The 57,671-nt window shown below is 34.8% G+C and carries 51 protein-coding genes and 2 pseudogenes (2 of these 53 cut by a window edge); 33 read left to right on the top strand and 20 right to left on the bottom strand.

What is annotated here, in order from left to right; translation table 11 throughout:
• The 7 genes in view from ASM33_RS05280 to ASM33_RS05250 are tightly spaced (at most 33 nt apart) and all read right to left on the bottom strand, a layout consistent with a single transcriptional unit that may run on beyond the window.
• A protein-coding gene (locus ASM33_RS05280; protein WP_110410070.1) for a hypothetical protein crosses the window boundary here: on the bottom strand, positions 1-385 show its 5' portion. 182 nt of this gene lie to the left of the window's left edge; only the first 385 of its 567 coding nucleotides appear in the window; its start codon is at positions 383-385; its stop codon lies off the left edge, out of view.
• Positions 386-400: 15 nt separating this feature from the next.
• The gene (locus tag ASM33_RS05275; RefSeq protein WP_110410071.1) at positions 401-1,567 is read right to left on the bottom strand and encodes a hypothetical protein; all 1,167 of its coding nucleotides are present in this window, start codon (positions 1,565-1,567) and stop codon (positions 401-403) included.
• Positions 1,564-1,767 (bottom strand): hypothetical protein, encoded by a 204-nt coding sequence (locus ASM33_RS05270; RefSeq protein ID WP_110410072.1) that lies wholly within the window; start codon positions 1,765-1,767, stop codon positions 1,564-1,566. The genes ASM33_RS05275 and ASM33_RS05270 overlap by 4 nt, the downstream gene beginning before the upstream one ends.
• 1 nt (position 1,768) lies before the next feature.
• Positions 1,769-2,971, bottom strand: a complete 1,203-nt coding sequence (locus tag ASM33_RS05265; RefSeq protein WP_110410073.1) for a hypothetical protein — start codon at positions 2,969-2,971, stop codon at positions 1,769-1,771.
• A 20-nt stretch (positions 2,972-2,991) separates the two neighbouring features.
• On the bottom strand, positions 2,992-4,923 hold the full coding sequence (locus ASM33_RS05260; protein ID WP_110410074.1) for a DUF4815 domain-containing protein: 1,932 nt from the start codon (positions 4,921-4,923) through the stop codon (positions 2,992-2,994).
• A 33-nt stretch (positions 4,924-4,956) separates the two neighbouring features.
• Positions 4,957-5,640: a hypothetical protein gene (locus ASM33_RS05255; RefSeq protein WP_110410075.1), complete on the bottom strand. Its 684-nt coding sequence runs from the start codon at positions 5,638-5,640 to the stop codon at positions 4,957-4,959.
• Positions 5,641-5,660: 20 nt separating this feature from the next.
• Entirely contained in the window at positions 5,661-5,891 is a 231-nt protein-coding gene (locus ASM33_RS05250; protein ID WP_110410076.1) for a hypothetical protein, read from the bottom strand.
• A gap of 141 nt (positions 5,892-6,032) precedes the next feature.
• Between ASM33_RS05250 and ASM33_RS05245 the strand changes: the two genes are divergently transcribed.
• Both ASM33_RS05245 and ASM33_RS05240 read left to right on the top strand, forming a co-directional pair.
• Entirely contained in the window at positions 6,033-7,262 is a 1,230-nt protein-coding gene (locus ASM33_RS05245; protein WP_110410077.1) for a hypothetical protein, read from the top strand.
• Complete coding sequence (locus ASM33_RS05240; RefSeq protein ID WP_110410078.1) at positions 7,210-8,328, top strand: hypothetical protein; 1,119 nt, start codon at positions 7,210-7,212, stop codon at positions 8,326-8,328. Before ASM33_RS05245 ends, ASM33_RS05240 begins: the two co-directional genes overlap by 53 nt.
• Here ASM33_RS05240 and ASM33_RS05235 read toward each other — a convergent pair.
• Positions 8,317-8,883, bottom strand: coding sequence for an IS110 family transposase (locus ASM33_RS05235; RefSeq protein ID WP_157956384.1), 567 nt, complete (start codon positions 8,881-8,883; stop codon positions 8,317-8,319). The genes ASM33_RS05240 and ASM33_RS05235 overlap by 12 nt on opposite strands.
• A 1-nt stretch (position 8,884) precedes the next feature.
• Positions 8,885-10,459 carry an AAA family ATPase gene (locus ASM33_RS08720; RefSeq protein ID WP_110410080.1) on the bottom strand — a complete coding sequence of 525 codons (1,575 nt, stop codon included), beginning with the start codon at positions 10,457-10,459 and terminating at the stop codon, positions 8,885-8,887.
• A 134-nt stretch (positions 10,460-10,593) separates the two neighbouring features.
• Between ASM33_RS08720 and ASM33_RS05225 the strand changes: the two genes are divergently transcribed.
• Entirely contained in the window at positions 10,594-11,343 is a 750-nt protein-coding gene (locus tag ASM33_RS05225) for an IS5 family transposase (protein ID WP_110409356.1), read from the top strand.
• A gap of 53 nt (positions 11,344-11,396) precedes the next feature.
• On the opposite strand, the gene ASM33_RS05220 is transcribed toward ASM33_RS05225, so the two are convergent.
• The 5 genes from ASM33_RS05220 to ASM33_RS05200 are packed head-to-tail and all read right to left on the bottom strand — an operon-like array spanning position 11,397 to position 14,725.
• Positions 11,397-11,921, bottom strand: a complete 525-nt coding sequence (locus ASM33_RS05220) for a hypothetical protein (protein ID WP_110410081.1) — start codon at positions 11,919-11,921, stop codon at positions 11,397-11,399.
• 33 nt (positions 11,922-11,954) lie between these two features.
• On the bottom strand, positions 11,955-12,452 hold the full coding sequence (locus ASM33_RS05215) for a hypothetical protein (RefSeq protein ID WP_110410082.1): 498 nt from the start codon (positions 12,450-12,452) through the stop codon (positions 11,955-11,957).
• Between the two features lie 48 nt (positions 12,453-12,500).
• The gene (locus ASM33_RS05210; RefSeq protein ID WP_110410083.1) at positions 12,501-13,307 is read right to left on the bottom strand and encodes an AAA family ATPase; all 807 of its coding nucleotides are present in this window, start codon (positions 13,305-13,307) and stop codon (positions 12,501-12,503) included.
• 16 nt (positions 13,308-13,323) lie between these two features.
• Positions 13,324-14,154 carry an ATP-binding protein gene (locus tag ASM33_RS05205; protein WP_110410084.1) on the bottom strand — a complete coding sequence of 277 codons (831 nt, stop codon included), beginning with the start codon at positions 14,152-14,154 and terminating at the stop codon, positions 13,324-13,326.
• A gap of 55 nt (positions 14,155-14,209) precedes the next feature.
• Complete coding sequence (locus ASM33_RS05200) at positions 14,210-14,725, bottom strand: RNA polymerase sigma factor (protein ID WP_110410085.1); 516 nt, start codon at positions 14,723-14,725, stop codon at positions 14,210-14,212.
• Between the two features lie 222 nt (positions 14,726-14,947).
• Here ASM33_RS05200 and ASM33_RS05195 point away from each other — a divergent pair, with 222 nt between their 5' ends.
• Complete coding sequence (locus ASM33_RS05195; RefSeq protein WP_110410086.1) at positions 14,948-17,035, top strand: AAA family ATPase; 2,088 nt, start codon at positions 14,948-14,950, stop codon at positions 17,033-17,035.
• Between the two features lie 600 nt (positions 17,036-17,635).
• Here ASM33_RS05195 and ASM33_RS05190 read toward each other — a convergent pair.
• Together ASM33_RS05190 and ASM33_RS05185 are read right to left on the bottom strand one after the other, a co-directional pair.
• Entirely contained in the window at positions 17,636-18,424 is a 789-nt protein-coding gene (locus tag ASM33_RS05190) for a nucleotidyl transferase AbiEii/AbiGii toxin family protein (RefSeq protein ID WP_110410087.1), read from the bottom strand.
• A complete protein-coding gene (locus ASM33_RS05185; RefSeq protein WP_110410088.1) occupies positions 18,421-19,215 on the bottom strand; it encodes a type IV toxin-antitoxin system AbiEi family antitoxin domain-containing protein in 795 nt (264 codons plus the stop codon). Before ASM33_RS05185 ends, ASM33_RS05190 begins: the two co-directional genes overlap by 4 nt.
• Before the next feature lie 521 nt (positions 19,216-19,736).
• Here ASM33_RS05185 and ASM33_RS05180 point away from each other — a divergent pair.
• The 20 genes and pseudogenes from ASM33_RS05180 to ASM33_RS05085 all read left to right on the top strand — a co-directional run.
• Entirely contained in the window at positions 19,737-20,576 is an 840-nt protein-coding gene (locus tag ASM33_RS05180) for a hypothetical protein (protein WP_110410089.1), read from the top strand.
• Between the two features lie 191 nt (positions 20,577-20,767).
• Complete coding sequence (locus ASM33_RS05175; protein WP_110410090.1) at positions 20,768-21,256, top strand: Holliday junction resolvase; 489 nt, start codon at positions 20,768-20,770, stop codon at positions 21,254-21,256.
• Between the two features lie 258 nt (positions 21,257-21,514).
• Positions 21,515-22,753: a DNA modification methylase gene (locus ASM33_RS05170; protein WP_110410091.1), complete on the top strand. Its 1,239-nt coding sequence runs from the start codon at positions 21,515-21,517 to the stop codon at positions 22,751-22,753.
• A gap of 36 nt (positions 22,754-22,789) precedes the next feature.
• On the top strand, positions 22,790-23,281 hold the full coding sequence (locus ASM33_RS05165) for a hypothetical protein (protein ID WP_110410092.1): 492 nt from the start codon (positions 22,790-22,792) through the stop codon (positions 23,279-23,281).
• Positions 23,282-23,315: 34 nt separating this feature from the next.
• Positions 23,316-24,896, top strand: a complete 1,581-nt coding sequence (locus tag ASM33_RS05160) for an ankyrin repeat domain-containing protein (protein WP_110410093.1) — start codon at positions 23,316-23,318, stop codon at positions 24,894-24,896.
• The gene (locus ASM33_RS05155) at positions 24,893-26,713 is read left to right on the top strand and encodes a phage terminase large subunit family protein (protein ID WP_110410094.1); all 1,821 of its coding nucleotides are present in this window, start codon (positions 24,893-24,895) and stop codon (positions 26,711-26,713) included. The genes ASM33_RS05160 and ASM33_RS05155 overlap by 4 nt, the downstream gene beginning before the upstream one ends.
• A 1-nt stretch (position 26,714) precedes the next feature.
• Positions 26,715-26,939, top strand: a complete 225-nt coding sequence (locus tag ASM33_RS05150; protein ID WP_110410095.1) for a gpW family head-tail joining protein — start codon at positions 26,715-26,717, stop codon at positions 26,937-26,939.
• Between the two features lie 26 nt (positions 26,940-26,965).
• A complete protein-coding gene (locus ASM33_RS05145; RefSeq protein ID WP_110410578.1) occupies positions 26,966-27,991 on the top strand; it encodes a PDDEXK nuclease domain-containing protein in 1,026 nt (341 codons plus the stop codon).
• A complete protein-coding gene (locus tag ASM33_RS05140) occupies positions 27,991-29,397 on the top strand; it encodes a phage portal protein (protein WP_110410096.1) in 1,407 nt (468 codons plus the stop codon). Before ASM33_RS05145 ends, ASM33_RS05140 begins: the two co-directional genes overlap by 1 nt.
• 16 nt (positions 29,398-29,413) lie before the next feature.
• The gene (locus ASM33_RS05135; protein WP_110410097.1) at positions 29,414-30,505 is read left to right on the top strand and encodes a S49 family peptidase; all 1,092 of its coding nucleotides are present in this window, start codon (positions 29,414-29,416) and stop codon (positions 30,503-30,505) included.
• A gap of 18 nt (positions 30,506-30,523) precedes the next feature.
• On the top strand, positions 30,524-30,895 hold the full coding sequence (locus tag ASM33_RS05130; RefSeq protein WP_110410098.1) for a head decoration protein: 372 nt from the start codon (positions 30,524-30,526) through the stop codon (positions 30,893-30,895).
• A 4-nt stretch (positions 30,896-30,899) separates the two neighbouring features.
• Positions 30,900-31,901: a major capsid protein gene (locus tag ASM33_RS05125; RefSeq protein WP_110410579.1), complete on the top strand. Its 1,002-nt coding sequence runs from the start codon at positions 30,900-30,902 to the stop codon at positions 31,899-31,901.
• Positions 31,902-31,986: 85 nt separating this feature from the next.
• Positions 31,987-32,310, top strand: a complete 324-nt coding sequence (locus ASM33_RS05120) for a head-tail joining protein (RefSeq protein ID WP_110410099.1) — start codon at positions 31,987-31,989, stop codon at positions 32,308-32,310.
• Positions 32,303-32,818, top strand: a complete 516-nt coding sequence (locus ASM33_RS05115) for a phage tail protein (RefSeq protein ID WP_110410100.1) — start codon at positions 32,303-32,305, stop codon at positions 32,816-32,818. Before ASM33_RS05120 ends, ASM33_RS05115 begins: the two co-directional genes overlap by 8 nt.
• Entirely contained in the window at positions 32,815-33,288 is a 474-nt protein-coding gene (locus tag ASM33_RS05110; protein WP_110410101.1) for a hypothetical protein, read from the top strand. The genes ASM33_RS05115 and ASM33_RS05110 overlap by 4 nt, the downstream gene beginning before the upstream one ends.
• Positions 33,275-33,739, top strand: coding sequence for a phage baseplate assembly protein V (locus tag ASM33_RS05105; RefSeq protein ID WP_110410102.1), 465 nt, complete (start codon positions 33,275-33,277; stop codon positions 33,737-33,739). Before ASM33_RS05110 ends, ASM33_RS05105 begins: the two co-directional genes overlap by 14 nt.
• Positions 33,739-33,993: a PAAR domain-containing protein gene (locus ASM33_RS05100; RefSeq protein WP_110410103.1), complete on the top strand. Its 255-nt coding sequence runs from the start codon at positions 33,739-33,741 to the stop codon at positions 33,991-33,993. The genes ASM33_RS05105 and ASM33_RS05100 overlap by 1 nt, the downstream gene beginning before the upstream one ends.
• A 6-nt stretch (positions 33,994-33,999) precedes the next feature.
• Positions 34,000-34,335 (top strand): GPW/gp25 family protein, encoded by a 336-nt coding sequence (locus ASM33_RS05095; RefSeq protein WP_110410104.1) that lies wholly within the window; start codon positions 34,000-34,002, stop codon positions 34,333-34,335.
• A gap of 2 nt (positions 34,336-34,337) precedes the next feature.
• Positions 34,338-35,147: a baseplate assembly protein gene (locus ASM33_RS05090; protein ID WP_110410105.1), complete on the top strand. Its 810-nt coding sequence runs from the start codon at positions 34,338-34,340 to the stop codon at positions 35,145-35,147.
• Positions 35,147-35,692 (top strand): annotated as a pseudogene (locus ASM33_RS05085) (phage tail protein); the annotation flags it as partial. The gene ASM33_RS05090 and the pseudogene ASM33_RS05085, both read left to right, overlap by 1 nt.
• A gap of 445 nt (positions 35,693-36,137) precedes the next feature.
• On the opposite strand, the gene ASM33_RS05080 reads toward ASM33_RS05085, so the two are convergent.
• Positions 36,138-37,154, bottom strand: coding sequence for an IS110 family RNA-guided transposase (locus tag ASM33_RS05080; RefSeq protein ID WP_110410050.1), 1,017 nt, complete (start codon positions 37,152-37,154; stop codon positions 36,138-36,140).
• Between the two features lie 262 nt (positions 37,155-37,416).
• Between ASM33_RS05080 and ASM33_RS05075 the strand changes: the two are divergent.
• The 7 genes and pseudogenes from ASM33_RS05075 to ASM33_RS05045 all read left to right on the top strand — a co-directional run.
• Positions 37,417-37,968 (top strand): annotated as a pseudogene (locus tag ASM33_RS05075) (phage tail protein); the annotation flags it as partial.
• Between the two features lie 165 nt (positions 37,969-38,133).
• Positions 38,134-38,805 (top strand): ankyrin repeat domain-containing protein, encoded by a 672-nt coding sequence (locus ASM33_RS05070; protein ID WP_110409340.1) that lies wholly within the window; start codon positions 38,134-38,136, stop codon positions 38,803-38,805.
• A gap of 216 nt (positions 38,806-39,021) precedes the next feature.
• On the top strand, positions 39,022-39,636 hold the full coding sequence (locus ASM33_RS05065; protein ID WP_110410106.1) for an ankyrin repeat domain-containing protein: 615 nt from the start codon (positions 39,022-39,024) through the stop codon (positions 39,634-39,636).
• Between the two features lie 39 nt (positions 39,637-39,675).
• Positions 39,676-40,032 carry a recombinase family protein gene (locus ASM33_RS05060; RefSeq protein WP_110410107.1) on the top strand — a complete coding sequence of 119 codons (357 nt, stop codon included), beginning with the start codon at positions 39,676-39,678 and terminating at the stop codon, positions 40,030-40,032.
• 91 nt (positions 40,033-40,123) lie between these two features.
• Complete coding sequence (locus ASM33_RS05055) at positions 40,124-40,594, top strand: DUF2924 domain-containing protein (protein WP_110410108.1); 471 nt, start codon at positions 40,124-40,126, stop codon at positions 40,592-40,594.
• On the top strand, positions 40,578-42,251 hold the full coding sequence (locus tag ASM33_RS05050; protein WP_110410109.1) for a recombinase family protein: 1,674 nt from the start codon (positions 40,578-40,580) through the stop codon (positions 42,249-42,251). The genes ASM33_RS05055 and ASM33_RS05050 overlap by 17 nt, the downstream gene beginning before the upstream one ends.
• 163 nt (positions 42,252-42,414) lie before the next feature.
• The gene (locus ASM33_RS05045; RefSeq protein WP_110410110.1) at positions 42,415-42,825 is read left to right on the top strand and encodes a helix-turn-helix domain-containing protein; all 411 of its coding nucleotides are present in this window, start codon (positions 42,415-42,417) and stop codon (positions 42,823-42,825) included.
• Between the two features lie 74 nt (positions 42,826-42,899).
• Here the strand turns inward: ASM33_RS05045 and ASM33_RS05040 are convergent, their stop codons facing one another.
• From ASM33_RS05040 to ASM33_RS05030, 3 genes are all read right to left on the bottom strand, one after another.
• Positions 42,900-43,994: a Fic family protein gene (locus tag ASM33_RS05040; RefSeq protein WP_110410111.1), complete on the bottom strand. Its 1,095-nt coding sequence runs from the start codon at positions 43,992-43,994 to the stop codon at positions 42,900-42,902.
• Positions 43,995-44,287: 293 nt separating this feature from the next.
• Positions 44,288-45,112 carry an ankyrin repeat domain-containing protein gene (locus ASM33_RS05035; RefSeq protein ID WP_110410112.1) on the bottom strand — a complete coding sequence of 275 codons (825 nt, stop codon included), beginning with the start codon at positions 45,110-45,112 and terminating at the stop codon, positions 44,288-44,290.
• A 113-nt stretch (positions 45,113-45,225) separates the two neighbouring features.
• Positions 45,226-46,638, bottom strand: a complete 1,413-nt coding sequence (locus ASM33_RS05030) for a hypothetical protein (RefSeq protein ID WP_110410113.1) — start codon at positions 46,636-46,638, stop codon at positions 45,226-45,228.
• Between the two features lie 727 nt (positions 46,639-47,365).
• Between ASM33_RS05030 and ASM33_RS05025 the strand changes: the two genes are divergently transcribed.
• Complete coding sequence (locus ASM33_RS05025; protein ID WP_110410114.1) at positions 47,366-48,508, top strand: ATP-binding protein; 1,143 nt, start codon at positions 47,366-47,368, stop codon at positions 48,506-48,508.
• A gap of 238 nt (positions 48,509-48,746) precedes the next feature.
• Positions 48,747-57,671: the 5' portion of an ankyrin repeat domain-containing protein gene (locus ASM33_RS05020; RefSeq protein ID WP_110410115.1), read on the top strand. 1,404 nt of this gene lie beyond the right edge of the window; the window shows 8,925 of its 10,329 coding nt (coding positions 1-8,925); the start codon lies at positions 48,747-48,749; its stop codon lies off the right edge, out of view.

Below are 57,671 nucleotides of genomic sequence, written 5' to 3'. Positions count from 1 at the left end.
TGATTGTTATGCCACGTACTCTTGCTAAAGGATCGATAATTTCTACGTCTTTACTATTCAATTGCTGTTTTGCTTCTTCAGCTACTAAAATCTTCTCTGCCGCTTTTGTCTGTATCTGATATGATTTAGCTTTCTGATGAGAAGATCCTGAGTATTTGTAAGTATAATTATCAAAATAAAAACGAATACTATCAAGTGCACACAGCTTTGCATTATCCAGTAGATCTTTTTGAATATCTTCAACACTACGCTCAACAATTTCTCCTCCCTCTGTTAAACAATAACGTTTTTGCCAGTCAAAATTCTTGGGTAGCTCATACCATCCTTCTCCCTGTGGGATTGTTGTAATTTCTACTTGTTTACCGTTTTCAAAGCGCATATACATATTGTCCTCCAGTTTTTACTGCCAAATTTGATAAGTATATTGTAATCCTGGACACTGCGAAGCTCTCAAGGTTCTTTCTATATCGACTTCTAGTCCTGTTGTTAAAAAATTGCTGCGAAAGTTATATATTCCCCATTGCATGAATTGAACGTAGTAGCTGTAGGTGTTTTCATTATAATATGGTGATGTATAGAGTAATACTGCTACCGTTTTTCCTGCTGGAATTTTTATATTTTCTGATTTACTATAACTTGAATTAGAAGATGAATAGCCATGTATAGTTGTCCAAGCAATTGATGAGATTTTTGACTTATTAATATTGCTTTCATTAGGTGTACCTACAAATAGTCCTGCTCCTTCATATCCTGAACTCCAATATGATGTAGCTACAAAGTTTATTGCTCTTGTTATATCGCTACTTGTGGTATTCTTTACAAATATTACACCCAGTAGTGCGTAAGGATATTGATACATATTTGTAGTATAACCCCTACGTAAATAGGACTCTCTATAAATAAACGTTCCTTTGCTACCTTGTAGGTTATATATACAAGGTGGTTTATAGAATCCAACATAACTTGTATCATAGGTATGCGCACCTGTAAGCAAACAAAACATATTATTAGTTTTCGCTATGTCATTGTACCATTGTCCTAACTCGCTTGTGAAATGACCATGACCCCAACTATAATCATTATGTCTACTCAATATTCCAAATAGAAAAGGTAGTGATCCGGACTGGATAACCGCTCGGGGTTGTATTTCCTTCATTATTGAAGAACCTTTTGGAAGGTCATTAATAGCTTTAAGTGTGTTTTTTATATTACCAAGATCACTAGCACTATTAATTGCAGCAATATTTGCATCTTTTCTCGTATCAAGTAATGATAAATTTGACACACCTTTTTCATCTATCTTTTTTAACGATTGTTTCTCTGACTCAGAAATAGCTCCTAAAGCACTGGTTTTACTGGTATCAAGCTTAGCTAAATAACTTGTTGCACTATCCAAGAGTTCTTTTAATTTTACGTCAGTCATCTGTACAATATCAAACACAGTACTTTGCCCTGCTATAGATTCAAGTGCTTTAGCTAAATATGCTATCTTATCAGGTGTTGCCTCTACTGATAAATCTTTGATCCTTTGATGTAGCGCATATACTACTTCTTTAGCAATAGTCATCTTTGATTACTCCATAAATTTAAAAAAGTCTCAAAACTAAATCGTTCAAATGTATTTTTAAGGTTAATGTGTTCATTTTTTCTTTCACTTATATCCTCATCTACTTTCTCAATAGTTGTGCGGATACGAACCACGTCCTTAGAAGCAATGTTATCTGGGTGTGGTAAAAGATATCCTCGCTTTGTTCTATCTTCTGGCATTTTATGTGATAATAACTCTTAAATTTTTAACTTTAGGGCGATATTGAACAGTACCACTTAGGACAAGTTTCACTCTGGTTTCATTGGCATTAAAGTTCGTCAATGTATGAGTTCTCTCCACCCAATTTTCACCTATAGGTTTGCCTGTTGTTAAATTAACTAACTGCCATTCTTTCTTTTCAGCATTTTTTTGCACATACGCTTTAACATCTGCAGTACCAGGAATAATAGAATCATAAGTAATAGTGATTTTAGTGTTTGATCCCGCTGAAATACTTCTAGTTACGTAATCTGCCGACTCTGAAATATTCCCAAGTACTAACTGCAATCCTGGATAAAGGACAGGACTTCTTTCTTCTGACCCTTTGAAAGCTACTTTCACTGTTAATTCGCCACTTATTCTTGAACGTAGTGCCAATGGAAGGTTGTCAGATAGGTGGTACTCTTCTCCTTGCTTTTCTGTTAAGATAAACTCAGCATTAGTGTCAAAGGCTACTTTTTCAACGTTTACCAGAGCAATTAAGTCCGAAGTATTATTTGCTTTAACACTGCCAAGATTAATCGTGGTGGAATTTTCAGTAAACTTTGCGGCAAGTAACCGAAAGGTTAAATCTAAATTTTGATGAGGAGTCCATGTGCTTGCATTGCTTGATGAAAGTAATACTCCAACTTGGTACGGTTGACTTGTAACCCATCTGCTATTTACCGAATCATATTTTCCCAGCTCTGCTATTTTGACTGCAGTATCGCTATCATCGGTAAGTAAAACTAAAGCATATTCTTGCCCTGCTTCACAAAAGACAGGGGACCAAACAACACGTGTTGCTGTACCGTTTATATTAATGCTCTCTGGCTCAACAAAACTCTCAGCAATAACAGTATGTGAAGGAACACCCATAACTGTTTCACGAACCTGTACAGCAACACGTTTTGAGCCTTTATTTGTAAACCATAGATCAATTCCTCCTATATGTCTACTTTCATTTAAGGTAAATGTTTGTGCTAAAGGATCAACCCGTTTTGTGGCAATAACTCTTCTTCTCTCTTCTATGGTAATAGTTTTTTTACCAGTATAAGTCGCTTCACCATAGCTTCCTTTATCACCGAAGAACTGGACTAATTTAGTACCAGCAGGGATATTGGCAGGAATTTTCAATTTTCCTTTTATTTTTCCTCTATTGTCAGCAATAAATGTTGTGCTCATATTTTTTTTCTAAATATTTTTTACACCTGAGGTTGAACATAAATTCCATCAAATTTCAGCTCTTTCAGTTTTTCACCAGCTATAAAACCTTCAATTTCAAAATTCTGAGTAACTTCTCTCATAAACTCTTCCTCTTTTGTCTTACTTGATAAAAGTTCGGAATCTTCTGAAGTAGCAAACTCTCTTGTTACCGAGCTAGACCAATTAGTTTTTACTTCTGTAGAGTGGTCTATATTTTTGTTAATGGTAACTTTTGCCGGTATAGGATCAAAAGCTTGATAAGGGTTAATTTTCATATCTTTGGTTTGCAAAAGCTGATCCAGTACTGGCTCAAGTTCATATGGAAGTAATTGAGGTTTGGTGCTTTTATCAACATCAACAACCGTAACATTAATTGGCAGAGTTAGTTCTTTATTTACAATTGCTGCAGTCTGTTTTATTCCTTGGTCACGCATATCATCATCGAAAAATGGATCAACGAACATGCCTTTTTTACTTGTAGAATCTCTTGAATTTGCATCATTTTTAAGACGCTCCTGTGCTACTAGAGAGTAGAGATCACTAATTCCTTTTTTCATCTTTTCTAAATCATTCATTGGCACAGCGTGAATGGCATTGTTTATCACTTCTGGCTTTTCATCTTTTTTCCATTTTTGATAAACATAGCTAAGCGCAAGCTGCCCAGAAGGTGCTTTTGGAATGGATGGCCGCCAAGGGTGAGCTATGCCTTTTATTCTTCTTACCGCTCCTTTGCTATCAATGGTAATTAAATCATAACGCGGCATTTTCCATGTATAATCAACCAATACCATTGTGCCATCAACTGCTCCTCTTATTTTACCTCCTTCTTCACTTAAATCTTCAGGAGTTGTGTGAGCTCTTGCTCTATAGGTTATTTCATAACTGCTTCCTGGTGCTGGTTCTTTTCCAGGTAATGACCAATCAACAACACCTGCATGCAATTTGTACTCTGCACTATTTTCATAGATGATATTACCTTGTTTAATTTGAATAATTTCAAGTACTGATGAATCTGGTATTGGATCTTTTACTCCAGAATATGAACCATGAGTCATTGTGATGGTTCTTTGCAGAGTAATATCCACTCTCTTAATTTCGCTAACCGGAGAATCATTAACTTTTAATTCCATTACTCTTTGGCTATTACCTTGAAAGTTATGTGATTCTGATACAACTGTTTTTATATCTGGATCTTCGTCAAAATAAACTCTTAAGCTGTGAGGTAATTCAATTTCATAGCCATCCACATGAGCTTTACCTTCATTCACTACAAATACTTGTTTCTTTTGGCCTTCTTTTTCCTCTTTTTGCAAAAACATCACTTCTAAGCCATTTACCACGTAAGAACCATTAGCTTCTCTGTCATATCGAGCAAGAGCAGTAGTAACTAAATTGGCCTGAGGTGGAGCAGAATGCTGAATCAATACTCCATTTTCAATGTTATAAATTGGATAAAATTCTCCGTTTATAGAGCTAGCAGTAATTCCTTCTGCCTGAAAACCCCAAATAATGTTAGCTTTAAGTCTTGCTGATCCAACCTCCTGATAGTTTCTTGTACCAACTGCAGGATCACGAAGCGTTGGATCTTCTAACTCTGTAATCGTGGATTCAAGGTAATAAACGCCAATACGTACAGTCATGTTCGTTGGGATAGTAAATTCTGCCTTCTCTACATCTCTGACACATCCACGGAGATAGATTTTTCCAGTTTCAAGTGTGGTTTTACCAGTCTCAAGGTCTATAATACAATCGCTTCCCGCAATAACATCACCATCTTTAAATACTGCATCTCCAACACTTTGTAATTTTGAAAGAGCATAATCTTGCAATTCATTAAGCTCTGCAGATTGAAGTCCTCTACCAGCCAAGAATAAGCTTCTTTCATACTTTTTATCAGGATTGAAGCGGTTATAATAACTATTTAATGTCATTTTTTATTTAAGAAGTTAATTAAAGTTTTTAATTCAAAATGTTACTACAAAAGAAAATGTTTCGCGGGTTGCGGCTGTTCTGATAAGTGGAACTGTGTGTTCTAGTACTAATAAAATTCCATGATCTTCAATATCCTGTGGTTCAAAATATCTTTGTCCTTCAGGCAATTCTTTTTTCACCCTTGTACCAACCATAACTCCAAGCTCTCGTATCACTTGATTTGCTGCGTCCGTGAAATCGAAGGTGAATTTAAGGTACAAATTATTGGTTGGTACAGTAGAAGGCTTAAACCTGCCAGAGGGAGTAATTAGCTCGCCATTTTCATCACCTGTGCAGAAAAGTACCTCATCAACAACGCGACGTCCAACTTCCTTTAATAGCTTTGTAGAAGTTATAGTTTCTGGTGGTGTGCTTTGAATGTACTCTATATTCACTACGTCATTTTCCGGAGCTGAGCTATTTTCCACTCGTTTAATTATACCAGTATTACTATCAACTGTATAATCTACGCTTGACTGATAAGTTGTCTGCCCTTTAAGAACCTTTACATCTTTAATTGGGTAGTGTTCAAGCTGAATTTCGCCCTGAGCAATGACTTTCTCGATTTTATGGCTACTTTCCCAACTTGAATTACCACTACCCCAAGCAAGATGAATACTCTGCTCTTTTATGCTAGCAGCAATAGCAGCTCTACCTGATTGAGTTAGGATTGACATTTGTACCTTGAAAAAAGTGTTTAAGTATTAGATGAAGAAGTTCTCCAAATCTCCTCACTACCTGGCACAACTTCATCGTTTTTAAGCCGCTCATCAGCGATTTTAGAGAAATACTTATCTTCCCTGGTTTCTAGGGCTTCAAAAACCAATTTCCTTATTAATTTTGGAATAGTTTTATTTTGATGCTCCGCTATATACTTCAAGAAATCGGCAGTCTTTTTGCCAAAGCTCACCGTAAATTCAATAGCCATTCTTTTCTCCCTTGTTGGAATGCATGCCCCTTACTTAATATATACATTTTTTATTGTCGTATATTTGAATGGAAAAATTTTTTTATTGCACTGTTGATCAACTATGTTAAAGATTATAATGCATCATGTTAAAAATGACATATGGCTAGTCTTTATCCAAATAGAGAATTCTGGGAAAGCAGTCTGGAAATGCATGTAGATCATTGGCAGAACAGTTTTCAAAGTGAAGAAATACGTAAAAATTGGCTTTATTCTCTCCATGGTAGGCAGTTAGACGTTATTTTCCAATATCACTTTCAAGATCTCGCTCTTCAGAAGCATGCAGTTCAACAACAACGTAAAATGCTTATAGACTGTTCAGAACTTTTACTGAATTACTATTTATTAAGTCATTTGAGCCACTCAAAGCTTGAGTCTGCTGTTGTTGAAGTAGCATGCTTTAATTTAGATAAGGAGTTAATTGAGAAGTTTCTATGTAAAAATAACAAGCATGATAAAAAGTCTCTGATTTTTGTTTTATTTCATACCAACCCAGAGTTAATTAAGGATGTTTTTCACTTTGATAGAATACAAAAGAAAGGCTTTTCATCTTTTATTCTGCAAAGTCCTCCAAGACAGATGAAAATTCCATTTAAAAATTTTCTGTCAAAGGAAGTAGTTCATGAACTACTACAAGGATATGATACTGAGAAGGATGATGGCTTTGAAACTGAGTTACAAGGCTTTTTCTATCATCAAGATCGTATCTATGTACTAATACGTCGTGCAAGTGATAAAGACTTACTTTTTAATTCAAACCGTATAATTCATGGGTATAGACCAGATTGGATTATTTTTGACTTCTCATTACATGGCAACCAGGTAAATCTATCTGCTAAAAACTTTAATGAAAGCCTCAAAATAGCTAACAGCATCACAAGTAGATATTTTGAAACTGAGTGCTTATTTGCCAGTATGAAAGATCACAATAGTGCACTTCTTATTACAGCATTTTTGCAATCTTCCATAGGAGGTGCTGACCCTAACATTTGTCCATTTGAAGTAAAGTTTCGCTCAACTCATCTTAAGAAAGACACTTACTTAGTCATGGTAACAAACCCAGTTAATTCAATTGCTCAGGAATTACAAATATTAAAGTTAACACTTCAGCAAGATAATTCTTTTGTTGAATCTATTCGTATTATGTTTCAACATAAGAAAATTACGTTATTTTTTAAAAAGAATCAACATGACCCAAATTATATAATCGTTTATTATTCAGAACACGTACTCAATAAAAAAGAACGTGAAAGTTTTAAGTTATTAATGAAGGAAACCTATGGCCTTACAATTCTCCCAAAAGCAAGTTGCTGCAAATATTCTGGGATCTAGTGATTCTTGGATTGATCCGCAAAGTGATTATTTGAAAACAGCAGCATATTTGGCTGGGCTAGGTTTTATCAGACTAAAAGAAGTTTATTTTGTCATCTGTGCTCGTGAAGAAGACCATCTTGATTGGCCACATGTATTTTATTCAGACTGTAGTAATGAAATTCCCATTAATCTAGACTTTGACGAAGAGTGCGATGATATGCTTTGTGAGGATTGTTGTCGTTATATTTTGCCAAATACCCATCAAAAGAAAAGGTTTCATCTTCTATCAGCTAACCTTAACTTAGAAAAGATTGCAGATTGGTTTGAAAATTTACTACGCACCTCACAACTAATCTGGAGAAAAGCAGCAGAAGGAATTTATCATGTCAGTTGTCATGACAATATTGTAAGTATTATTGTTCTTGATCTTTGTACTGATCCAGTGCACCTGACTATAGATAAGCTCAGAATTCAGCCAACAGTTTTAATTGATGTCAGAGAAAGAATACCGGATTTGCCACTTGCTTTGCCCATTGTAAAAATGACAGATCTTTTTTGTGAGCATAAAACTTTAAATGAAATACTTTCTGACGCAGTTAATAAAGGAGTGCCAGAGTTGATCACCAATACTTCCTCTCAAATTTTCCCTATTATTTCACTAAAAGAGACAAAACCTGCATTACCAAAAAAAGCTCTACAGCTACAGTTTACTGGTGGTGTAGTTTATATCAATGATATTGAAGTAGTAAATAAACGAGCTAAATTATGCATTAGTATTTTTGATGTTTTATTTAAGCAGTTTCTTCATGACTTTAGTAACGATGTGCCGAAAGAAGAGCATAAACCACTTAGCATCGAAAAAATAGCAGAGCGATTAAATTTTCATGCCGAAATTACAGATTTAGAGCAACAGATAAGGTATCCTATTAATAAAATGCAAAGAACAATAAAAGAAAAACTAGCCAACCAACTAGGATTAGGTATTGAACGTGAGGATGTTATTCAAACCATTGGTTGGCCAGAATTAGCTTGTAAAGAGTATGGTTATCGTCTTAATCCTTTCACGCTGACATTAAAAAAGTAAATTTTCTACCCTTGCTTGTTCACTTATTTCTCTCTCTAGATTTGCAATTTGTGTTTCTATTTCAGAAGCCACCTCAGATATAGCTCTTTTGCAACTTAATGGAGTGTTTTTATTTTCTAAATCACTTTGAAGTTTAGCCCTATCTGCCTTAAGCAAATCCCTACACCTACATAACTCCCTTAAACGGTGAAATTTATCTGGAACATTCGGGTGCCAAAGTGCTGGCTTGTTAGCAACACAGAACTTTGCTATCATCAGAGGATAGGTTTTTCTGCTTTTGGGCAGTTCATATTCATCAAATTCTTTAGGATTTACCATACTAACGCTGTGTCCCAATTCATACATAAAATAAGCTAAATCTTCACAACGCCAGTTAGTTGCATCAAGACACAAATGTATCTGTTTTGCTCCATACTCATTACACCAAGACATAAGCTCTGAAAAGCCTTCTTGATCGTTTTTAAAAGCTCTATGTCGTCTCTTGCCATTCACCACCAGACAAACATCGACCTTCTTTTTAAAAGTATCTACTCCTAAAACAGCATTCTTTTGCATACTAAATACCGTAAGCTTGTGAACACCAACTGCCATTAGCCTTACTGATAAACTTTGTCGGTAAGGATTGACCATTCTTCGACTCAAACACTAATTGACGAACATTTTCTTCTGCAATTGGTTTTAACATGAGCATACCAGAAGTATAAACATTTCTCAAACTGCTCGCACCACTTAAGCTCTGAAAAGGATTTTCTTTAGGAAGCTTTTTGTTGATATTGTGAGTTAAAATGACACCTGCATTTGGATTAATCGTAGAACGTAACCTTTCAACTTTTTCTTGCAAAAAGGCATACATAATATCATTGTCATTTTCATTTCTATAATTAAAGACGTTGCGTAAAGAGTCAATCACAATAATATCTACCTCTGCTGGGTTGAAAAATTGTTTTACGGTATTGTAGACCTTATTGATATTGTTCTCATCAAGTAGTAAATTATTACCAGATGTAATAGCAAGGTTATTTTCAACTAATCTTAAAAGTTTGTGGTCAATCTTAATTTGCTGTAGCCTCTCACGCATATAGTGGTAACCAACATCAGTTTGTAGGTAAAAGATTTTCAGAGGTTTTGTTGGTACCATATCAAAAAATGAAACACCTGCTGACATATGTGCAAGCCAAGAGAGCAAAAAGTCAGTTTTTCCAACTTTAGGAGTTCCACCAAATACCAATAATCCTCCTGGAGTTAAGATTCTTGGGAAAATTATATCTCTTGGTATTGGTGATTTATCACTTAAATACTGTTTAATAGAAAAAGCAGATATGTTGTCCTTAACTACTGCATTATTTGATGTTAGTAATTGGTTTATATCTATTCCTTCTACAATAGCATCAAGTACATTCCACCCATCTTTCTTACCTTCAGGAATGTTTAAAATAGAGCATGTGATATTGCCAAGTTTATTAGCTATTCTATCAGCATGCTGTTTTCCTACTTCATTATTGTCTGGCCAAATAATAACGTGCTTTCCATTTAAGGGTGAAAAATCTGTTTCATCAATTGACTCATTGGCACCAAACATAACAGTTGTGGCAGTAATACCCTGATGAGTTAGCTTTTTAGCACACTTTTCACCTTTAACAACTACTACTCTTTCTGATTCTATGATTTCAGGAATATTGAAGAGCGGTTTTGTGAATGTAATATTGCTACTTTGTGTTTTAGAGCTCCAAGCATAGTAACAGGTTTCAGAGCTCCAATAAGCATTGTAGGAGTAGACATGAATAGTATCTTTTCCGCTCTCATTAAAATAGATAAATGTTTCAGCATTTAGCCACTCTAATATTGAGCTAACCACTTTAGGAAGTTTAGTTTCACCGGTTATCAAAGCCCATAAGTTGATAATATCTCCACTTTTGCCCGTAACCAAACTAGACCAATTTCCTGCTTTCATATCAACTATAATTTGATCCTTCTCTACATCAGCAATGCAAAGTTTCTTTTTATAAAATTTCCCATTTGGTAGAAGGTGAGAAAGACACGGCTTAATGTTATGAAGTAATAACGATCTAATGCCTAAAACGTGCTCAGAATCTTTCCACAAGAAGTTTTCTGTAATGTTCCAAAAATCCATATAACCTCCATTTTGTTCTAGGCTCTGTGAACAAAATTTCGTTGTGAAAGAATAAGATGGGAAAAAGGATATAAAAAAGGAGGAGAAAGTGGTAGTTTAACCCAATTAAGCAATAAAAAAGGAGAAACTACCGAATGGAATATTACATACAAGAAACAAAATGGGAACAAATTTTTGCATTTTTGAAAAGTGTGAAAGGTATACACAGCAAAGATGAAACGCAACTGAGAAGGTTCGTGGAAGCAGTCTGGTACATGGTCCGAAGTGGTTGCCAGTGGCGTCTTTTAGGAGAAATATATGGTAATTACAGGAGTATACACAGGAGGTTTAAAAAGTGGTGCGAAAAGGGAATTTGGGAAAAGCTATTTAAATATACACAAGATCCAGATTTAGAGGTGCACATGATAGATGGCACAATCGTTCGAGCGCATGCTTGTTCGGCTGGATACAAGAAGGATTCTGGAGCTCAAGAGGCATTGGGACGCAGTAAAGGTGGCTTTACAACAAAAATTCATGCACTTGTCGATGCTCTTGGAAATCCGTTAAAATTTACGCTTACTGCCGGTCAAAGACATGATATTACACAGGCTGAAGCGTTAACAGACAATGTCTATAACTCTATTGTAGTAGCAGATAAGGGCTATGACAGTAACGCATTTATTGGCAGCCTTGAAAGCAAGGGATGTGAGGTCACCATTCCACCAAAAAGGAATCGAAAAGTGCAAAGAGATTATGATAAACATGTTTATAAAGAGCGGCATTTGATCGAGTGTTTTTTCGGTAAAATCAAAAATTTTCGACGGATTTTTTCGAGGTTCGACAAGACTGCTATAGTGTTTATGGGCTTTTTGAACTTTGTTGGTGCACTTATATGGCTACTCTAAAATTTTGTTCACAGAGCCTAAAATTTCTTGAAAATCTTTTTTGAAAAACAAGCTCACAAATTCCAATTAATGGTTGAAGCTCCCTTTATGAAACTTGCATAACTACCATGTTCTGGAGTAATAACCGAAGCTATCTTATTCTTTTCACCATATATGTTAGTTTCGACACCGATTTTCACTACACACTGCAGCCCATTTAGCTCTGAAATAGACTTAATTTTACGGGCAAAGTTTGCTTCTTTACGATCATCATGAGGATAGATATTACGGGCTGACTCTAAAATACTCCTGATCATAGAGCGGCCCATTTTTCCCCAAATATCTTCTCCTTTCTCGTTTAATTTACTTCCTTGAATACCAAAAATTTGATAGACCTTGCGTCTTGCATATGGACCTTCTATCACAGTAAATTCGAGGTTTACGTATATGCTACCAGTATCTTTACTTTTTGTAAGTAATCCATTTGGTCCATAACCTCCAGGAAAAATCTTTACTGCTACTTTTGCTATAGTGCCAGCAGGTATTAAACTGATTCTTGGTTTTACATTATTAAAATTAGTTAAAAGATCTTGTCTCATAAAAATGCCCTCAAGTATGAAAAAATTGCTGATTTAGAAAGGTATCCAGTCATCTTCTTTCTGCGGTTTTTCCGGAGTAATGACCATAGCAATTCTATTCCTGTTTCCGTACCTACTATCAGCTTCAATGCCAACTTTTGCCGTAAATTCTAAACCGTTTAAATCAGCAATAGAGTTTAGCTTACGAGCAGCATTTGCTTGTTCTGAAGTGTCGCTTGAACTGATATTTCGGGCTGACTCTAAAATACTCCGAATCATAGAACGACCTGCCTCTCCCCAAGAGTCTTCTCCACCTTCTGCTTTGCCACTTTTAACGCCTATAATCTGAAAAATCTTACGTTTTGCATATGGACCTTCAGTGACAGTAAATTCAGCATTTAAATAAATACTGCCGGTAGAAAGGCTTCTAGTGAACCAATTTTCATATCCTCCTGGTTTAATTGCTATTTTAACTTTTACTATTGTACCTTTCGGTATTAAGCCGCTTTGAGGCTTAGCAGTATTAAAATCAGTGAAAAAATCTTGTAACATATAACTCTCCAATTAAATCAACTAAAACACATAAAAAATCACAAAAAGCTAGCTGTTCCATTGATCAACAAGGCGCCAGCAACCATTTACCTTATCAACAAGCTTATTTGGCACACGCTCACCATTACGAAGCTCAAATACTATCTGACGTACGCTGCTTTCTTCATCGTGAGAAAACATTACCATGCCAGTGCTGTAAAATCCTCGCAAAGATCCAGCCCCACTTAAACCCTGAAACGGATCTTCTTCGAGCATCTTTTTGGATAATTTTTTCGTATGATGGGTTAAAATAATACCAGCATCAGGGTTTATAGCGCTACGTAGCTTCTCAAGGGTTTTCTGCAAAAAGAATAACATAGCGCTATTATCATTTTCATTGCCATATTCACTGCTAAAGATATTTCGTAATGGGTCAATGGCCAAAATATCAGGTTTAAAACGTTCTTTGACAATTTCTTTTATGTAATTTATTTCTTCATGGCAAAATGATAAATGCACTTTTGGCGTAATTATTAGGTTATTGGCAGCTATTGCCAAAAGTTCTTCATCAAGTTGAAGACATTGCAAACGTTCCTTCATATATTCGTATTCAATTTCAGTTTGCATGTAGAAGATCTTCAAAGGCCTACTTGGCGTCATACCAAGAAATGGAGCTCCAGCAGCCATATGGATGAGCCAAGAAATCAAGAAGTCACTTTTACCTATTTTAGGTGGACCACCCATTACCAATAAACCTCTTTTTGTGAGAATTCTTGGTGAAATTAGATCTTCTGGTGTTGGTGATTGATCATTCAAGTACTCTTTCATGCTAAAGAAAGGAATCTTTTGACCAGTAGTTAAAAAGTCTTGTAACATCTGTAACCTCCAAAAGTTAGTTGTGTGCAGTAAATTGAGTAGAAGTAGAAAGGGCTTTAGTTTTGATTTTTGTAAGTAATTGACCTAAATGTGGTTCTTCAACCATATCAAGAGAGCCACTACGATCTTTAGCTGGGTATCCCCAATTGTTAATAGTATGGCAGACAAAGGAACGTTTCTCTGTACCATCTTCTTTTTTTATGGCAACCATGCTAATTACCTCATCAACTATTCCTGGTATTTCACTGGCAGTCTTAGCTCCTTCACATTGAGGCAGCCAAGTTGGACGATTGAAATCATCAAGATATTGTCCGAGAGTTCCAACTGTAACAATATCTTTGTTCGGAATGTGTTGAAACTGATTGAGCCAAGCCATCATCTCTTGAGCAAGTAATCCATAAGCAGCTCTCATGTCCTGTTTGCCATTTCTTTCAGAGAAAGCTTCAGGCTGCATTTTTGCCCATAAAAGACATAAACGTGAGGCTACTGTAATACTATCGATAAAGATGCATCGATATTTAGAGAGCTCCGGAAGAAGTTCATTATACTTACTGGATACATGCTCATAGTGTCTTTGACTATATGCTGAATCAGATTTTAATGCAGGATTTGGACCGCCAATTAGGCAGGCAATATCACGAGCTTGATTCCAGGTACGAAGGCTAATTGAATCTCCTTTCCACTCCTGAACAGCAAGAAGTCCAGCTTCAAAATCAAGACAAAGCGTTGGTTCATTCAAAGTTTTAAGCAGACTGGTTTTGCCAATTCCATATGGCCCAAAGATTACTATCTTTACACCTGTTACCAATTTTACTCTTTCTTCACTATTGATAATTTTTAAAGTCATAATTACTATCCCCCCATATGTGTTATACTAGAACTGATTGTCTTTATTTGATTTGCTAAAAAAATTTTTTCGTACGTCGTTTTACTCGATCTAAAGTGTTATAGACTGTCGTTCTTGACATCTGGTTTACCTCAGCAGCCTCTGGAATACTTAATACCTCTAGTTGCTTACATAGTGTCTGCCATTCTGGAGGTAGTGTTGAAATGACATAGTCCGCATCGATACGATCTGCCACTTCATCTGAAAAATGGTACCTTTCATCAATCATCCCATCCAGAACATCAGGATCAATATAGGATACACCTTCCTTGCCACCACGTTTTTTGCATGACTGTTTTCTAATAAGGTTAATAGCACGGCACTTAACAAGCTGACATACAAATGTAGGAAAAGAACTTTTGGCTTCGTCGTATTTCTCAACTGTAGGCCAAATCATGCAGAAAAGTTCTTGCTCAACATCTTCAATGCTTTCATGAGCAAAACATTTAAGACGCTTTATACACTTTGCATAATACCTAACATACCTGACGATTATAGGATTGATTCCTGAGTAAGAATTTTTAGATTTCATTCGACCTCCGTGAACAATTAATTGCTCAAGGATGACGTTTCTTAAGGACCATTTGTAATTGCGGAGTGAAATTAAATAATTGCGGTGCGATTTTTAACCCACTGATATTCTGCCACTTTTTTCAGAGAATAATTGCGATAGCATTTTAAATCATGTCGGAGCAAAATATTTGCCTAAAAAAGCGGTGTAACTCCTTTAGGGGAATAGTGAAAGGAGTGAATTATGTCTCAAACTTTAAATTGTAAAGAATTAAAAGAGGAACTGCTGAATAACTTGAGGTCTTGTCTTGAGTATCTGTTGCCTAATGGTACTGTTCATGGCAATGAATTCCGTGTAGGAAGTATCCATGGTGAAAAAGGAGAAAGTTTAAGGGTAGAGTTAACTGGTGATAGAAAAGGGTTATGGAGAGATTTTGCGACTAACGACAAAGGCGATATAATTGATCTTTGGGCAACTGTAAAAGGAAAAAATGCCAGAACAGAGTTTATTGAAGTAATGGCTTCTATAGCTGAGTGGCTTGGCAAAACCCATATCAAAGAGTACAAAAATGTAGAATATTTGGAAAAATATCTCACCTGTAGCTGGAACTACTATGATGAAAACAATCAAGTTATTGTCATAGTCAGCCGTTTTGACTCTCCCGGAAGGAAAAAGGAATATCGTCCTTTTGATATTAAAACGTTAAGTTATGGAGCACCTGATATTAGGCCACTATACAATATTCCAGGTATTTTAAAGTCTGATAAAGTTGTTTTGGTAGAAGGAGAAAAGTGTGCAGAAGCTCTCATAAAACAGGGCATAACAGCTACAACTGCAATGTCTGGAGCAAATACAGATGTCAAAAAAACTGATTGGACTCCACTTAAAAGCAAACATATTATTATTTGGCCAGATAATGATGAAGCAGGTAAGAAGTATGCTGAGAATGCTGCAAGAAAGCTTTTTGAAATAGGGGTTGCATCACTTGCTGTGCTCGAAATTCCGCAAGGTAAACCTGAGAAATGGGATGCTGCTGACTGTATACAAGAAGGAATAAATGCTGAAGAGTTTTTAGCTTCAACTCCACGTGTAAATTTATCTGCTAGTGAGATTTTAGCTACAAGCACAAAAAGTTCTATTTCATTTCTAGTAAGGCACTACTTAAATGATAAATCACCAATGCCAGAGGATATAATTGCACCTAGAATTTTAACTCCAGAAGGGCTCTTAGTCTTTGCTGGTGCACCTAAAGTTGGAAAAAGTGATTTTCTCATTTCTTGGCTTTTTCATATGGCAGCAGGAGTTCCATTTCTTGATATGGTACCTAAAAGGCCTTTAAGAATCTTCTACCTGCAAACTGAAATAGGTTTCTATTACCTGCGTGAACGGCTGCAACAACTAAAATTGAGCAAAGAAGTTACTGAACGTGCTGCAGATAACTTGGCTAGTACACCGCAGATAAAGTTACTTTTAAATGATAATGGTATAGAGAAAGTTTTGAATGGAATAAAGGATTCATTTGATTCAAATACAGTTGATATTATTGCAATAGACCCGCTACGTAATGTCTTTGATGCCGGTGAAAATGGTAATGAAAACGATAATAGTGATATGCTGTTTTTCTTACAAGAAAGAGTTGAAAAGCTAAGAACGCTGGCCAATAGAGATGCAGGAGTTATTCTAGTACATCACACGAAAAAGATTCAGAAGAAAGCATTGGAAGAAGACCCGTTTCAGAGCTTCAGTGGTGCAGGCTCATTAAGAAGCTTTTATACTACAGGAATGATAATGTTTAAGCCAGATGAGCAGAAAAGCAGCCGCCAGCTAATACTTGAGTTACGTAATGGTAATGCTATTCCATCAAAATATGTAGATAAAATCGATAACTGCTGGCAAATACTTGAATATGAATCGCAGAGACTGACCCATAAAAATTATGGGCGAAAATTGGATGCAGAACGTGCTCGTAAATGTGATATTATACTACAATTGATTTACAATGAAGCACGAAATAAAGGAAAGTTATATACAATTAATACATTCTGTCAGGTATTTGAAAACAAAGTAGGTCTTGGTAGTAAAAACTCTATTCGAGAGCGCATAGATGTTCTTGTTGCAAAAGGTTACATTAAGTTTAGCAGACACAATAAAAATGCTGAAAGGAGTAAATATGGAATACTTTGTGTCGAGGGTATGGAAAAGAAAGTGATAAACCAATCAAATACGGATGTTATAATGTATGAAAAGATTTTGCCAACCGATTATAAATCGTTAGAGTCTGGTAGTATTGTACCAGTTGAAGATCCAAGTATTTGGGTTTATTATGACTAGATTTTTTTTAATGTAGCAGATTTCCAGAATTCCACAGTTTTGGCAGAATCTGCTGCAGTCTCCAAAATCTGCCAAATCTGCTAACAAAAAAATGCTAGATTTTCAAGGAGTTAAGGTTTGACAGATTTTTTGAGCTGTAATCTGGTTAAGGTGCAAAAAGCTAGGAATATTGCGGGGTTTTACCCAGTCTCCAGTTTCCAATATTTTCCCTATTATCTACGATAATAAGAGTAGTATCCTAAAGCATACTACTTCACCACTTTCATTTTACTACTCGATCTGCAATATCAATTCTAAACTATAACGGAGAGATTTAAGCAAAGAAAAACAAATGGGCCATAATTGCATTTTAAAGCGATCCTGTTGAAATATACCACCCATACCCACATCGCCAACGTAAGACCTGTTTAAAGCTGAATAAATGACATTCCTAAACCATTCTTTAGTGCAAATTTTCACTTCTTAAAAATACCCCACCTTATCCTATCACATTTTTTGTTAGTTGAAAAGAAAAATCTTCAAGAACTGTTGCAATTTTAATACAGAGGCTTCTTTGCAATACTATAGCTGCCTACTGAAAGCAAAAGTTGTGCTTCAACATTACAGCTTCATAAACAGTTCATCATGTACATAGCTGTAGACTAAATTAAGGTTAAGTGCCACATGTTTGTATGGCAATAATGGTAGCATATCCCCATAAAATTCCTTATTCCTAAGTTTCGTTTCTATATTTTCTATGAATATACTTTTTGATACTTTACAATTACCAAGCCTCATATATGAGTAAAAACAATGTATTATCTTTTCTACATCAAGGTTATGTATAGTTGTAAGAGCCATGTACAAATCGTATAAATCTCTTCCTTTGCGTCTTTGATAAAGTGCACGCAACTTAGTACCCAATAGTTCCTCAATTTGAAATGTTAAAATAGTAGAAGAGCCACTAGCCCAAGAAGACTTGCTATTGAATGAATGATCCGAAAAGCCGAGAATAGAAACATGCTCCCTGGTATTAATTTCAACCTTAAGTTTTATGGGGAAACCATCATCACTCACAGCGCGGTAAGTGAGTGTAACAAGCCCATCAGAAAAGCTTCTATTGGGTTTTCCAAGCCATAAATCCATAACTGTTCTGATGCAATCAATTGTATGTCCTACAGGCTCTCTGTTTACCTGCACAAGGTCAATATCTTCTGAATATCTTGATGGTGGCTCAAAAAACAGTTTGTTTAAAGCTGTGCCACCACGAAGTGCAAGAGATTTCTTTAACTCATGATGACTGTAAAGCTTTAGCAAGGCGTTATTAATAATCAGATCCTGTTCAATTTGTCTAGGCTCTTGCCAAGGTACTACTTTTGACCACTCTTGAATAAAGCGTCTTGGTATCATTTTTCAATCTCGAGCACATCATTAATTAACAGCTTCCAACGATTTGCACGTTGAACATTACCACTGCTAATACAAAAATCAGGACGTAGAGGGATAAATTGTATCTTCCTGCTTTTTAATTGCTGTTCAACAACTGATGCCATACTGTGGTAGCCTGTAGACTCAAGAATATACCCTAGTCTCTGTAATACTGAGTCTGTCTTTTCGTTTCGTATTACTTTAGCTAATAGCTGTGGTCTACATTCCTTAGATAGGTCTTTGACAACTGTTGCAACATTACTCAAATATCCACATGATGTGTAGAAGCGTATAAGATCCAATAAAGTTTGTTCTCGAGAGGAAATTTTTACATATCCTGTTGGTAAAGTGAGTTGTTCTTTTGCTGCAGAGAAACAATTTTTATAGCAATGAAATTCTATTTGACCTCTTTCAAGTTTGATATTCCTCCTCTCTTTATCAGTAATGACTTGAAAGGACATGGGTTGTTGATTAGTAGCACCATATAAAGAAGCAGCACTTAAAAGGCTAATGTAGTACTCTTGTCCTAGATGTTGCATTAGAGAATCAACAATCCAATGAGGAGGTAGCGATCCTAGGTGTCTATATTCCACAGGTACAATCATAAAAAAGTTTCGAATTAGAGGTTTTAAAGCTCTTTTTTCAGCAAGTCTGTAAGCTTGAAACCTAAACTGATGGGAAGTAATCTTTAGCGCTGATAAAACCTCTTTTTTAGAAAAGAAGTGCCTACCATCGGATAAAGAAGATTGTATGTAATCACGTAAGTATCTCATAAACAAAGTGTAGCATATTTCGCAACATAATGCAAGTGAAATATGCAATTTGCTCTATGATGTGAATGTGTTTTTTGTAACCAATAGCAACTGTTTTTCTAGCTGTGCATAACTTTCTACTTTGCAGAACCCTTTTTGTTTTGGGTAGCTGTTATAATCGATATGAAAAAATTTTAGAGTAATTCATATTTCGGACCTAATTCACAGTATATATCCGTTAGGGGGGATAGTAGTTGGCAGGAACATTGTTTATGAAGTTTCTTAGCTGCTAGAGAAAACAGAAAAAAAATTTTAGAACAATTCATATTTCGGATCTGATTTCTAGTATATATCCGTTAGGGGGATAGAAAAGTAAGTGAAGTAGCACAGATTCTTGGATATTCGTTGTTGGCCTACAAAAATCCATTGATGCCTCCATAGCGTATTTTGAAGGAACCAGACGGTATTTTAGGAATTAGTGCTACTGTGAGAATTTTTCAAATATTTTGGTAATTTAGTGAATAACTGGCTTCGGAGGTCATATGGCAATACAACGGCTTTTATCTAAAACTCCTAAACAATTAAGGGAATATTGTGAATCTTTAAGCAATGAAGATAAGCAAAATCTCTATGAACAGTATAAACAGACTGTAGATGAAGCTAAGGGCAAAAGTTTAGAAGAGCTACTGAAATTGATTAAATTAGCAATTGCAATAGAAAGAACCATAGATAAGAAATTATTGGAGTCCTGCTGTTCTGATGATCATCCATTTTATCCAGTAGCAACATTCATCTTTTTAAACAAGTTAAGTAGACGTCTTACTTTAATCATGCATTCTTCATGTGATAAAAATTTTAAGGAACTTGATGAATTAGATGAATTATTGCCTCAGATGTATGAAGAACTAAGACCTAAACTAACGAGTGATATGAGAAATTATACAGAAAAAGGACTTAGATTCAGTAACTTCCTACGTGATAATATTGACACTTTTAGATTCTTGGAAAAAGCTGAACATGGTTCTTTAGCAGAAAGAAAAAAAGCAGCAATCAAGTTAATCAGATTATTTATACGTCAGCCAGAACTGAATTTGCAAGGAGATGTATTTTTACTTGGTTTGATTTCGGATTATATAGATGTTTTCAGAAAGTGGTTAAAATGCAAAGTAGATGCCCTAATTGATTTACTGAAAAAAGGTTTAGAGAAATTGGAAGATCTAGAGAATGATACTGAAGAATATAGAAAGATTGAAAACGAACTAATAGACGAAAGAAATCAAGTAAGAGGACAATTGGGTGCATTAGTACTTGCGTATGTTCTATTTGATGAGGAAGGAGAATATGCAGAGTTGGACAAACAAATGAGAAAGGCGATTCTCTAGTGAGCTGATGGTAGCACAAGATCCTTGTTGTTGGCTACAAAACCTATTATAGCGTATTTTGCAGGAACCAGACGATACTTTAGGAGTCTGTGCTACCTGTCTCACTTTATGAAATAAGTAAAGAATTAGCAACTGACGAGGAATCCTCAATAGTTCAAAAGAGTAGCAAAGAAAATATCTAAAAGCAAAATATGTCGATACTATCACTAGACTTAGGAAAACAAACAGGCTGGGCTATTCTGTATGATGGAATAATTCAAAGTGGAAGTGAGAGTTTTCATGGTAGTCGTTTTAGCGGTGGTGGTATGCACTTCTTAAAATTTCGTAGTTGGCTTAATTTGATGAAAGAAAAATTTCCAGATATTAGAACGGTTTATTTTGAGGAGGTTAGAAGACACCTTGGAACTGATGCTGCCCATTGTTATGGCGGGTTTCTAGCTCATTTAACTGCTTGGTGCGAAGAGAACCATATACCTTACCAAGGTATGTCTGTCAAGACTATTAAGCGCTTTATCACTGGTAAGGGCAATGCAAGTAAGGCTGATGTGATTGATGCAGTGCAAGGTAGAGGTTTTTTTCCTATAGATGATAATGAGGCCGATGCTTTGGCTCTTTTGTTTTTGGCACAGAGGAATTTAAGTTCCAACTCTAATTATGAAGATATAAATAAATATTCTTAAATATTAAGATATGCTCATGTATATTCACAGTTGAAATTATATCTTGAGTTATTAGATAATAATCCTAAATAAAGAATAATATAAATGAATAAGTTAATTATAGTGATGAATAAACCCTCGTATATTAACCGATTTTAGGGGTCCTTCCCATAATAAAATTCGCGTGGGTGGCGAAGGGTCCGGGCATTTCCTAGCGTTAGAACTATTTTGAATGTTAACTACTTTACTAATTTTTTATTTTATTAATTTCTTAGGATCGTGAATTTAGAACTTCAGTATTATCCAATTGGGAACCTAATCGAATACGACCGTAACCCCAGAAAAAATGACGTTGTGGTGAACAGAATGTGTGCGTCTATTCGTGAGTTTGGCTTTCGCATTCCAATAGTTGCAAAAAGTGATGGTACAGTGGTTGATGGCCATTTACGCCTTAAAGCAGCAAGAAAGCTTGGCATGGAGAGTGTCCCTGTGGTCCTCAGTGATAATTTGAGTGATGTACAAATCAAAGCATTTAGATTGTTAGCAAATGAATCAGCTAACTGGGCGAAGTGGGATGATGATCTGTTAAAACTTGAACTCCAGGATCTTGAAGATTTAAATTTTGATCTAAAGCTCACTGGGTTTGAACTGGAAAAAATCCAACGTTTTCTTGATGATGAATACAAAGAGGAAGAAAAAGATCTTGCTGATTTAAATGAACACAGTTGTAAAAGCAAGTCAGTAGTCACAAAACCAGGAGATTTATGGATTTTAGGTGATCATAAAATTTACTGTGGTGATAGTCAAGTAATTGATTCATTTAAAGCGGTTTTAGATGATAAAATGGCTGACATTACCGTTTGTGATCCTCCTTATAACGTTGATTATGGTGCTAGCCAGGAAAGAGATGATAGGAAAATGCTTAATGATGATCAAGGTGAAAGATACGAATTGTTCCTCTATAACATTTGCTCTCACATTTTAGCATATACTAAAGGGGCAATTTACATTTGTTCATCATCATCAGAATTAGCGACGTTACAAAAAGTATTTGAAGAAGCAGGAGGACGTTGGTCAACATTTATCATTTGGGCAAAGAATCATTTTACTATTGGGAGGTCTGATTATCAAAGACAGTATGAACCAATACTTTATGGTTGGAAAGATGGGAGTAAACGCCAGTGGTATGGTGGAAGAAATCAAAGTGATCTATGGTTTTATGACAAACCTACTTATAACTCACTGCATCCAACTATGAAACCAGTTGAGTTAATGGAAAGAGCAATAATAAACAGCAGTAGACCAGGTGATATAGTTCTTGATCCATTTAGTGGTTCTGGAAGTACTTTGATTGCATGTGAAAGAACAGGCAGAATCTGCAGAACAATTGAGTTGGATCCTGTATATGTTGATGTAACCATAAAACGCTGGCAGGTGTATGCTGGGAAAGAGGCAGTGCTCTCTGGAACTGATAAAACTTTCTTTCAAATTCAAGAACAGCGTCAAGAAAAGCAATAAGCGAAAAACACACAAAACAAAGGGAGAAAAGAGACTATGACACTTATTACGCAAACAGAATTTGCAAAAGAAATAGGGGTTTCCAAGCAATATGTCTGTTATTTAGTAAAACAAGGGATTGTAGAACTGAAAAATGGGTTAGTGGATCCAGAACAAGCAAATGAAGCACTTATGACAATTCGAGATCCAAGTCAGCCACTGAGGAGAAAAAACGGTGAAAACTGTGAAAACGGCAAAAGTAGAAAAAATACAAATGAACTTTCTACTATGCTTCTTAAAACCAGAATTAAGAATGAAATAGAGCGTGGTAAGTTACTGGAAGCTAAAGCTAAGGCTGAAATTGGCGAATTAGTTTCCATAGAAGAAGTAAAGCGTGAAGCCTTTAACACGGCAAGAGTGGTAAGAAATAACCTTTTAAATATTCCAGATAGAGTATCAGCACTTCTTGCATCGATGAATGAGGCAGAAAAGATCCATGAGAAATTAACAAAAGAGATTAGGACTGCCCTGGAAGAGTTGCCTCAATAACCCCAAACATTTTTAAGCAAACAAAGCCATTCAAATGACCGGTAACTTACATCTAGAGTTAATCAAATGTCTTATTAACCAACCTGGAATAGATATCAATGCTCGTGGCCTTAATGGTAAAACACCACTGCATTGTGCTATTGAGCTTGATGAGCTGAGTCTGGTAGAACTGCTCCTCACCCAGAAGAACATTAATCCTTTTACCCCTGATGACGAAGGCAAAACATCACTCTGTTATGCAAGGAACGTCGAAAGAAAAGAAATATTAGAAGCTCTGATTAATAATAAGTATGGATCAGAACAAGATAGTTTACTTCATTTAGCTGCAATGATGGGCGAGATTAATGCAGTTAGATATTTAATTAGAAAAGGTGTTGATGTGAATAGCAAAAATGCTTTGCACCATACTCCATTACATTTAGCTGCTGGAATTGGACATGCAAATGTTGTCAAAACCTTGGTGAAAGAAGGAAACGCCGCAATAGATGTATTTGATGCACGGAACCAGACTCCAATGCACTATGCAGTGAACAATAAAAAACTGGAAATAGTAAAATTGCTTTTAAAGCTAGGAGGAGATGTAAACTTAGTTCGCAAAGGCCAAGGCTCAATGAAGTTATCAACTCTTCACAACGCAGTAAGTGTCAGTAATTATGACGAAAGAGATTTGTGCCTTGATATTGTGAGATGCTTAATAAATGCCACTGGCTCTCAAGTTAATTTACAAGATTACGAAAATAAAACACCACTGCACTATGCCGATAGACTCAAAACAATAGAGGTTTTACTAACACGAGAAGATATAGATCCACTAGTCAAGGATGATAATGGCAAAACACCTTTTTGTTATGCAAAAGAAGGAAATAGACCTGAAATAATAAAAGCATTGATGAGTAATAAATATGGAGCTGATAAAAACAGTTTATTACATTTGGCAGCAGAAAGAGGATATGTTGAGCTACTGGATGATATTTTAAAAGAAGGAATTAATGTAAATATTTTAAACGGAAAAAATCAATCACCAATCTATCTTGCTGCAGAAAAAGGACATTTGAGCGTTGTAAAATCACTACTTAAAAAAGGAGCAAATCCTATTTCAGCCATTAATTATGGAATAAAATCAAATAATTTAGAGCTATTAAAGATTTTGCTTGTTGGGAGAAATATATCCTTATTGGATCAAACATCTGGGGTAAATTTTCCAACTTTTCATGCTTTAAGCAATAGATATATAGAGCGTAGAAAAGTAGCTGATAAGAAGGTAAAAAAGTACAGCAATATTATATGGATTTTTACAGCAGTTAGCGCAGTAACATTGACTATAATATACGCTGATCCTGTAATTGCAATAGTGATTGGAATACTCGCTCTCACTGTAGCAATAACTATAAGTGAGATGAGCAAAAGATATGTAGAAAACGAATTTCAGAAAGAGATGTCCAAGGAATTAGAAAGGCAATGTGAACCTCAGGAAGATATTTCCATTTTGGAAACAACTCAAGAAGTAGAGCCAATTTTAGATGTAGTAAATAGTAGGTGCAGAGAAGAATATAAAGAAACAGAAAGTAAAGTAAGCTTCGATGATGTTGCTGCTATTGGTAGAGGAAGAAGATGATTTATAGCAGCAGTTTTTATGCAGGATTAAAGCCAGATCCACTACTTAAAGTTTCAGAGTGGTCAGATGAATATCGAGTGCTTTCACAAACAGCATCATCTGAACCTGGTAAATGGAGAACAGAAAGAACTCCATATCTCAAAGAAATAATGGATTCACTTTCGCCGTCATCGAAGGTTGAAAAAGTGATATTTATGAAAGGGGCACAAATTGGTGGAACAGAAGCTGGTAACAATTGGATTGGCTATATTATTGATCAAACTCCAGGTCCTATGCTAGTTGTTCAGCCAACTGTTGAAATGGGAAAACGCTGGTCTAAAGGAAGATTTGCGCCTTTAATTGAAAATACGCCATGTTTAAAAGATAAAGTAAAAGACCCAAGGTCAAGAGATTCAGGTAATACTGTTCAAAGTAAAGAGTTTCCAGGTGGAATAGTAGTAATAACTGGAGCAAACAGTAGTGTAGGTCTTCGGTCTATGCCAGTTAAATATCTCTTTCTTGATGAAATTGATGCATATCCTGGAGATTCAAGTGGAGAAGGTGATCCAGTACTACTCAGCATAGCCCGCACTAATACTTTTACACGTCGAAAGATCTTTTTAGTATCAACTCCTACAGTGCATGGCATCAGCAGAATAGAAAAAGAATTTGAAGCTTCCGATAAACGGTACTTTTTTGTCCCATGTCCTCATTGTAATCACTATCAAGTGTTAAAATGGTCACAAATAAAGTGGGAAGATAAAGATTTGAGAACAGCACATTATGTTTGTATAGAATGCAAAGGCAAAATAGAAAACCATCAAAAAATAGATATGCTTGCAAAGGGAGAGTGGAGAGCTACTGATTCAACAAAAGATGGAAAGACAGCAGGATTTCATATTTCAAGTCTTTACAGTCCAGTTGGTTGGTATAGCTGGAGTCAAGCAGTAGCGGAATTTTTGCATAGTAAAGATAACGAACAACTACTAAAAGTCTGGATAAATACAGTATTGGGAGAAACTTGGGTTGATAAAGGAGAAGTACCAGACTGGAGACATCTTTTTGAGCGTAGAGAGAGTTACCCAATTGGAACTATACCAGAAGGAGAAGTAGTTCTCACTGCTGGAGTTGATGTACAAAAAGACAGATTAGAAGTAGAAGTTGTAGCTTGGGGAAAAGGTAGAAAGAGCTGGTCAATTGATTATCAGGTGTTTGAAGGAGATCCTGGAGACAAAGTTATTTGGAATAAATTATCAGAGTTATTGAATCATCACTTTCTTGGGCCACATGGAGTTGAATACACAATTAGCATGATGGCAGTGGACGCTGGTTATGCAACGCAAGAAGTATATAATTGGGTGAGAAATCATCAAGGCTCTGGCAGAGTTATTGCAGTTAAGGGTATAAATAAAGCCCTTGTTCCGCTCAATAGCCCAAGTAGAGTTGATATAACGGTTAGCGGGAAAAAACTACGAAGAGGAATGAAACTCTGGCCAGTTGGAGTATCAATATTAAAGTCAGAGTTGTTTCAATTACTTAATATTTCACAAAATGAGGAGGCTGGATATTGCCATTTCCCAGAGTACTCACCTGAATATTTTAAACAGCTTACAGCAGAGCAGTTAATTACCAAAGTAGTAAAAGGTTATACCAAACAAGAGTGGCAGAAAATAAGAGATCGTAACGAAGCACTTGATTGTAGAATTTACGCAAGAGCAGCATCTATTGCCCTGGGGATCGACCGTTGGCAGGAGGATAAATGGAGTAGTTTGAGCGAGAAAACTGAAAATAAAAAGTCAAAGAAAGTAGTGAAAAGCAAATGGATCAGCGGGCAATAAAATGTACACCGAAGAATATTTATTACAAGTTGAAAAGGCAATAAAGAAATTGCAGCGTGGTGAACGGGTTGTTTCTATTGGCTATGGCGATCATGTAGTAAGGTATGCAGAAGTTCAGATAAACGATTTGTTGAATTTAAGACAAAGGATCAAGGCTGAGTTAAAAGTTGCAGGTATGAAACCTAAAAGGAAGATTGTTTTTTCGACGAATAAAGGGATCATATAATGGTAGAAATCGTTGAAAGGAACACTATGACAAGAATTATAGCAAAAGAATACACAGAGTTTTTAGAGCAACTTAAGGATCGTATTGCTACTAGCCGTTACAAAGCAGCAAGAACAGTAAATAAAGAACTTTTACTACTTTACCATTATATTGGCACGCAGATTCTAGAAAAACAAAAGAACCAGAATTGGGGATCTAAAGTAATTGAGCAGTTAAGTAAAGACTTAAAGGCTGAATTTCCTGAAATGAAAGGTTTTGGTATTTCTAGCCTGCATAATATGAGGCGTTTCGCGGAACTTTATCCAGATTCTGAATTTCTCCAGCAAGCTGCTGGAATATTACCATGGTATCATCATGTTGTTTTAATGGAACGAGTAAAGGAGCATGAAGCAAGGCTTTTTTATATGCAAAATGCTTCAGAATATGGTTGGTCTCGTTCTATTCTTATGCACCAAATAGAGCTTGATCTTCATAAACGGCAAGGTAAAGCTGTTACTAATTTCAAAGATAAATTACCATCACCTCAATCTGACTTAGCACATTACACATTAAAAGATCCATATATCTTCGATTTCTTAAGTATAGGCAAGGATGCTCATGAGAGAGAAATAGAGAAAGGACTAGTAGCACACATTGAAAAATTTCTTGTAGAACTTGGAGCAGGTTTTTCTTTTGTTGGACGTCAATATCGTTTAACAGTAAGGCGAAAGGATTATTATTTAGATTTACTGTTTTATCACTTAAAACTGAGGTGTTTTGTAGTAATAGAAATTAAAGCAGTTGAATTTGAGCCAGAGCATTCTGGTAAGATAAATTTTTATTTATCAATTGTTGATGACTTACTAAAACACCCAACAGATAATCCCTCGATTGGTTTGATTTTATGTAAATCTAAGGATAATGTGCTGGCTGAATATGCACTACGAGACATGACGAAACCAATAGGACTTGCTGAATATAAAATCACTGAGAACCTACCAGAGAATATAAAAACAGCCCTGCCAACTATAGAAGAGTTAGAAGCTGAGTTATCTAAAATTAAGGAAAAGTAATGTTATTAAAAACCTTCAAACAATTATTTCATAAACCACCAAAACCCAAAAGTTCAGCATGGGACGGAGCAGGCTATGGTAGAAGAGTGATGTATTGGCAGCCAGGCAGTGGTAGCATAAATAGCTTACTTTCTCATAGTATTGAAACTTTGCGCAGTCGTTCTCGAGACATGGTGCGGAAAAATCCATATGCTGCAAATATTATTGATACGATAGTGAGCAACTCTGTTGGAACTGGCATAAAACCTCAATCAAAAGCAAAAGATGCTGAGTTCAGAAAGAAAGTTCAAGAGCTATGGCTAAAGTGGACTGATGAGGCAGATAGCAATAATATTAGTGATTTCTATGGATTACAGGCCCTCGTTTGTAGAAGTATGGTTGAAGGTGGTGAATGCTTTGTAAGACTCAGAACTCGCAAGTTCGAGGATGGATTTTCTGTTCCTCTGCAGTTGCAAGTTTTAGAATCAGAACATTTGGATAATAAAAACAATCAAACTTTAGCGAATGGCAATATTATCCGTAATGGCATTGAGTTCAATAGGCTTGGACAAAGAGAAGCTTATTACCTTTTTAGAGAACACCCTGGTGAGAGTACTTTTGGTGAGTCAGTTAGAGTGCCAGCAAATGATGTTTTGCATATCTATAAGCCACTCCGACCTGGGCAAATTAGAGGAGAACCGTGGCTTTCCAATGTACTTTTGAAACTCTATGAACTTGATCAATATGATGATGCAGAACTCGTCAGAAAAAAAACTGCTGCAATGTTTGCTGGATTTATTACTAGGCTTGATCCAGAAGCAAATATTATGGGAGAGAGTGAATCAAATGAGCATGGCGTAGCGCTATCAGGACTCGAACCTGGCACTATGCAATTACTTGATCCAGGTGAGGACATAAAATTTTCAGAGCCATCGGATGTGGGAGGAAGCTACGAAGCATTTATGAGGCAGCAGCTAAGAGCCATAGCAATTGGTATAGGAATCACCTATGAGCAGCTAACAGGAGATTTAACTAATGTCAACTACTCATCAATTAGAGCAGGATTAATAGAATTTCGCAGAAGATGTGCCATGCTACAACACAATATTATGGTATTTCAATTTTGCAGGCCTGTATGGGAAAGATGGCTAGAACTTGCTACTTTATCTGGCAAGCTTCCTACAACAGCAAAAGAAACGTCAAAAGAAGTAAAATGGATACCACAGGGGTTTGATTGGGTTGACCCACTAAAAGACCAACAAGCACAGCAAATGGCAGTAAGAAATGGTTTTAAAAGTCGTTCAGAAGTAATTTCAGAAATGGGCTATGATGCTGAAGAAATTGATCAAGAAATAGCTGAAGACCAAAAACGTGCTGATTTTTTCAACCTTTCTTTCGACTCAGATTCGCGTGCACAAACAAAATAAATTTCACTTTTAAATTATGGAAACTATAAGAACCTCTTGGCTGGGTAGGCCGATGATGATTGAACAGAAAAGCTTTGATTTATTGTCATTATATAATGGCAAACAACCTATCTTTAAAAATCTCAAGCACTCTTTCAAAAGTAACGTCGAAAATATAGCAGTTATACCAATCCATGGAATTTTGACTAAAAGCCCAGGAGCTTTTGATGATTTTCTTGGTATGACATCGTATGAAAGAGTCCAAGCACAAATAGAAGAAGCTTTAGCCGATAGAGAAATTGAGACAATTCTACTTGATATAGACAGTCCTGGAGGAGAAGTAAGTGGGATTTTTGATCTGGCTGATTTTATTTATGAATCAAGAGCAAAAAAGAGAATTGTCGCCATAGCCAATGATGATGCGTACTCTGCTGCTTATGCTATTGCTTCTAGCGCTGAAAAGGTCTTTGTTACCAGAACATCTGGCATTGGAAGCATTGGGGTAATCGCCAGTCACATAGATCAAAGCGCTTTTGATGAGAAGCAAGGCATTAAGTATACAACTATTTTTGCAGGTAGCAGAAAGAATGATTTAAATCCACATGAGCCCATTAACTCTGAAGGCTTAGAAGGTTTAAAAGGGGAGATAGATCGTTTATATGGAATGTTTGTACAGCTTATAGCACGTAATCGAAATCTTTCCGTAAAAACTATCAAAGATACCGAAGCAGGACTTTATTTCGGGCAAAATGCCATTGATATTGGTCTTGCAGATGGAATTACAACATTTTCTGAATTTATTAACAATTATAGGAGTACTACTATGACTACAGCCGAATTTAACTGTAAAGAACACACTGATGATTTAATTGAGGAAGCTAAACGTAATGGCTACAACAACTGCCGTACTGAAATTTTGGAAGTAATACGTTTGTGTAATTTATCAAAAATGCCAGAAAAAATAGGAGAATTTATTGAGCAGAATGTTAGTAGTAAACAAGCACAAGAGATTTTAATTGAGGCACTTGCAGAGCGAACAATGAAGACTGAAATTTTCAGTGCATTACCACAAAATTCATCAGAAGGTTTACTTACGCGATTAGCTAAAACTCAGCAAACTATAAAATAAAACATAAGGAGAAAAAACATGTCTTGTATAACCGAACAAAATAATCTTGGCGATCTTTTGAAATACGAAGCGTCAAATCTTTACTCGCGAGACCAAATAACTGTTGCTAAGGGACAAAATCTTAGCTTAGGTACTGTAGTGGGATGTGAATCTAAAGACAACTTAATCAAAATTTTAAATCCAACTGCTATAGATGGCACTCAAACAGCGATTGGAGTAATCACAAGTGATGTGAACGCAAAAGAAAACACCAAAGCGGTAATTATTGCTCGAGTAGCTTTACTTGCGGATCATACAGTTGTTTGGCCAGCCAATATTACTGAAGAACAAAAAACAACAGCCGTAAAACAACTCGGAATCCGTGGCATTATTATTCGTAAGGGGGTATAATATGATGCAAAATCCATTCTCAAATTCAGCATTTAGTATGATAGAGCTAACTAATGCAATTAATATTATGGAGATCAATTATGGTCGTACTGAAAGCTTGAAGTTATTTCCGAGTGAGTCAGTAAGTGTACGTCATATTGCCATTGAGGAGCAAAATGGTGTTTTAAGCCTACTGCAAACGCAGGTTCCAGGAGCGCCAGCAACGGTCGGAAAACGTGGAAAAAGGAAAGTGAGAACATTTACAATTCCGCATATTCCTCATGATGATGTAGTTTTGCCAGAGGAAGCTCAAGGAATCCGTCCATTTGGTTCAGATGATGAACTTATAACACTAGCTAAAGTTGTAAATAAGCATTTGCAATCAATGAGAAATAAACATGCGATAACACTTGAACACCTGCGTATGGGGGCATTAAAAGGAATTATTCTTGATGCTGATGGCTCTGAACTCTTAAATCTCTACAATGAGTTTGGTATTACTCCAAAAGCAGTAAATTTTGCGCTTGGAACTGCAACAACAGATGTAAAAAGGAAGTGCATGGAAGTACTCAGGCATATAGAAGATAGCTTAAGTGGTGAATATATGACAGGGATCCATGCCCTAGTTAGTCCTGAGTTTTTTGACGCTTTAACTGGGCACTCAAAAGTAAAAGAAGCATATGAAAGATGGCAAGAAGGAGCAGCGCTAAGAAACGATATGAGGTCAGGATTTACGTTCTGTGGTATTACGTTCGAAGAGTATAGAGGGCAAGCCTCAGATGTAGATGGAAATGTTAGAAGATTCATTGAAAAAGATACTGGGCATTGTTTTCCTCTTGGAACGGCAAATACATTTACTACTTATTTTGGTCCTGCAGACTTTAATGAGACAGTAAATACACTCGGACAACCACTTTATGCAAAACAAGAGCCAAGAAGATTTGATAGAGGAACTGACCTACACACTCAATCTAACCCTTTACCAATGTGCCACCGTCCAGGGGTGTTGATTAAAGTCACAGCATAAAATGCGAGGTAAAACATTGCTTCTTCATGCACCCCTGATAAGAGTGATTATGCCAAGCTAGGAATAAAAAAGCAACTATAAAATTATGTTTAGAGATATAAAAAGATTATTTGTGGATTGCTTTGAATATTTAGGAGTGGAAGCCACATATTGTAATAAAAACAAGGGAGCCATCTGTGAAATAAAAGCCTTAGTAAAACGTCCTGATACTACGTATTCTTTAGGTAATGATGGAACATTAACGAACCAAATTGCTTCCATAGAAATACACATTCAGGATGTTACTTGTCCTAGTGTAGCAGATTATATCAAAATTGGTAATAAATTCTATAGGATTTTTGAGCAGCCACTTAAAGATTCTTCAAATAACTTATGGGAAATTAGAGCAATAGAGGTTGAGGATGCTTAACATTAAAGCTAATAATATTAATCAAGTTACAAAAGATATCAATGCACAAGAGTCAAAAATAAGACTGGCTGCAGTAAGAGCTTTAAATAAGACGGCATTGTGGCTAAAATCACAGGCTGCTAAAGAGATTAGCAAAGAAAAGCAGATAAAACTAACTGTAATCAGGAAAAAGCTAAGGATTATTAAGGCCAGGGCAAGCACGTTAGAAGTTATAGTTAAAGCAAATTTTTATAATGTTAAAGCCCATTTACTTGGAGGCATGAAACAAACAAAAGTGGGAGCAAAAGCAGGAAAACACATGTTTACTAATGCATTTATAGCAACTATGCCAATGGGGCATCGTGGTATTTTTAAACGAAAAGGGAGAGCTTCATTACCAATACAAGAGGTTAAACTACCACTAGAGCCTGAGGCAACAAAAATAATAGAGGAGCTTGTAATTCATGAAGTTGAGGCGGTATTTAAAAAATTTTTTCAACGTGAATTGAATTATATTGCAAAAGTATGAATTGGGCTAATCTACATAAAGCTATTTGTGATACGCTAAAGACAGAAATACCAGAGATTCAAACTTGTGAAATTTATCCATCAATACGCACAACTATAGCAGCTCCAGCAGTATTTGTGGAACTTAGCAGTTTAGGATCAGGTAAAGATCCGGGGACTGAGGAATTTGCTTTAAGAGCGAGATTCGAGGCTAGAGTTATAATTGATAGCACAATAGAAAATGCTCCTATTATGGTAAGATCATTAGCTGCTGAAGTGGCAAAAGTAATAAACAAAAATACATGGGGAATGAGCGTATCTCCAGCAGAGTTTTTATCAGGGGAAGTTGACGGATTCAGACCGGAATTGGATGCATATTTAGTTTGGTTAGTTGAGTGGATTCATGAAGTTCATGTAGGAAAGTCAGTGTGGAAGGAAGATAAAATTAAACCTCACGAAATAAATGTTGGGGAAACAAATGTTGGAAAGTAATTTTGCTATTTCAGAGTTGCAGAGAAAATTAGCTAATATTATACGTATTGGACTTATCAAAGAAGTAGATTATGAAAAAGCAAGAGTAAAAGTCAAAATAAGTGAATTTTTAACGGATTGGCTTCCATGGATAACAAGTAGAGCAGGAAAAGATAGCAGTTGGGTTCCACCAAGTATTGATGAGCAAGTTGTGGTACTTTCTCCACTGGGTGAATTGTCTTTAGGAGTGGTATTACCTGCAATTTATCAGCAAAAGTATCTTCCATCTGAACACCAAGAAAATGCTGATATTTTTGAGTTTAAGGACGGAACAAAATTATCATATAACAAAAATGATCATCATTTAGAGGTCACTGTAGCAGATAAAATCACTCTAAAGGTGGGGGAATCAGAAATAGAAATGACTAAGAATGGTATAAAACTTAAAGGGAATCGAATCGATCTTAACTAATGAGCAAATCAGTTGTACGCATAGGTGATTATTGTATGGAAGCTATACCACATTTCTGTATTACGGGAAGTATGAATGTTTCTATTAATAATAAGCCTATTTGCTGCCAAGGAGATAGTTTTACAGAAGCTAGAGTACTCACCAATGGATCAAAAACAGTGTTTGTAAATGGTTACGGAGTTGGAAGAGTTGGTGATCAAGTGTCTTGTGGTTCTAAAATAATAAGTGGCAGTCCAAATGTTTTTTGTAGCTGAGGAAATATGCGAGGAATGGATTCTAAAACGGGAAAGGAATTGGAGGGAATAGACCATCTTAAACAATCAATTATTGATATACTAACTACTCCTATAGGCAGTAGGATAATGCGCCGAAATTATGGATCAAGACTATTTGAATTAGTTGATAAACCAATGAATAGAGATTTTACTTTAGAAGTCTATTCAGCAGTAGCAGAAGCACTAGAAAAGTGGGAAAAGAGATTTAAAGTAGAAAAAGTAAAAATTACAGAGGTAAAAGAAGGAAAAGTAATACTTAATTTAGAGGGGGTTTATCTTCCAGAAGGTGAATTTGTAAATATTAGTGGAATTACTGTTTAAGAATGCAACTACCAGAAATTATTGAGCCATTAGATTTTGAGCAAATCTTATCACGGATGAAGGAGGAATTAATCCGTTGTGATGCAAACTTTACTGCTCTGGTCGAAAGCGATCTAACAATGAAAATTTTAGAAATTGCAGCTTGGCGGGAATTACTAATACGGCAGAGAATTAATGAAGCAGCAAAAGCAAATTTACTAATGTTTGCAAAAGGAAGTGATCTTGATTATTTAGCTAAATTTTATGGAGTAGAGAGAAAAAACGAAGAAGATGATGAGTGTTTTAGAAAAAGGATTAAAGCTAAAATAGTTGGCTGGAGTACTGGAGGCAGCAAGGAGCACTACCGCTTTCATGCATTATCCGTTGACCCTAGAGTTAAAGATGCACTGGTTGAGTCACCAATACCTGGAAAAGTGCAGATTTCAGTGTTATCAACAAACTTATCCACAGGTGGCGTGCCATCAGAAGAACTACTCCAAATCGTAAGAAAGCAGCTAAATAGCGAAGATATAAGAGTTTTAACAGATACAGTTGAAGTTGTAAGTTGCAATATTATAGCAATAGATATTCACAGTAGGATTATAGCACAATCAGAAGAGATAATTGAAGTAGCGAAGAAACAATTTATCGAAAAGTTTGAAGCAAGCAAAAGGCTGGGATGGAATGTTACCAAATCTTGGATTATAGCAAATCTATTTGTAGAAGGAGTGAGTAATGTAGAGCTAATAGAGCCAAAAGAAGACATTGCTATTAGAGGAAATGAGTGCTCAACCCTTGGTAATCTAAAAATCGAATTAGTAGGTAAAATTTGATGCTGCTACCACCAAATTCAACGAAACAAGAACGTGCTATAGTGGAAGCAATCGATTACAAAACTGTTGACCCAAGCTGCATTAGGGGATTTAAATTTAATCTCAAAAATGAAATATTACCGTGGCTAATAGAAGAATATGGTTTAGAAGAAATTTTATTCTGGGTGAAAGATAAGAAGAAAGCCGTAAAAGAAGGAATAAAGTTTCAAAGACTACGAGGAACACCAGCATCGCTGAAAATAGCACTAAAATGGGCCAATATTGATGATATTATAATTATTGAAGAACCACCAGGAAAGCACTTTTTTGAACTGCAAGTAGGGATAAAAGATGTGCCGAATAACTTCTTTGTAGATGCAGTTGTAGAACTAGCAAAGCTTTCACTGCCTGCAAGATCCAGGTTAATGAGAATTTTCAATGATTACTACAATGCTCAACGATTTATACTAGATGAAAGTTTTTTTGGAGCTCTTCTTTCAGACTACTCTGGAGTAAAAATAGCAAAAGAAGGACCTGTTTTATCTTTTGGTCGGCAAAACTCATTTGAACTCAAAATATCAAATCCAACTTTTAAGTTTAGTACATTTCGTTTTCATTATCAGCAAAGCTCCTATGATTGTTGTCAATTATAAATTTCATATTTTGTAAAATCTTTAAAAACCCAGTTATTTTTAAGTGTGTAGAAAATTTCTGTCAGCAATTTCTCAGCAGCTCTAAATTGCATAAAAGTCAATAATGATTTTTTGCATTACCCAAAACATTTTCTGATATAAAATTCAGCTCTAATACAATTTTTTATTTATTACTGTGCCATCTGATTCAATCAAAAGTTGTTTCATTGGCAACAAAAACACCAAGTTTTTAATTAATCTTTTTTAAATTAATGTAGCTAATGAATATGTGTATAAGTATGTCCCCACATATTTTAAGTACTTATGCACATATTCATTAGCTTATAAAACTAAGGTTCCATATTTTCCTTCACGATTATTATCCAATAAAAAATTCAAATTTTGTGAAATCTTTAAAAATCCAGTTCTTTTTAAGCGTATAGAAAATGGTTGTCAGGAATTTCCTAGCAGTAGCAATAATGGCCTTAGCAGAACCACGCCTTTTTTTCACATTTTCATAGAAACTTTTCAAGTAAGGACTATAACGTATAGCAACCCAAGTACACTGTATTAAAGCAGTGCGTGCCATTTTCGACCCTCGTTTGGTAATCCTTCCAATCGTGCACTGTTGATTAGATTGAGAAACATATGGTACAACTCCAAAATAAGCAGTGAGTTTTTCAGGATCGCGAAAGTCATTAATATCACCAATTGTTGTAATAAAAACAGCTGCAGAAATTACACCAATGCCTTTAATGCTAATGAGATTATAAAATCCAGGAAGCTGTTTAACAAAAGTTTCAATTTCCTTTTCAAGTTTCTTGAGGCTTTCTCGTATAGCTTCTAGGTGATAGCTGATCACTTCAATTTCAACTTTTTCCAAATGACACCAATTATGTTTTTGAATAGCACGTTTAAACCCCGTTTTGGTTGTCAGTGCTTCCTTTTTAATTTTTATTCCGTGGTAATTAAAAAGACTGTGCATTTTGTTAATCAAAGATATCCGTGATTTTACTAACTGTTCTCTTGTTTTAAGAAGAGAAACTAATTGCTGATATTGTGTGTTTTTGCATCTTGCTTCAGGCAGCATATCCTTGCTTAGAAAAAAAGCAATAGCTCTTGCATCATGCTTATCTGTCTTGTGTACAGAACGGCGAATAACTTCGAATTGCAAAGGAGCAATTATTACCACACGCTTGACGTAAGGTAACACTTCATCATAAAAGAAACAGCTGTTACCTGTTGCTTCTAAAGCTACTTCATCTGTTGGCTGAAGATTCTCAATAAAATTGTTTATATCCTGCAAGCGAAACGTGCGAATATATTCTGGTTTTTCTTGCTCTAAATAACAGGCAGTGAAGCTATTTGTATGTAAATCAACTCCAATGTAACGCATACTTTTTCCTCCAATTGCATAATAATATATCAGAGTAGAATATTGCCGGTTGATCCAAACTCCTATACGCGGTCACCGAATTTTATGGGCCGCACGATGGTTTTCGGTGGCAGGTGCGGTTAATCTAAAGTACGAGGTCTTCTTTCACTGCATATAAAAGCAGAGGGAGCCTCAAGCTTTGCCCAACCTGCTACCTATCCACTCTGAGAAGTTATTATCTTCTCATGCTCTCAACCGAGCAATAACTATTCATATCATCTATAGTAATGACTTATATCGCCTTGACGTTGCAGTTTTAGGAGAAACAGAGCCACATACAAAAAACTATAATGCCATATATGAGCGTAATCATCAGTGGTATAACTTTAAAGCCCTTTATCCTGAACCACAAAGTGTATTACCACCAATTAAATTTGCTAAAGCACAGGTGGTATTATCGGATAATTGGAAGCTTGGAGAGATAAATTCTTGTTTTCCTGCAACCAGCTATGAAGAAATCGGAGATAAATTTACTTTAGGGAGTAACAAGCTTTCAGAGCAAATTTGGCACTTTAAATACACGCCAATTTTAGAAAGATTCAGCGTTACCTATCACTATAAGGCAAAGAATTTTACTGATCAAAAAGTTATAGAATTTAACCTCACAGAATACCATGTAAACTGCAATAATGACTCAGATCCAAAACAGGATAATTCAATTCACGAACTAGAAAATTATGTAGCGGTATTTTACCAAGGTGTACTTTTGTGGCACGAGCATCGTCATTTGAATAGACCTTGGAAAAATATACAGCTAGTTTGCTCAATATATTAATCATATATGCTTATATTTTAATATATCTTAATATTTCGTTAAACCTATACGCGTGATTGTGGAAGGGGCTTGCTTTTCACTTTTTGATGGAATATAATTAAATAACGACAAGTAAATATAAGAAATCTGCCTGTCGTTAAAAAATGGGATTTTGTTGAGGTTAATATGAGGGAATTAAATAAAAGACTTAGGGAATTATTAAAGAATTCATTCGAGGATATAAATTCAAAAGATGAAAATGGTAATACAATATTACACTTAGCAGCACAATTTTCTAGCTATAAAACAGTAAAATTACTGATAGAAAAAGGTGCTAATATTAATATTGAAAATAATGAAGGAGAAGTACCACTACATCGAGCTGCACTTGCAAGAAAGGTAAGGAACGTTAGGGCACTCATAGAAGCAGAAGCTGATGTTCATTGTACAAACTATAATGGTTCTACACCATTACATCTTGCGAGTGGGTCTGTATGGTTATTTAGAGAGAAAGGCGGTAATGCTAAAGGAACAGTAAAAGAGCTGCTAAAAGCAGGCGCAAATGTTAACGCTATAGACAGATTTGGAACCAGTCCATTATTTCGCGCTAAAGATCAACCAGAGTTAGCAGAGCTGATCAAAAAATATGGAGGAAAGATAATAGATAGGATTGGTACAGGTGTACAAGAATTCGCGAATTTTTATGGTGATCATCTTATAAAAGAAATATCATCAGCAGTGAAAAATTTATATGCAGAAGAAATTGAAGAACTTAAGCAAAAAAAATATAAAGAACCAGATGTAGAAGACGATAAAGAACCAAGTGTAAAAGACGATAAAGACAAAAAATACCATTAATTTATAGTTAAAGAAGCTTAAAAAGATTAGCAATTGATTATCAATATATTAATTATATATATCAATATTCTAATATATATTAAAAAAGAGCTAATTTCAATTACAGAGTGTACAAATAACTTGCTTTTAGTAGCAAAAGCGAATATACTAGAATAACGACAAGTAAATAAAACAAATTTGCTTGGCGTTAAAAGAGGCAATTTTGTGAGGGCAACAATGAGTAAATTAGAAAAAAGACTTCAAGAATTATTAGCAAACTCATTTTATGGAATTAATGAACAAGATGAGTATGGTGAAACTGTATTACATTTAGCAGCAAGATCTTCTAATTATGAAAGAGTAAAATTACTAATAGAAAAAGGAGCAGATGTTAACGCTAAGAATAATGAAGGAGAAATACCATTACATTCTGCTGCATTCAGTGGGAAAGTAGAAAGTGTGAAGGCAATGATAGAGGAAGGTGCCAAAGTCAATGCTACTAGCTATCAAGGATATACGCCATTACACGCAGCAAGCATGATGAGCTGTTCAGGCAGAGTAAGCGCACTAATAGGTGCCGGAGCAAATGTTAATGCTAAAAGTCATATAGGAAGGACGCCACTACACCAAGCTGTAATTATGAGGGAGCTGAAAAATGTTAGAGCAATACTGGAGGCAGGAGGTGATGTAGATGTGATGGACTATAAGGGATATACACCAATAGATATAGCTTGTATGGCAGGTTTTAAAGAGATAGTGGAAGAGCTAACTGCATATCAAGATGGCAACAAGTTAGCATATAAATATAGCAACGAATTAGTAGAGCTAATGAGCAAGCAGTACAAATTTTGAAAAAGGAGGGGAAGCAAATGAACTTATGTTGAGGTTAAAATGATAGTAGCAAGTTTATATACAACATCAAAAAAGCAAATTGGTGAATTGGAGTGTAGAATTATTGCAGATGGATACGAGCTACCCGATGAACATAAATTTGTCGGTAGCGCTAGCTTAGAGAGTTTACGATATAAAGCTGCAAAAGGTAAGGTTGAAGTAATATACATATATTCTCCTGATGATCTATCTGAGAAATTTGCAGACCAAATTAAACTAGTAAGGGAATTTCATCAAGTGGGAGCAGAAGTAATTTTCTTAAAGCACAAGACTAAAGGCCTGATATCTAGCTTATTATGGAAATCACAATGGGCAATGGAAAAATATAAGTATGCAATGGAGTGGCAAATAAGTTGAAAGCTATAGCAATTTATAAAAAGGAGAAAATAGCACCGGAGCTAAAGAGCAAACAGTATAAATTTTAAAAAAGGAGGGAAAGCAAATTCATATGAGCTTATGTTCAGAAAAACAATCTGTAGAAAAAGAGGTTTTGTCATTACTCAGTAAAACATCACAAGAATTGAGAAAAATGTATGAAACTGCAACTGGGTCAAAAGCACCACCATATCGTAGGGAATACTTTATCAATTGGATATCTCATTGGTTACAAGTAAAAGCGTTTGGAGCATTGCCCGAAAAAGCGGCCAAGAAATTAGACTATTTAGCAGAACAAATGAAAGAAGGAAAAAAAGTAAGTAGTGAAAATCCTCTTATGGTAATAGGGACAAAAATTAGCAAAGAATACCGTGGAGAAAAGCATGAATTAACAGTCATGGGTAAAAAACTATTTATATATAAAGGGCAACCGTATAAGTCACTATCTGCACTAGCCTATAAAGTTACAGGCACAAAATGGAATGGATTAGTGTTTTGGGGCGTGAAAGTGGCGAAAGGTGTTAAAGATGTTAAAGGAAATTAGGTGCGGAATATATACAAGAACATCTGATGATACAGAGGCAGTACAAGAGTTTACTAGTCTTGATGCTCAGCGCATGTTAGGAAAAAACTATATAGCAAGCCAACAGCCAAAGGGATGGGTAGTAGTAGAGAAAAAGTATGAAGATGACGGTATATCTGGAGGACATCTAAAGAGGGATGGGTTACGTGATCTATTTAAAGATGTAGAAGGTGGGAAAATAGACATTGTAGTGGTTTATAGAATGGATCGTCTATCAAGGTCACTGCTTGATTTTGCAAAAATAGCAGACTTTTTAAAAAAGCATGAAGTTACATTTGTATCGGTAACAGAATCATTTGATACATCAACGCCTGTAGGAGTATTAATACTAAACATAATCATGAGCTTTGCGCAATATGAAAGAGAGCTAGCAAGCATGAGAATCAGAGATAAGATAGCAGCATCGAGAAAGCAGGGTATATGGACTGGTGGAGGGATTCCTCTTGGATATGATGTAAAAGAAAGAAAGTTAGTAATAAATCCAGTGGAAGCAAAGCTAATAAAGCATATTTTTAAGAGTTTTGTAGAGTACAAATCTGTCACTGCAGTAACCAGGAAATTAAATGAACAAGGATATAAAACGAAGGTGCGCAAAAGTGGAGGAGGACAAGAGTTCAAAAAAGCAACAGTAAGTAAGATACTGAATAATCCAATATACAGAGGCTTAATAAACCATCAGGGCACATTATATAAAGGAAAGCATAAGGCAATAATAGGTCAAGAGTTATGGAATAAAGTAAAAGAAAACTTTAGTACTAGAGAAGAACAAATAAGCACAAAAGAAGCAGCAGTGTTACTAAAAGGATTAATGCGTTGCTATACATGTGACGCTTCTATGCAACCAACTCACACTAAGAAGAAAAATAGAGAATATAGATATTACGCATGTGGAAAACATTTAAAGGGAAGAGAATGTAAAGGAAAGAATCAAACAATAGCAGCAGGAGAAATAGAGCAAGTAATACTGGAGCAAATTCCTTTGATAATAAGCAATAATGAATTAATGGAAAAAGCATTTAAAAAGGTTGAAAAAATAGTTCTGATAACTTTACAAGGGATAAGTGAGATGTGGGAAAGAATATTTCCAGTAGAGCAGCAAAATATAATACATCTAATCATAAAAACTATTTGGTTCAAAGAGGATGGGTTTAAGCTAGAAATAAGTAAAGATGGGCTAAAAAATTTAGTGGACAAATACAAAGCAACAGAAGAGCCAATAGAAGCAAAAGGAGAGGACATATCTATCTTTATTAGACATAAATTAAAGAAAAGCAGTGGAAAAAGCATGATCTTGGTTCCGGATGAAGGAGAGCTAAAGGAAAAAATAAATGATAAATGGCTAAAAGCACTAGTTAGAGCACATTTATGGCAAAGTCAGATAGACAGTGGAGAATATGCCAATATAAAAGAAATATGCCTTGCAAATAACATATCGTGCCCTAAGTACGTTGGATCAATTTTAAAATTAAACTTTCTGGCTTCAGAAATAAAGAGAGCAATATTGGAAGGAACGCAGCCACAGCATATTATGTTAAATAACTTTATGGGTTCAAAAATGGATCTGTTGTGGGAAAAGCAGTTAGAGAAATTTTATGGCGAAGGCATAATAAAAACCTGATTTTAGGGATTGTAGTGGTCAATACTATAAATTAAGAGTTGATGTCCCTAAAGCTTTGTAGATTAATGAAGCAAATAGAAGAGTTTAATGTGCATTTATCTTTACAGTATCTTTAATTTATAATATTAGACTTTCTTTAGCATATTGTGAAAGGAGGGTAAGAGTGAGTATTAGTAAATTGAAAAATGATTTTTCTCACACACAGGAAAGCACTGATACTGGGTGCCATAAAATGGGTAGGAAAGTAAAGGAATTGCGATTGATACAAGGATTAACTCAAGAAGGCTTGGGAGATAAAGTTGGCGTATCATTTCAGCAAATACAAAAATATGAATCAGGAAAAAATGCAATTTCAATTGATAAGTTATTAGCTTTAGCACAAGCTTTATCTGTTGATTTGGCAGTCTTACTTCCTACTCCTATAGCACTACATGAAGAGAGTAGTTTTGAACATAAGGATGATGAAAGCAGTAGAGAAATATTAGAATTAGTTAGAGAATATAAAGAAATTAAGAGTCAAGAGTCACGCAAGGCGGTTCGTTCACTAGTAAGGTCCTTATCCTCATCACAATAAATTTAAAACATAGCCCACAAGCTTACTCCTCAAATGCTGTTGACTTACTTTTTATGCTAGTCTGGTTTTATATCTCATTCAAGAAGTTCTAGATAAGCCTCGAATTTATAGAGCTTGTTACGTTTTTTATTGTTTCTGTCTTCTACTAATACGTTAGCTTCAACAAATTGTAGAATGAGATTATTTACTGTGTTGTATGCTTTATCTAGTCTTTCGCTTAATTCCTTAATATTTATGATTGGAAGTTGGAAAAGTATGTTTAGTGCTTGCAATGCTATATCACGAATTTTGAAGAAATGTTGGCTTACCTGTATCATGTTTATTAAATCCTTCTCTAGTTTTTCAATACTTTTAGCTCTACAGTAAGCATCAAAGCTGCTATCTTTTATGGCATTTAAGTAATATTCGATCCATCCTTCAAAGTCACCATGAGTTCTTACCCTGTCTAAATACCTGTAATAATCAAAGTGATTCTTTTTAAAGTAATAAGATGGATAAAGTATTGGAGATGATAATAAACCATAATGAATTAGCAGTATAACAATCAAAAGCCTTCCAATTCTTCCATTACCATCTATAAAAGGGTGGATGATTTCAAATTGCACATGCGCTAGCCCTATTTTAACAAGTGAAGGTAATGAATTATGAGTATGAATGTAGCTTTCTAAGTTATTCATTAGAATAGTTACTTCTGATGCAGGGGAGGCAATTAGATCACCAACTCGCACAGAGTCTATACGATATTTACCACCACCTTCGTCAAGTTGCATCAGTTCTTTATGTGAAGCTAAAATGGTTTGTGATATAGTTGAATTTCTCATTGAGCTTAATGCTATATCAAGAGCTTTAGTATAGCTGATGACTAATTGTGTTTGTTTGTTCGGTTTTGTTGATGATATCCTTTGAGTAAAAACATCAAGTAAAGTTGTATGTATACCTTCAATAGCTGAAGAAAGTAGAGCTTCTTTTATAACATATGCTTTAATGAATCTCTCTAAGTTTGGTAAGCGCTCAGCCATTTCATTTAATTGGCCAAGTTTTATCATTGCTTCTCCGTAAAGAACGGTAATATTGTTACTAAAACTAAATGATGGATCCTTTGGTGGTAATGGATAAGGAACAAAGTGTGCAAGCTTATCTATATATTGGTAGTATCCAGTTTCACGCATTATTTCAATATATAGATCTAAATTAAAATAATTGTACTGGATTTTATTTTATATTTCAAGATAAATTGCTATAATGAAGTATAGGTTATAAGCTTCAACTAGAATGTGAGATATTTATCACTGCTAAATTTAGCATATAGATGAGCTCATAAGCATACATTGGTGGAGGTTTTGAAAGGGATTTAACTGTAGAAGAATACTTACGCTTCACACCACATTGGATCATCTATATAACTAAGCCAGCTAATGCTTATAAACAAAAGAGAACCTGTGACCATAAAAAACCTTTAGTCTTATTTATCTTTATATTTAGAGTTAATGTCTGCCCCACACTCAATAAGAAATTTTACTACTTCTTCACGCTCTTCAAGAACAGCTAGACGAAGTGCCGTATATCCAAAGCTGCCTTTAATGTGAACATCCGCACCATTTTTAACTAAGAACTTCACTATTTCCAAATGTCCTCTTGAAGCAGCTAAATGAAGAGGTGTACAATTATTGCAACCTCTCATGTTAACATCTACTCCATTTTCAATTAAGCACTCTACTGCCTTGAGGTGACCTTCATGAGCAGCGGCATGTAGAGGTGTATTACCATCTGCACCTTTAGCATAAACATCTGCTCCATGTTTAATTAAAACCTTGACTATTTCTAGATGACCTTTAAGAGCAGCAAAAAGTAATGGTGTATTATTATACTTATTTTTACTGTTGACGTTTGTTCCGTTCTTAACGAGAAATTGTACTACTTCTATGTGACCTTTAGAAACAGCAAAAATTAATGGTGTATCATTATCATGATTTTTAGCGTTAACATTTGCTCCGTTCTCAACAAGAAGTTGTACTATTTCTAGGTGACCTCTAGAAGCAGATGCGTGAAGAGGTGTATTATCATACATACATTTAGTGTCAATATTTGCTCCATTTATAATTAAGAATTTCGCTATTTCTGGGTAACCTTCTATAGCAGCAAGAAGTAGAGTGGTATTACCATCTTCGTCGGTATCATTGACATTAGCTCCACTCTCTATAAAAGATTTGACCGTTGCTAGATCTCCAATGTAAGTAGCGTTGTGAAGTTGTTTAACATATTTTGAAAAGAAGACTTTATTTTTCATATTGTACTCCACTACCGATATATTGTATTAATAATAATATAAAATAGTAGTATAAAATAGCCAGATATTTTTACTCTTGCTAATAAAGAGCTTAATTATCATCTAGAAAATTCTCAGCTAACTGTTGCTTGTATTTGACTCTGTTGAGTGTATTTACAGTCTTCTAGCTCCATTGAATCAACTCTACTTACTGGAAAATCATGAGAATGGTGATCATGTTCTTCGTTCATTGTATAAATATTATAAATGCAATATACAAATGAAATTAGAAATACTACACATAACACAGAGCAGATTTGCACTTGAGAAAATAGGTACATTAATCCCATTAGCAAAGCTGCTATACTTAAAGCTTTTTTTGCTTTGCTAATATTTGTTGAATTTCTTTTTTTTAAATCTGCAACTTTCTGTACTTCAGACTTAAGACCTTTACTCAGGTCAGATAATTTTGCATGTTCATCTTGGAGTTTCTTTTCTAAATTGAACACCTTTGTTTTTTTATCTTGTAGATCCTTTTCTAGATTAGAGGATTTTTTTTGCTCAGCTTGTAGAACTTCTCCTAGTTTAAAAACTTTTGCTTTTTCAGCTTGTAGATCTTTTGTTAAACTCAATATTGTTTTGTTTAAGTCTTGTACCTCTTGTGTTATCTTGTTAATTTTTCTATCCTTTTCTTTACATTTTTGATCTTGCTTTGCCAATAATTCCTCAATTCTTTTCTTAGAAGCTGAATCTTTACCATTCAATTCTTGTTCAAGCTTTTCAACTTTCTCTTTTACTTTTTCTAAATCTAACTCATATTCATTTCTTTCTTCTTCTACCAATTTTTTACGCTTTGTTAACCATCCGTTCTCTTGCTTTAATCCATCTACTTTCAGCTCTAATTCCTTAACGCTCTTTATGAATTGCTCTGTTTCATTTGCCACTGGTCTTAGATTGCTAGACTCTAATGAATTTCTTCTTGATAATAAACTCCGTCCTAAAAACGCACTGGAAGATTGGCTTTCATGTATTATACCATAGCCTTCAAATTCCGTATCTATAAAGCTGTTACACTCAGAACCAACAGTTTGAGTAAACGTTGGAAAATTACCATTAGATGTTGAATATAAATCAGCAATACCACTATCTAGACTAGAGATAGAATCTCTTTTTCTGTAACCAGAAGAAGAATCATTCCAGATGTTTGTTTGTGAGCTTACATTTTTAGTAATAGCATAGTATAAACTATTACCATTAATAAAAACTTCTGTATTCTGCCTCACCAATTCCAGTACTTCCTGTTTATCAGTTATTCCTCCAAATATTGGCTCACCTACTACTTCCTTTATACCATCTTCATTTACCAAAAAAGTGATACTGCAATCCACCTCTGCTTGAGCATTTTTTATCTTTGCTTGCCAGTTAACATTCACTTCACATAATTCTAAGCCAGTAAAACAATAATGTTCTTTATTATCACTGTCTTTCTTTGTTGTTAGATTATTGCTGTTTATAGATACAACTACACCTTTACTATAATTTATCATATCCAACCTAACCATTATACACCACTAACAATATACTAAATATAGCAATAATAACAATTCTTTTTTTCTATTTTATAAGGGCAAAGTTTAGTTTGCTTTACATAGACCAAAAGCTACAAACAGCAATAAACCTAGCAAAAAGTGTAGAAAATGGAGAAACTTAAAGAGCTAAGTTCAAAGACTATAAAAACCTTTTTTTTAGCGTCACACACAATTCAATTATTTACTTATTTACTTTTAAATTTCTCAAAAAAGGGCAAAAAATCCCTATATAACGGAGAAATAGATATCTTTATTAACAGGTTATGTAAAAATATAGGGATTTTTTAGGGAATAATTGAATACAAAACACCCTATGTATAATGGGTTAAAGTTGGCTACTGTGGCGGGTTTTGGGATATACTAGAATTACCATATAGAAAGGTTCTATGGACATCAAAAAGTGGAGGTTACGATACCAAAAAAACTTCTTCTCTGTTTCGTTATGTAAAACGAATGAAACTGGCTTAATTCCTTGTGTTTTTATGGTATATGATGTTAAATTTGGTCCATACCCAACTGAGAACAGAGAACAAAATTATAGCAAATTTTAACGAAATTAGTTAATAAAATAGAAATTTAGAAGTAAAGCAGTAAACAAAAGATTTTTTACCAACACTGTGTTGAAGGTCTTGCTGCTCTTGATTTTTTGTAGTATTCTGCATATTGAAGTTATAAAATTCAATCTATGTACTTACGCTCTATAACACCAGTTTTAGAAAGATTTTCTAAGCTTTATCCTGTTTTAGGTATCACAGGACCAAGACAGTCTGGTAAAACAACTATGGCAAAGACATTATTTGGGCACTTGCCGTACGTATCTTTAGAGAATATTGATATTCGTTTTCAAGCACAAAATGATCCTCGGGCATTTCTAGCTAATTATCAAAAGGGTGCTATTTTTGATGAAGTGCAGCATGTACCTGAACTGTTGTCATATCTTCAAGGAATAGTTGATGAATCTCCTATAAAAGGTAGATATATACTGACAGGTTCTCAAAATTTTGCCCTTAGTCACCATGTTTCTCAATCTCTTTCAGGACGCATAGGTATGACAACGTTATTGCCTTTGAGCTTATCTGAACTTGGTAAACCTATAGAGATTACCTTGGATATTTTTAATGGTGGATACCCAGGATTACATCAGCTTAACATGCATCCTCTTGATTTTTATCCTAGCTATATTCAAACTTATATCGAACGAGATGTGCGACAACTCAAAAATATTGAAAATATTGGCAGATTCCAAACATTTTTAAAGCTTTGTGCAGGTAGAGTAGGTCAGATCATTAACCTATCATCTCTTGCTCAAGATTGCGGTATCTCTCATACAACTGTACGACAGTGGCTGAATATTTTGGAAGCTAGCTACCTAATATTTCTTCTTCAGCCATTTCATCAAAGTTTTAATAAGCGTTTGATCAAAATGCCGAAGTTATATTTTTATGATACTGGTCTTGCTTGTACACTCCTTGGGCTTGAAAAGGAAAGTCAATTGGAAACACACTATCTTAAAGGAGCCTTATTTGAAAATTTGATTATCTTAGAAATTGTTAAGAAACGTTTCAATCAAGGATTACCTACTAATCTATATTTTTGGCGTGACAGGACTGGCCATGAGGTAGACTTGCTAGCAGAATGGGGTGGTAATATTCACGCTATTGAAATTAAGGCTGGCTCAACATTTCAAAGTGATTTTATAAAAAATGTACAGTATTTTTGTGAACTTTCTAAAATAGCTAAGGGATACTTAATCTATACAGGCCAGCAGAATGGATTACATGCAAAAGTTAAACTTGTACCGATGAAGGAAATAGAGCAAATATTCTGAAGATCTTTAGGAATTGTATTTATTGTAATAGGCTTAAATTCAAATGAGAATACCTTTGCTACTGTAACTACTTTTTTATCTCTAGAAAAATAATATGTCAAAACATAGTTGATGAAAAACAGCCTAAAAATAAATGCCAAAATATGTATTAAATAACTTGCGTTGCTGATTTTCACAATTACTATATAGCCAAGCTTAGCATAGTGGGTTTGAGTAATGAAAGTAATAGAGGGTTTCTATGCTAAAAACACAACATCCAATAGATTATCTAAAAAAAGAAGGAGAAGTTACTAATTTATTGGAAGAGCAGCAAAATACACAACAAAGTAGTGATTCTTTTAAGCCTAAATCTAGAGTACGGCGGCAGTATAATCCTGAAGATAATAACAGGAAGTTGTTTAATCTTATAAGTGAACATAAGAAGGGTAGTCCTTTAGTAGATAAAGTAAATGACATTAAAGGTTTACTTGATAAGGTGGATATTAATTATACTGATAGCGATGGTGATACATTTTTACATGCTGCTATACACGAAGGACATCAAGACGTTGTAAAATTGCTTTTAGAGCGTGGAGCAGATAAAACCATAAAAAATGCTAATAATAAAACACCACTAGACCTAGCAAGAGACAGTGGCAATCAGGAAATTATTGATATATTAACCCCTAAAAAAGCTAACTTGCTTCAAGCAGCTAAAGAAGGCAATATAGAACAAGTTAAACTTCTTGTAGAGGAAGGTGCAGATTTAAATATAAGGGATAACGATGGTAATAGACCACTACACTTAGCTGCTAAAGAAGAGAAGTTGGAAGTAGTAAAATACCTTATGGAGAAAGGTGCTCAATTCAATGCTAGGAATGATGATAGTAAAACACCTCTGCAGCTAGCAGAACAATACAATCATGGAGAGATTAAGAATATTCTGACTGCAACTCAAGAGCTATTTACTACTATAAAAGACGATACTTTAAATGAAGATCAAAAGATTGAAAGGCTTGAAAATGGTATCGGAGAAGGAGCGATTATTAATGCTGAAAATTATGATCATAGTGATACTCCTTTACATTTAGCTGCTGAAAAAGGTTACCTGAAGATAGTCGAATATTTTATAAATACAAAAAAGGAAGGCATTAGTATTAATATTAAAAATCATGCCGGTAGAACTCCTCTGTTCTATGCTATTGGGAGTGGTAACTTAGATGCTATCAAATATCTTGTAGAAAAGAGAGCTGATTTTACAACTCCTGATAAGTATAGCTTTACTCCCTTGTACTTTGCTGTTTTAACTTCTGACATCTCAGATGAAGTGGTATTAGATATAGTAAAATACCTAGAAGGAAAAGGTGCTGATTTAAAGATAATTCCTAAAGATACTGGCCTTACTCTTCTGCATACAGCAGCTTATAATGGTCATTTAAAAGTAGTTCAATATCTTATAGAAGAAAAGGATTTTCGAGTTGATATAACAAGTAATAGCAATAATACCCCATTGCATGAAGCTGCTCATGGAGAAAAGTTGAAGGTAGTAAAGTATCTAATTGAAAACAAGGCTGATGTTAACACAAAAAATAAAGATGATATGACTCCCCTGAGTTATTACCTGAATTGGGCTGCTTACAAAGGAGCTAAATTAGAAGTTGCTCAATACCTCATAGATAACGGAGCCGATATTAGTATCAAAGATAAAGATGGGAAAACTCCGTTATACAATGCAGTTCAACAAGGTAAGGAAGAGATTGTTAAATTCCTTGCAGAAGAAGCTGATGAAAAGACTATTGACATTAAAGATGCTAACGATAGAACACCACTGCTCCAAGCTGTTGAAAAGGGTAATTTTCTTATTGTTGAGCATCTTGTTAAAAATAATGCTAATGTCAATGCAAAAGACAAAAATGAGAAAACGCCTTTAGATATAGCAACTGAAAGCAGTAGATCAGATATTATTGAGTTGCTTAGAAATACTAGAGAGGGTATTTCGTTTGATGTTAAGAGACCGATAAATTCATTTGTTGGAAGAAAAGAAGAGTTAAGGAATTTACATAAAGCAATACTACGTAAAAGTGATCAAGAAACATCTCATATAACCTCTATTACTGGTTTAGGTGGAGTAGGTAAAAGTGAAGTAGCAAAAAGGTATATTCAGAGGTTTGGTAAATACTATGATGGCAATGTTATATGGATCAATGCTGAAACAGATGAAACGTTGAAAGTGTCATTTCATAAATTAGCTAAAGAGAAATTAAAAATTAACATCAAAGATATAGATGAAGAAGAGAGGAGTTTAGGATCTATTGTTGAAGACGTATATAAATACTTTGCTGACAAAAAAAGTCTTTTCATTTTTGATAATGTTGAAAAAGATGATATTGGGGAATTTTTGCCTAAAAGTGAACACAAACCGTACATTTTACTTACTTCTCGTAATCGTGAGCTGTTTAGTGAGCAAAAGATAGACCTGAAAGTTTTTTCTGAGAGTGAGTATAAACTTTTTATCAAACAAGCATTGGGTGAAAATGCCTTACAGGATCGAGATGTAGAAAAATTGGGAAAAACCCTAGGATACTTACCCTTAGCTCTACAGCACACAGTAGCATATATCAAAAAATCAAATTTCGAGATTAGCGACTATGTGAAAATATATGAAAAATCCGAAGAGGAAGTAAAATCTTTACTTGATCAGTCAGGCTTAAGCTACGACAAAACAATTTTTGCAACTTTTAAAATTACAGTTGCTAAGATAGAACAATCAACAAATGAAGAAAGTGAACTATCTAGAGAGATTTTAGATATAATGGCTTATCTTGCTCCTGATAATATTCCCAAAAAAACATTTTTAGAATTAGCACTAAACAGCATACAAGAAAATAATCCTGAGATAAAAAACATTAGAGCACAAGGGAAATTAAACCGTGCTGTCAACTTACTAGACCAGTATTCTGCAATTAACTTAGGACAAGATCAATTAAATATTCATAGGTTAACACAACAAGTAATAGTATTCGATTTAAAAAGTAAGAATGCAGAAGAAAAAACTTTAGAAAAAACTCTTGGGTTACTTAAAAAGCAAATGGTAAGTCATGATAGTATAGAAAGTTACACACCTCACATCATATCAGCTTGGAGTTATGCAAAGCAGTACGATAAGTTGGTAGAAGATTTTATTGTTAATGATGTGATTAATGACGTTAAGAATAGAAGCACCAGGTATTTTCACTTGATTGCTGGAAGTAGCAATGATGAAATTGTTAACACAATATTAAGCAAAATAAAAGATCCTAATAAACTTCGTAAGGTCATTAATACAAGAGATGAGAATAAAAAGACACCTTTACATTATGCAGCGCAAGGTGGTAATGAAGAAATAGTAAGGTTGCTAATAAGCAAAAAAGCTAATGTAGATACCCGTGACAGAATTGACAATAGACCTTTGCATATAGCTGCAAAAAATGGTCATCTAGGAATTGTTAATGTTTTATTAGATAATAAGGCTAACGTTAATGATGAAACTAGTCCTCAATATAAATTTACCCCATTACACCTAGCAGCACAAAATGGTCATCTAGCAGTTGTGAATGTTTTACTGGGTAAAAGAGCTGAAATTAATTCTAAGACTAAACATGAGTTTACACCGTTACATTTAGCTGCACAAGGTGGTTATCTTGAAGTCGTGAATTCCCTACTAGATAAAGGTGCTGAGATTGAAGTTGAAACTGAGTATAAAAATACAGCATTACACCTGGCTGCAAAAAACGGTCATTTGGGTATCATTGAAGCTTTATTAGAAAAAGGTGCTAATGTTAATGCTCAGGATAAAGATGGTTTTATATCATTGCACTGGGCTGCTTTTTTAAATGATCATGTGAACGTGGTTAATAAACTACTAGAAAATGGTGAAATAAACATTAATGCTAAAACAATCAAAGGTAATACACCGCTACATTTGGCCGCAGGGAAAGGTCATTTGAAGGTTATTGAAGCTTTAATTGCAAAGAGTGCAGATATTGATGCTCGAAATAACGAAAATAAAACACCGCTGGAGCTAGCTAAAGATCAAGAGACTATCAATATTTTTGAAAGGCATAGGCAATCAAGCTTGGTTGATAATGCTTATTTAGAAGCCAGTCAAGCGGGTAATCAAGAAATATCGTCTAGTAAAATAGAATCATTTAATGCAGAATTATTCACAAGAATTAATGTACCAGCAGATGGGAGTTGTTTATTTTGGGCTGCTGCTTTAGCTTATTTCACTCCTGTAAAATATGATGACAATGCCTTTCAAGAAAGATTTGAGAGATTATTTGGAAATACACAGTCTCAAGAACTAACGCAAGTACAAAATTTAATTAAAGCCTATGATCCATCTTCAAATAGTGCGGCTATTCGTAATGATGAAACGCTAAGAAGATTAGTAACAGAAAAATTTCGCAATAGAGTAATAGATGAGATATCTTCACACCAAAGCAAATTTGAGGAATCTATCACTATTCACGATTTTCTTTATAGTAAAAATGAAGACTATGTTGTCGGTGGTACATTTCAAGGAAGGTTTCGTAGTGAGTTTAGCACCGAAATTAGCGAATATAACATTGATATCAGTAAGCTCAAACCTGCTACTTTAAATGAAGCTACAGTACAAGAGATTGATAGCGAGCTTGATAAGATACCAGACCAAAATAAAGTTAAGAAATTTAAATTTGAAACATATGTAGAGTATATGCGTGACTCTAGAGCTTGGGGTGGTAATCATGAAATACAAGCGATGAGTCAAGTGTTACATAGTAATATACTAGTATTTTCTGATGGCACTAAACATTCTATCAATTATGATAATACTAATGACCAAATACAATTATTCAATAATGGAGAATCACATTATAACTTTGGCTTAGTAAAAGCACAGAAGTTAATTGAAGCTATCAGTAGCAATGAACAACAGAAAGCTAGAACTTATCTTAATTTGGGAATAGATAATGTTAATTATAAAGACAGTGAAGGCTGGACAGTATTACATTTTGCAGCTCAATATGATAATAAGGAGATTGTTCAATTACTCTTAAATCAAGAAGCAGATGTTAATATTAAGAATCGTCTTAAACAAACTCCATTAGATGTTGCGAGGCTTTTTGAAAGAAACGATGTTGTTGATAGGTTAACTCAAGTAAGATCTTCTGTGCAGCAAGCGTCTATAGAACAGGATTTAGTTGTTGATCCTCAGTTAAAGTTTTCCAGTCGTAATCAAGCAGAATCATCTAATCAAATAGAGCAGCGGTCAACAAATAGAAGAAAAGGGACCTCTGGTATTAGTGGTCAGCTTTATGAAATAGAGCTATCAATGTTATTTCTGCTACAAGGAGTAAAACAAAAAAAAGATGGGAAAATAGAAGGCTTTTACTTAGACACAAACATGGCAGAAGCAGGAGATTTTGATGATGTGGTCTTTAAGTATAAGTATAACGAGAACGAAGTAGAAAAATCAAAGATTATTTTCTTGCAAGCTAAACATAGAGAAAATCCCGAAAAGGGAAAAATTACTGTTGATAAACTATTGTCAAAATTAGATAAGGGTGACTTTCTATTAAAGAAGTACTTTACTTCTTACCGTAAGATTAAACAACAATTTTCAGAAGAAGGAATAGATCCAATATTTGGAAGTAAGTTTGAGGACTCTAATTTTATTATTTACACTAACGCTCTTTCTACTTTTAGTAACACTGATAGTAGTATTAAAGAGGCAGATATAAATGAGAGCGATTTTTTAAGAACGTTAGATTTGCAAAGTAAATATTACCAACTTGAATTTAATAGTGGTAGAAAAGAAGAGATATTGAGCGTTTTAGAAAATGCATCAGATTGTAGAAGGTTAGCAAAAGAGCTAGTTACAGCTATTTCGTCTGGAAAGGGAATAGATATGCAAAAAGATATTTTCAAGAGCTATCATATTGCACTTGCAGAAAAAGTGATTGATAAGACAAGCATAAAAGAAGGTAAATTGAATAATAATTTTTTAGATGATAACGAAAATCTATCTTCAGAAGATAAAGAGTTTAGAAGAATCTTTTTTGAAGAAACAGGAAAAGTTTTTAATAAGCAAGGGGATGAGTTAAAGCAAGAGTTACAGGGTAAAGTTATAAAATTTTCTGATAAATTTGGAGTTAAAGATGGAGATTCAAACCTTCTATTACCAAGTGATCTTGTTACTGAAAATGAGGTTGAGGAGTTTTTAAGTAAGCTAAAGCTTTTTTTTGGTCAGCCTAGTGAAAGTCAGTTGAGTCAAATCCTGAGGCAAAAAATACAGTCAGTCTATAAAGTAGAGCAAAATGACATTGATGCAACCTTTGCTGATGTTAAAAGTAAAGTAGAAAGATGGTGGAAAGATGGAAATGATTACCTGACAGAAGACAATAAATTTTTTCAAGAGTCAGCAAAGGTTTCAATTTGGTTTGATGTGAAAGATCCTGTGCCTTTATTTACTGGAAGAACTGAAAAATTACAGGAATTACATAGAGCATTACAAAATGGAGGTCAGCTAGTAATATCACAGATGGCTTCTGTAACCGGTCTTGGTGGTATAGGTAAAAGTGAGTTAGCAAGAAAATATATCAGTGAGCATAGTAAAGACTATGATGATAATGTTGTCTGGATAAATGCTGATAACTACTTAACTATTGCAGAGTCTTTGCGTAGATTAGCTAAAGATAAGTTAGGAATCAGTACTACAGATGAGAATGGTAAGGAAAAAGAAATAAAACTTATTGTCAAAGATGTATATAGTTTTTTTGTTAAAAGGCATAGGAAAAGTCTTTTTGTTTTTGACAACGCTGGAAAATATAAAGCTGTTAAAGAAGGAGACGAAGGCATAGATAAGTTTTTACCATCTGGTCCTAATAAGCCTTCTGTTCTTATAACTTCACGTGATCAAGAATGGGGAACAAGTATAGCACAATTACAATTAGGTGTATTTACTAAAGAAGAAGCAGTAGAATTCATTAGAAAAGCACTTAAGATAGAGGCTGGATTACAAGAAAGCGAGATCAAAAATCTAGCAAAAGAGTTGCAATATCTTCCTTTAGCATTACAACAAGCAGTATCGTACATTAAAAAAGAGGATGATGAGTCAAAGAAGTTAGGTAAAGAAGGGTTTACAATAGGCAGTTATTTGGACAAGTTCAATGAGAAGAAAAGTGCAAGTGAATTACTAGGGAAAGCATCAGGCGAAACACATGACCGCTACACTGAAACAGTACTTACAACTTGGCAAATTACAACTGATAAAATAAAGCAGAAAAGAACACGTGGTGGAACGCAAGCTTTGGAAATGTTAGAAGTTATGGCTTATCTTGCTCCTGACAAAATTCCAATGGAAGAGATATTTTCAAAATTGATAAGTGATGAAGATGCACGGAATGAAGCTGCTCTATTGCTCGATCAATATTCTATGGCTAATTTAGATGGCGGAAAGCTGAACATACATAGGCTAGTGCAACAAATAACAAGGTTGAAGTTAGAAGATAAGGAAGAGGAAACTTTAAGAAAAGCTTTAGAATTAATAAATGATAGTTATGTAGCTATAAGTCATGTTACATCCGTATGGGATTATTCGAGTAAGTATGGCAAATTAATTGATAATTTTTATTTTAGTTCAGTGTATGGTGAAAGCAAGAGTACACCACTGCACTTATTTGCTGATAGTGGTAATTATGAAGCAACAAAAGCTATATTAAAACACATAAAATATGATGGTTACTTTAATAAAGTACGAAAGTTATTTTCATATGTTTATGATATTGACAGTAAAGATACCTATGGTAGGACTCCTTTATATAGAGCTGCTGAGAATGGTCATATGAAAGTTGTAGAATTGCTTATAGATAGTGGTGCAAGTATTCATGTCAATAGTGCTGCTGCTTCTTCATGGATGGCTTCAGGTTGGACAGTATTGCATGGTGCTGTTTATGGAGGCAATAAAGATGTTGTAAAATTTCTTGTTGATAAAGGTGCAAATGTTAATGCTAAAGATAGCATAGGTAGAGATCCATTGTATATAGCTATTAATGAAGGTCATGAAGAAATTGCTAAATTGCTGGACAAAACTGGTGAGAACGTGTTGTCTATTGTTGCATCGTTAGGTAAGATAGGAGTTATTAAAAAGATACTAGAGAATAAATCAGAAGAAGAGAGAATAAGAATAACTAATCCAGCAAAGGAAGGAAAACGTGGTCCTTTACACTTAGCTGCTAACAATGGTCATCTGAAAGTTGTAGAATTGCTTATAGAAAATGGTGCTGATATTAATAGTTCTGCTTATGATGGTTTTACACCATTACATTTGGCTGCTTCTGAGGGTTACTTGGATATTGTAAAATTTCTTGTAAAAAAGAGCAATGATAAATTCTCTATTTTAGAAGTCAGCGACATATCAGGTTGGACAGTATTACATTCTGCTGCTAAAAGTGGTCACACTAAAGTTTTAGAATATCTTATTAACAAGTTTAGCGAGAACAAAGAAGAACTTGCCCTTATTAATGCCGCAGATAAGAAAGGTACTACATTATTGGAAACAGCTGCTTTTCATGGTATGCTTGACACTGTTCAATTCCTTATAAACAAAAAAGCAAATATTAATACTGTCAATATATTTGGAGTTACACCTTTATTTGCTAGTGCTATTCAAAATAACTATGAAGTAGTTAAGTACTTATTGGAACAGAAAGAAATAAAGATTGATTGCGATGAAAAAAAAGTTCTTGGAATGCTTCATATCACACCATTACACGCTGCTGCAGTATATGATAATTTAGACATGGTTAAGCTTTTAGTAGAAAGAGGATTAAGTGTAAATGTTGGTGAAAAGGATAGTTTAACACCTCTGCATGGTGCTGCATTTTTTAATAGTGCAAAAGTTATAAAATATTTAGTAGATAATAGGGCAAGCACTAATGCAGTGATTAATTTTTCTAACATTGCTAATGTCCTGAATTTTATCAAAGCAGATTTTAAAGGAGGATATGCAGAACAGTTTATCGGTTATATTATTAAGTTTTGTAATGTCTGTAACTTTATAGGTGCACGATTCACACCAGTGACAATCTCTACAGCATTTGAATACAATAATAAATTGGTACTGAGAGATATTAATGCTAAGCCCATTCATTCGATAGGATCT

The organism is Wolbachia endosymbiont of Folsomia candida, assembly GCF_001931755.2.
Taxonomy (GTDB): domain Bacteria; phylum Pseudomonadota; class Alphaproteobacteria; order Rickettsiales; family Anaplasmataceae; genus Wolbachia.
This window is presented reverse-complemented; position numbering and strand designations above follow the sequence as displayed.

Bases quoted from the DNA above. Each gene is read 5' to 3' on its own strand.
- ASM33_RS05275 (WP_110410071.1), bottom strand. From the start codon at position 1,567: ATGACTATTGCTAAAGAAGTAGTATATGCGCTACATCAAAGGATCAAA.
- ASM33_RS05270 (WP_110410072.1), bottom strand. From the start codon at position 1,767: ATGCCAGAAGATAGAACAAAGCGAGGATATCTTTTACCACACCCAGAT.
- ASM33_RS05265 (WP_110410073.1), bottom strand. From the start codon at position 2,971: ATGAGCACAACATTTATTGCTGACAATAGAGGAAAAATAAAAGGAAAA.
- ASM33_RS05260 (WP_110410074.1), bottom strand. From the start codon at position 4,923: ATGACATTAAATAGTTATTATAACCGCTTCAATCCTGATAAAAAGTAT.
- ASM33_RS05255 (WP_110410075.1), bottom strand. From the start codon at position 5,640: ATGTCAATCCTAACTCAATCAGGTAGAGCTGCTATTGCTGCTAGCATA.
- ASM33_RS05250 (WP_110410076.1), bottom strand. From the start codon at position 5,891: ATGGCTATTGAATTTACGGTGAGCTTTGGCAAAAAGACTGCCGATTTC.
- ASM33_RS05245 (WP_110410077.1), top strand. From the start codon at position 6,033: ATGGCTAGTCTTTATCCAAATAGAGAATTCTGGGAAAGCAGTCTGGAA.
- ASM33_RS05240 (WP_110410078.1), top strand. From the start codon at position 7,210: ATGGCCTTACAATTCTCCCAAAAGCAAGTTGCTGCAAATATTCTGGGA.
- ASM33_RS05235 (WP_157956384.1), bottom strand. From the start codon at position 8,883: ATGCAAAAGAATGCTGTTTTAGGAGTAGATACTTTTAAAAAGAAGGTC.
- ASM33_RS08720 (WP_110410080.1), bottom strand. From the start codon at position 10,459: ATGGATTTTTGGAACATTACAGAAAACTTCTTGTGGAAAGATTCTGAG.
- ASM33_RS05225 (WP_110409356.1), top strand. From the start codon at position 10,594: ATGGAATATTACATACAAGAAACAAAATGGGAACAAATTTTTGCATTT.
- ASM33_RS05220 (WP_110410081.1), bottom strand. From the start codon at position 11,921: ATGAGACAAGATCTTTTAACTAATTTTAATAATGTAAAACCAAGAATC.
- ASM33_RS05215 (WP_110410082.1), bottom strand. From the start codon at position 12,452: ATGTTACAAGATTTTTTCACTGATTTTAATACTGCTAAGCCTCAAAGC.
- ASM33_RS05210 (WP_110410083.1), bottom strand. From the start codon at position 13,307: ATGTTACAAGACTTTTTAACTACTGGTCAAAAGATTCCTTTCTTTAGC.
- ASM33_RS05205 (WP_110410084.1), bottom strand. From the start codon at position 14,154: ATGACTTTAAAAATTATCAATAGTGAAGAAAGAGTAAAATTGGTAACA.
- ASM33_RS05200 (WP_110410085.1), bottom strand. From the start codon at position 14,725: ATGAAATCTAAAAATTCTTACTCAGGAATCAATCCTATAATCGTCAGG.
- ASM33_RS05195 (WP_110410086.1), top strand. From the start codon at position 14,948: ATGTCTCAAACTTTAAATTGTAAAGAATTAAAAGAGGAACTGCTGAAT.
- ASM33_RS05190 (WP_110410087.1), bottom strand. From the start codon at position 18,424: ATGATACCAAGACGCTTTATTCAAGAGTGGTCAAAAGTAGTACCTTGG.
- ASM33_RS05185 (WP_110410088.1), bottom strand. From the start codon at position 19,215: ATGAGATACTTACGTGATTACATACAATCTTCTTTATCCGATGGTAGG.
- ASM33_RS05180 (WP_110410089.1), top strand. From the start codon at position 19,737: ATGGCAATACAACGGCTTTTATCTAAAACTCCTAAACAATTAAGGGAA.
- ASM33_RS05175 (WP_110410090.1), top strand. From the start codon at position 20,768: ATGTCGATACTATCACTAGACTTAGGAAAACAAACAGGCTGGGCTATT.
- ASM33_RS05165 (WP_110410092.1), top strand. From the start codon at position 22,790: ATGACACTTATTACGCAAACAGAATTTGCAAAAGAAATAGGGGTTTCC.
- ASM33_RS05160 (WP_110410093.1), top strand. From the start codon at position 23,316: ATGACCGGTAACTTACATCTAGAGTTAATCAAATGTCTTATTAACCAA.
- ASM33_RS05155 (WP_110410094.1), top strand. From the start codon at position 24,893: ATGATTTATAGCAGCAGTTTTTATGCAGGATTAAAGCCAGATCCACTA.
- ASM33_RS05150 (WP_110410095.1), top strand. From the start codon at position 26,715: ATGTACACCGAAGAATATTTATTACAAGTTGAAAAGGCAATAAAGAAA.
- ASM33_RS05145 (WP_110410578.1), top strand. From the start codon at position 26,966: ATGACAAGAATTATAGCAAAAGAATACACAGAGTTTTTAGAGCAACTT.
- ASM33_RS05140 (WP_110410096.1), top strand. From the start codon at position 27,991: ATGTTATTAAAAACCTTCAAACAATTATTTCATAAACCACCAAAACCC.
- ASM33_RS05135 (WP_110410097.1), top strand. From the start codon at position 29,414: ATGGAAACTATAAGAACCTCTTGGCTGGGTAGGCCGATGATGATTGAA.
- ASM33_RS05130 (WP_110410098.1), top strand. From the start codon at position 30,524: ATGTCTTGTATAACCGAACAAAATAATCTTGGCGATCTTTTGAAATAC.
- ASM33_RS05125 (WP_110410579.1), top strand. From the start codon at position 30,900: ATGCAAAATCCATTCTCAAATTCAGCATTTAGTATGATAGAGCTAACT.
- ASM33_RS05120 (WP_110410099.1), top strand. From the start codon at position 31,987: ATGTTTAGAGATATAAAAAGATTATTTGTGGATTGCTTTGAATATTTA.
- ASM33_RS05115 (WP_110410100.1), top strand. From the start codon at position 32,303: ATGCTTAACATTAAAGCTAATAATATTAATCAAGTTACAAAAGATATC.
- ASM33_RS05110 (WP_110410101.1), top strand. From the start codon at position 32,815: ATGAATTGGGCTAATCTACATAAAGCTATTTGTGATACGCTAAAGACA.
- ASM33_RS05105 (WP_110410102.1), top strand. From the start codon at position 33,275: ATGTTGGAAAGTAATTTTGCTATTTCAGAGTTGCAGAGAAAATTAGCT.
- ASM33_RS05100 (WP_110410103.1), top strand. From the start codon at position 33,739: ATGAGCAAATCAGTTGTACGCATAGGTGATTATTGTATGGAAGCTATA.
- ASM33_RS05095 (WP_110410104.1), top strand. From the start codon at position 34,000: ATGCGAGGAATGGATTCTAAAACGGGAAAGGAATTGGAGGGAATAGAC.
- ASM33_RS05090 (WP_110410105.1), top strand. From the start codon at position 34,338: ATGCAACTACCAGAAATTATTGAGCCATTAGATTTTGAGCAAATCTTA.
- ASM33_RS05080 (WP_110410050.1), bottom strand. From the start codon at position 37,154: ATGCGTTACATTGGAGTTGATTTACATACAAATAGCTTCACTGCCTGT.
- ASM33_RS05070 (WP_110409340.1), top strand. From the start codon at position 38,134: ATGAGGGAATTAAATAAAAGACTTAGGGAATTATTAAAGAATTCATTC.
- ASM33_RS05065 (WP_110410106.1), top strand. From the start codon at position 39,022: ATGAGTAAATTAGAAAAAAGACTTCAAGAATTATTAGCAAACTCATTT.
- ASM33_RS05060 (WP_110410107.1), top strand. From the start codon at position 39,676: ATGATAGTAGCAAGTTTATATACAACATCAAAAAAGCAAATTGGTGAA.
- ASM33_RS05055 (WP_110410108.1), top strand. From the start codon at position 40,124: ATGAGCTTATGTTCAGAAAAACAATCTGTAGAAAAAGAGGTTTTGTCA.
- ASM33_RS05050 (WP_110410109.1), top strand. From the start codon at position 40,578: ATGTTAAAGGAAATTAGGTGCGGAATATATACAAGAACATCTGATGAT.
- ASM33_RS05040 (WP_110410111.1), bottom strand. From the start codon at position 43,994: ATGCGTGAAACTGGATACTACCAATATATAGATAAGCTTGCACACTTT.
- ASM33_RS05035 (WP_110410112.1), bottom strand. From the start codon at position 45,112: ATGAAAAATAAAGTCTTCTTTTCAAAATATGTTAAACAACTTCACAAC.
- ASM33_RS05030 (WP_110410113.1), bottom strand. From the start codon at position 46,638: ATGATAAATTATAGTAAAGGTGTAGTTGTATCTATAAACAGCAATAAT.
- ASM33_RS05025 (WP_110410114.1), top strand. From the start codon at position 47,366: ATGTACTTACGCTCTATAACACCAGTTTTAGAAAGATTTTCTAAGCTT.